This is a genomic window from Prevotella sp. KH2C16 (assembly GCF_900113305.1).
Classification (GTDB): Bacteria; Bacteroidota; Bacteroidia; order Bacteroidales; family Bacteroidaceae; genus Prevotella.
This window is the reverse complement of the sequence record NZ_FOOW01000002.1, coordinates 1-57,671: the sequence shown is the minus strand read 5'-3', so window position 1 is coordinate 57,671 and position 57,671 is coordinate 1. Positions and strand designations below refer to the sequence as shown.

Sequence of the window (57,671 nt, the reverse complement as noted above, 5' to 3'; positions counted from 1 at the left end):
CAAAACGCCTGCGCGGCATCGAGCTCCACGACAAGGCCGTTCCCCGTCATGGATACAAGGTGCTGAAAGGCGGAAAGGAAGTAGGTGAAATTACTACGGGCTATCGCCTCATCTCCATCGAGAAGAGCTGTGCCGTGGCACTTGTCGACAGCGATATCAAGCTGGGAGACGAGGTTGAAATCCAGATTCGCAAGAAGACATTCCCAGGCACCGTCGTCAAAAAGAAGTTCTACGAAAAACATTATAAAAAATAAAAAAGATTATGGCTAAAGTTATTGAAGGACTCTATTATAGTGAGTCGCACGAGTTTGTAAAGGTTGAAGGCGACTTCGCCTATGTAGGAATCACCGACTATGCTCAGCACGAGCTGGGCAATGTGGTCTATGTTGACATGCCTGAGGTAGACGACGAGGTTACCGCCGGCGAGGAATTCGGCGCGGTGGAGAGCGTGAAGGCAGCTTCCGACCTGATTTCTCCAGTGTCCGGAACCGTCGTCGAGGTGAACGAGGCTCTCGAGGATTCGCCGGAACTCATCAACCAGGATGCTTTCGGAAACTGGATTATGAAGGTAGAGCTCTCCGACAAGGGCGAGCTCGAAGCCCTGATGGATGCAGCCGCCTATAAGGCTCTCACCGAAAAATAAACTGAAATTCAAGAACCAAAGGATATGAAGGACTGAATGAACGCTTCGCTTTCTCATTCCTTCATATCTCCATATTAGCAAACTATGGCATACAAATATTTCCCACATACCGAGGAAGATATCAAGGAAATGCTCGCCAAGATAGGTGCAGGCTCCCTTGAAGACCTCTATGCGGAACTGCCGGACAGCGTGAGGCTGCAGCGCGACTATCAGTTGCCCGAGGCCATGAGCGAGGTAGAGATCCGCCGACTGTTCGACAAGCTGGGCAGGGAAAACCAGCAGATGGTCTGCTTTGCCGGTGCCGGCGTCTACGACCATTACACTCCTTCCGCCATCCCGCAGCTGGTGGGGCGGTCGGAATTCCTCACCAGCTACACCCCCTATCAGGCCGAGATTTCCCAAGGCACGCTCCATTATATCTTCGAATACCAGAGCATGATGGCCGAACTCACGGGCATGGATGTCTCCAACGCTTCCATGTATGAGGGCACGACGGCAACGGCAGAGGCCGTCCTGATGGCCAAAGCTACTGCAAAGAAAGCCGAAAAGGTGCTCGTCTCGGAAACCGTAGACCCAAAGATTCTTGCTGTCATCAAGACCTATGCCCACTATCATGGCGTAGAACTAGAAATGATAAAGGCCTGTGACGGTGCTACCGACAAGCAAGACCTGAAGGCAAAGCTTTCAGAAGGAGGCATTGCGGGAGTTGTGTTACAGCAGCCAAACCGCTACGGCATCGTTGAAGACTTCACAGGAGTGGCCGATCTCTGCCACGAGCAGAAGGCTCTCTTCATCCTCAACAGTAACCCGGCCGACCTCGCCTTGCTGAAAACACCAGGCGAATGGGGGGCAGACATCGCTGTAGGCGACGGCCAGTCGCTCGGTATTCCGATGAATTTCGGCGGTGCTTCCGTGGGCTACATGTGTTGCACAGAGAAGCTGATGCGCAAGATGCCGGGACGCATCGTGGGCAAGACTGTCGATCAGGACGGCAAGCGCTGCTTCGTATTGACCCTCCAGGCGCGCGAGCAGCACATCCGGAGGCAGAAAGCCACCTCCAACATTTGCTCCAATGAGTCCCTCATGGCACTATGGGTAACCATGTACATGAGTTTTATGGGTAAGGAAGGAGTGAAAGAAGCAGCCCAGATGTCGTATGACGGAGCCCACTATCTCTATGACGAGCTTCTCAAGGACAGTCGTTTCAAAGCTGCCTTCCATCAGCCTTTCTTCAATGAATTCTGCGTGAAATATGACGGCGATGCCGACGCCCTGCTGGAAAAACTGCAGCAGAATGGCATTCTCGGAGGCATCAAAGTAGCAGATGACACTTTGATGATGGCCGTTACCGAGAAGCGTACCAAGGACGAAGTAGACAATTTAATTGCGTTGTGTCATGAACAATAAGCTATATGGAAATCTGATATTTGAGTTGTCGCAGGCGGGTCGACGCGGTTATTCGCTTCCCAAAAACCAGTTCGGGCATCACGAGATACCTGCCGATGAGAAGCGGGCTGTCGACGCAGAGCTTCCTGAATGCGACGAGATGACCGTCGTGCGACACTATACGAACCTGAGTGAAAACAACTTCGGCGTGAACAACGGCTTCTATCCCCTCGGCTCGTGTACGATGAAATACAATCCCACCATCAACGAAGAGATTGCCAATCTGCCGACCTTCACCGGCCTTCATCCCCTCCAACCGGCGGCAACATGCCAGGGTGCGCTCGAAGTGGAGTACAACTTGCAGCAGGCTCTTGCTGAGATAGCGGGGTTGAGCGACTTCACCCTGAACCCCTTTGCGGGTGCTCACGGTGAACTTACAGGACTGATGATCATTCGCAGTTACCACCAGGCACGCCACGACGACAAGCGTACGAAGGTGATTGTGCCCGACTCCGCCCATGGCACCAACCCCGCTTCTGCTGCCGTTTGCGGACTGGAAGTGGTTGAAGTGAAGAGCACCGCCGACGGTCTCGTCGATGTAGAAGACCTCAAACCGCTGCTCGGCGATGATATTGCCGCCATCATGATGACAAACCCGAACACCCTCGGGCTCTTCGAGAAGGAAATTCCGGAAATAGAGAAGCTCGTCCACGGATGCGGTGCCCTGATGTATTACGACGGAGCCAACCTGAACCCGATGCTCGGCGCAGCGCGTCCGGGCGACATGGGATTCGATGTCATGCACATCAACCTGCACAAGACCTTCTCCACTCCTCACGGCGGAGGAGGTCCGGGCAGCGGTCCCGTAGGCGTGCGCAAGGGACTGGAGGAATTTTTGCCGTCGCCCCATGTGGTCAAGCAGGACGGAAAATTTACCGTCGCAAACGACCACTTCAACCATGTCGGGGCCTTCCTGGGCAACTTCAGCGTCATCATGCGTGCCTATGCCTATATCCTCACGCTCGGATACGAGAACCTGAAGATGGTAGGTCCGCTGGCCACATTGAACGCCAACTACATCAAGGAATGCCTCAAGGACGACTATGAACTGCCCATCGGAGGCCTCTGCAAGCACGAATTTGTCTTCAACGGACTGAAAGACAAGTCAACCGGCGTTACCACGATGGATGTTGCCAAGCGCCTGCTCGACTTCGGATATCATGCTCCGACCATCTATTTTCCCCTGCTTTTCCATGAGGCAATGATGATTGAGCCTACCGAGAACGAAAGCAAGAACACGATAGACGGCTTCATCGCAGTAATGCATCAGATTGCAAAGGAGGCCGTCGAGACCCCAGACATCGTAAAGAGCGCACCCCACGATGCACCCATCAGGCGTGTCGACGATGTACTTGCCGCGAAGAATCCAATCCTAACCTATAAACAGCTGGTAAATGACAAAAACTGATCTAATCATCATCGGTAGTGGCCCCGGAGGTTATCGGGCCGCCCAATATGCTGCAAAAAACGGCCTTCAGGTCATTATTTTCGAAGACAAGCATGCGGGTGGAGTATGTCTGAATGAAGGCTGCATCCCAACGAAATCTCTTGTCCACGATTCCTTGAAGGGCACTCCGTTTGTTGAAGCCATGGAGCGCAAGGCTCAAGTGAGCGAACAGCTCCGCAACGGAGTGGAACTGCTGATGAAGTCGCCGGGCATCCAAATGGTGCATGCACATGCCTCTTTCAAGGACGCAAAGACCATCGTAACCCCTGACGGTGAAGAATATGAGGCCGACAACATCATCATCGCGACTGGCTCTCACTCCAAGATGCCCCCCATCCCGGACATCGCCCGCCCGGAGGTAATGACATCTACCGAACTTCTTGAGCTCAAGGAACTTCCCCGCCGACTGGCCATCGTGGGAGCCGGCGTCATCGGCATGGAGTTTGCTTCCATCTTCCATCGCATGGGCGTGGAGGTGGAAGTCTACGAATTCCTCAAGGAATGCCTCCCCGCAATGGATAAAGATCTCGCTAAACGACTGCGAAAGTCGATGGAGAAGTCGGGCATCAAGTTCAACATGGGCTATAGCGTGGAATCCATCGAGGCCCTGCATGCCGATGCCGTACTGGTGGCCACCGGTCGTGGTGCCAATACCGAGGGCTTGAACCTTGAGGCTGCCGGAGTGGCGTTCGACCGCCGTGGCATCCCCGTGGACGAGAACATGCAGACCTCCGTGCCTCGCATCTATGCCATCGGCGATGTCAACGCCCGCATGATGCTTGCCCATGCAGCCACCTTCCAGGGTTTCCGTGCCGTCAACCACATCCTCGGCCGGGAAGACAAAATCCGTCTGGACATCGTCCCTGCAGCCGTGTTTACAAGCCCGGAGATGGCTTCCGTCGGCATCACCGAGGAGCAAGCCAAGACCGAGGGACTGGAATACAGCGCCAAGAAAGGCTTCTATCGTGCCAACGGAAAGGCTCTTGCGGAAGAGGCAACCGAAGGCATTGCCAAGATTCTGGTGGATGGGGGCGGCAAGATTATCGGCTGCCATGTGCTCGGCGCCCACGCTGCCGACCTCGTGCAGGAGATTACCGCGCTGATGAACTTCAATGCAACGCTCGACAATTTGAAGTATATCATCCACATTCATCCTACCCTGAGCGAGATTCTTCAAGACATCGCCATCGACGAGTAATAAAATGCAAAGGAGTTATCTGCTAACAGATAACTCCTTTTTCATAGTTCAAAACGAACCAGAAAAGCAATCCCCCTCCCCCATTTACAGGGAAAAGGATAATGCTTTTTGCTTGATCAGAATTCGTCCTAAGCCGCTTTCTTTACGGTCTCAGAGGTTTTCTTTGCGGCCTTTTTCTTAGTCGTAGCAGGTTTCTTTGCTACCTTCTTCTCTGCGGCTTTCGTCTCGTCGGCAGCCTTCTTGGCCGTCTTCCTGACAGCTTTCTTGGTAGTAGCTGTCTTCTTTGCTACCTCCTTCTCGGCAGCCTTGGTCTCGTCGGCAGTCTTCTTGGCTGTTTTCCTGACAGTTTTTCTGGCTGTAGCTGTCTTCTTTGCTACCTTCTTCTCGGCGGCCTTGGTCTCGTCGGCAGCCTTCTTGGTGGCTTTCTTAGCCGCAGTCGCGGTCTTCTTTGCCACTTTCTTTTCGGCTACTTCTTCCTCCTTTACAACTTTCTTGACCGCCTTCTTGGTGGCCTTGGTTGTTTTTGGGGTTGCTTTTCTGGCCGCAACAGACTTGGAAGTCTCAGCCATGGCCTTCTTGCCATAGCAAAGAGGACATGCATGCCGGCCCATCTCCCTTGCCTCAGACTCGCTCACACTGTTCACCACCTTTGAATGTCGCAGGTAACTGCAGTCCTTGTTCTTATGATATGCCACAGCTCCACTGGTCGGAGTGAGATATACTTTCTGCGCGGAGGCAGAGGTCGGAGCTACTACGAGCATGACCAACAGGGTTACGATTCCTAACAATAATTTCTTCATATTCGCTTGTTTTTTTTTAATTCACCGGACAAATATATAGTAATTAGTTTGAAAAACAAACTTTTTCCTCAAAAAAATAAACATTTTTATTGGAAGTAGTTGAAATAAATAAACAACAACGCTCCCACGAGCAACATCAGGATAAGGGTCTTGATGAGACAGCTGGCAATCTTCTTCACTACGATAAAGCCCACCACGACTGCGAGGAGCACAAAGATGTAATAGATAAAATTATGTTCCATAACGGTTTATTTGAATAGTTTTCTGAATGCGGATGGTATCGGCGTTTCAAATTCCATGCGCTGATGGGTTACGGGATGCACGAAGCAGAGCAGATAGGCATGTAGGCAGAGCCGTCCTGCGGGGTCGTCGCCATTGCCGTATTTGACATCTCCGCATACGGGATGCCCCATGTCGGCGCTGTGCACGCGAATCTGGTTTTTGCGCCCCGTTTCCAGCTTGTATTCCACCAGGGAGTGCTCCGTGGTGCGGTTGAGGACATGAAAGTGGGTAACAGCATACTTTCCTCCGTTGTCCACCGGCGATGAGAAGGTGATGTAGGCCCTGTTATCCTTCAGCCAGTTGGCTATTGTGCCCTCGTCGTCCTCCATCTCGCCTGAGACCACGGCCACATAGCGGCGGTCGTAGACGATGTCGTGCCAGTTGCTTTCGAGCAGCTGTTCGGTCTCCATGTCCTTGGCATAGATCATCAGCCCGGAGGTATCACGGTCTAGGCGGTGCACCACATGCGCCGTACACTTCTGCCTCGTACGACGGAAATAGTCGTCAAGGATGGACTTCACATTCAGCGAACTATGCCCTGCCGCCATGCTCAAGATGCCCACATTCTTCTCTACGACCACCAAATAACGGTCTTCGTAGACAAGCTTCAGATAACGGCTGTGAAACTTCTCGTTGTTTTTCTTCGAGCGGCTGACGCTCAGTTTGTCGCCTTTTTTCAGAGGATGGTCAAACTGCGTTATCTTCTTGCCGTTCACGAGGATGCCCCGCCCCTTGAGAGTAGCCTTTATCTTCGACTTGCTCTCCCCTTTCAGGTTCTCGAGAAGCCATTCCAGAAGGGGACGGTCCTCGGCTACGACGAAGCGGTCGTAGTCTCCTTGTTTTCCGTTATCGTTATTTTTTATCATCTCGCCGGCAAAGGTACATAAAATCCAGGAAAACTCGGAACTTTACCCGGAATTTCATTCTTTCTTCCGTTTCTTCCACTTGCAGGTTACGAAGACAGGCCTGTGGTCGCTGGCAACGGGCTCTATGGCAACGCCGCGCTCCTGAACCTTCACCTTCCGGAACTGCCGCCCCTGCAGCACATAGTCGAGCGTCTCCGTGGGAACATCGGCAGGAAAGGTCTTGCTGTCCGTGGCCGAGAGGATGCGGAAGCCCTCGGCCAGCTCCTTGCGGAAGCCCTCCGTGGGGCTTTCATTCAAGTCGCCGAGCACGAATATGGGCTTGTCGCTCACATCGCCCACAGCTTCCTGGATTATTCGGAGCGAAGCCCGCCGGTCGGCATCCGTCAGCGAGAGGTGGACACAGCAGACCACATAGTCCTTGAAATCAGCACGCAGCAGCACGCGGGGCTCTTCCGTTCCCGGCAACGGATGCATGGAAACGGCGCAGGGGGCCTCTCTCGAAAGAATGCCCACACCATATTTGCCTCCGTCAAAGCGGATGGCCGGCGCAAAGACGGCCTTCATGCCCGTGCGGTCAGCCAGTTCCTGAAGCACATAGCGACCTCCTGAACGCCGCGTGGCACTGTCCACCTCCTGCAGGGCCACTACATCAGGGGCACAATTACTGATAACTCTGGCCGTGCGACCATAGTCTGTCTTCTCATCCATTCCCTCGCAATGACGGATGTTGTAGCTCATCAGCGTGAGTTGCTGGGCGTGCAGCCCGAGGACCCAGAACAAGGTGCACAGCAACCATAGGTTTCTCTTCATGGCAATCGATTTTTGCTGCAAAGGTACATTATATTTCTGAAAACACCCTCTTTTGCAACAAACTTTAGAATATGCAGGCAGTTTTCTTCTTAACATTTTTAACTTAACGGGAAACAAGAAAAAGTGTTCTGGAAAAATGCAAACCAGCATTCGGAAACCTGCTTTTGGCGGACGGAAAGCCCCGAAACGGCTCCCGGGAAACCAGGAAGCGGCCTTTTGCAGGGCTTTTAACGGCCTTTTGCAAGGTCGGAAGCGGCTATCTGTCAAGCTGTTTGCCGCTAAAAGGAAGTCCGGAAACGACCTTTTAATCCTGAAAAATCCGTCATTTCAATGAAAAGATTCATCTGTATGCAATTAAGCTATTGGTTTTCAAACCATTACAAAACCTGAAATTCAAGCCTGTTTTACCGCCAGAGCCCACTCCGTGGATTCCGTGGCCCGTTTTGGAAGCCCTTGTTTTAACAATTCGCAGATTTTAGTTGCAGATTCGCAAGTAAATTCCACAGGACACAGCTCCATTTTCCCATTCCTGTTTTGCACTTTTTAAAATAATTCGTATCTTTGCCCTCAATATCATTAAAAATACGACATGAAACAATTTTTCATACTGCTTGCCTTGGCGGTGGCATGCATGGGTGCCAATGCACAGAATCCCAAACTGCCCCAACTGGGCAAGGCGCCTGTCAAAGAGATAGTGGCCGCCATGACGCTTGAGGAGAAAGCGCAGCTGCTCGTAGGCAGCAACGACGACCGAAAGTTTGCCTTCATGGCCACCAGCGCAGGGGCCACGGCCCGTCTGCCGCGGTTCGGAGCCGCCACCACCATCCTTAACGACGGAGCCACAGGGCTGCACATCGACTCCGTCAGGCAAGGCAGCGACAGGAAATACTTCGCCACCGGATTTCCCATCTCAACCCTGATGGCTTCCAGCTGGAACACCGAGCTGATGACTGAGGTGGCTCACGCCATTGCCGAAGAGATGGTTGCCTATGGCACGGATGTGATTCTGGCACCGAGCCTCAACATCCAACGCAACCCGCTCTGCGGCCGCAACTTCGAATACTACTCAGAAGACCCGCTCCTGTCAGGCAAGATGGCAGCGGCATATGTAAACGGAATCCAGAGCCTGGGCGTGGGAGCCACCGTCAAGCATTTTGCCTGCAACAACCAGCAAACCATGCGCATGTTCAACGACAGCCGCGTCTCACAGCGTGCCCTGCGCGAAATCTACCTGCGCAACTTCGAGATTGCCATCAGGGAAAGCCGTCCATGGGCGGTGATGTCGTCGTATAATCAACTGAACGGAACGCCCACCCAGTATTCCGCCCCCCTGCTCACGCAGCTGCTCCGGGATGAGTGGAAGTTCGACGGAATCGTCATGACCGACTGGGGAGAGCCCCGTGAGACCGTAAAGCAGATTCATGCCGGAAACGACCTCCTCATGGGCGGCAACCCGAAACAAGTGCAGGACATCGTCGAGGGAGTGAAGAACGGCACGCTCGCCATCGAGAATGTAGACCGCAGCGTAGGCCGCATGCTCGGCTATATCCTGAAGACAAGGTCGCAAAAGGGGTTGAAGGGAAATGCCGCCCCCGACCTAAAGGCGCACGCCCGGCTGGCCAAGGAAGCTGCCATTGAGGGCATGGTGCTGCTGAAGAATGAGGGGACCGCGCTTCCGCTACAGCCTCAGGACACCATTGCCCTCTTCGGCATCGGAAACTACAACTATTTCGCCAACGGCTTAGGGTCGGCCGAAGTCAACAAGGCTTACACCGTAGACCTTCCTCACGGCCTGAAAAAACTGGGCATAGCCACGCAGCCCACGCTCGACATGTTCTATTCCGAATACCTCAAAGCCTGCAATGTGCAGCTCGACGAAATTAATGAGAAGACTTGGAAGAACTGGTTCTTCGGCTTCAAGAAACCCACCGAGCCCTATATGGAGCCTGATTTCATCGACCGTCGGGCCAAAGACTGCTCAAAAGCCATCATCACCCTGTCGAGAAACGGCGGCGAAGGCGAAGACCGCGACTACCGGAAAGGCGACTACCTGCTCACCGACCGCGAGCTGGAACTCATCGAGAGCGTGAGCCGGAGCTTCCACAGGCGGGGCAAGCAGGTTGTCGTGGTGCTAAACACCGGCGGTGCCATCGATGTGGCGAGCTGGAAAGACAAGGCAGACGGAATACTCCTGGCCTGGCAGCCGGGACAGGAAGGCGGCAACGCCATTGCCGAAGTGCTCACCGGGAAAGCCTCTCCGTCGGGCAAACTGACAATGACCCTTGCCAACGACTACTTCGACCTGCCCTCGGCCAAGAACTTCCCGCTGCACTATGTGTTCTCCTGGGACGAGCTGCTCCGTCCCGGCAAGAAGGTGCTTGAGACACAAAACCTCGGATACACCCGCTACGACGAGGACATCTGGGTGGGCTACCGCTATTTCAACACCCGGCACAAAACCGTGGCGTATCCCTTCGGCTACGGACTCTCCTACACCACTTTCGAATATTCCGACGCACGGGTGAAGAGGTCGGGAAGCCAGATTACCGTAACCGTGAAAGTCAAGAATACCGGTAAAGTGGCAGGCAAAGAGGCCGTGCAACTCTATGCCACGGCCCCCGAAGGCAGACTCGCAAAGCCGCTCAGAGAACTCAAGGCCTTCGCAAAGACCCGCCTGCTGCACCCCGGAGAGAGCCAACAGGTGAGCATGACGCTCCACCTCCGCGACCTTGCGTCTTACGACGAGAGCCTTGCAGCCTGGGTAGCCGACGCCGGCAACTATACTCTTTCCGTAGGGGCATCCGTGGAAGACATCCGTTGTAAGGTCGGCCTGAAACTGAGAAAGCCATTCACAGAGAAAGCCCCCACCCGAATCGGTTCTCTGTTTCGCGGCAGTATTTAGAATAAAGTATAGGTATCCTGCCGATATTTGAATTATTTTTCGTACCTTTGCAGCCGATTTCAAAAATAAATAAGGTACAAGAAATGATTACACTCAGCAATCTCGCTATCCAATTTGGCAAGCGAGTCCTTTATAAGGATGTAAATATAAAGTTCACACCAGGCAACATCTACGGCGTCATCGGGGCTAACGGCGCAGGAAAGTCGACCCTGCTGCGCGCCATCAGCGGCGACCTCGAACCCAACAAGGGCACCGTGGAGCTTGGACCGGGAGAACGCCTCTCCGTCTTGGAACAGGACCATTTCAAATACGACGAGTACATCGTGATGGATACCGTGCTTATGGGGCACCAGCCTCTCTGGGAAAACATGAAGGAGCGCGAGCGACTCTATGCCAAGCCGGAAATGACGGAGGACGACGGCAACAGAGCCGCCGAACTGGAACTGAAGTTTGCCGAGATGAACGGATGGGAGGCCGAGTCGGACGCCGCACAGCTCCTGCAGCATCTCGGCATCAAGGAAAACCTGCACCAGAAGACGATGGCAGAGCTTTCCAACAACGAGAAGGTGCGTGTGATGCTGGCAAAGGCTCTCTTCGGAAAACCCGAGAACCTGCTGCTCGACGAGCCCACCAACGACCTCGACCTGGACACCGTGGAGTGGCTTGAAGACTATCTCTCGGAAATAGACGAGCGGCAAACGGTGCTCGTGGTAAGCCACGACCGCCACTTCCTCGACTCCGTTTCCACGCAGACCATAGATATCGACTTCGGCAAGGTAACCGTTTTCTCTGGGAACTACAGCTTCTGGTATGAGAGTTCACAGCTGGCCCTCCGTCAGGCCCAGAACCAGAAGATGAAGGCCGAGGAGAAGCGCAAGCAGCTGGAGGAGTTCATCCGCCGCTTCTCCGCCAATGTGGCAAAGAGCCGCCAGACCACATCGAGAAAAAAGATGCTGGAAAGGCTGAATATAGAGGAAATCCGCCCGTCGAGCCGCAAATACCCGGGCATCATATTTCAGATGGAACGCGAACCGGGCAACCAAATACTCGAAGTGGAGGGACTGAAGGCCGTGGAGCCGGACGGAACCGTGCTCTTCGACAATGTGAATTTCGTCATCGAGAAGGGACAGAAGACAGTTTTCCTCTCGCATAACCCGAAGGCCATGACGGCACTCTTCGAGATTATCAACGGCAACCGGCAGCCCGACGCGGGCTCCTTCAAGTGGGGCGTTACCATCACCACGGCCTATCTGCCTCTCGACAATACGGAATTCTTCAAGAGCGACATGAACCTCGTGGACTGGCTCTCGCAGTACGGCAAGGGCAACGAGGTGCAAATGAAAGCCTACCTCGGCCGCATGCTCTTCTCGGGAGAGGATGTGCTGAAGAAGGTGAATGTACTTTCAGGAGGCGAGAAGATGCGCTGCATGATTGCCAAGATGCAGCTCAACAATGCCAACTGTCTGATTCTCGACACGCCTACCAACCACCTCGACCTAGAATCCATACAGGCTTTCAACAACAATCTGATTACCTTCAAGGGCAACATTCTCTTTGCTTCGCACGACCATGAGTTCATCGAAACCGTGGCCGACCGCATCATCGAGCTGACCCCGTCGGGCACCATCGACAAGCTGATGAGCTACGATGACTACATTCACGATGAAAGCATCAAGACACAGAAGGCCGGAATGTATGGTGAAGAATAGCCTCCATCTGGCACGGTTTTTGCTAAAGAACAAGTAAAAGAACGAATCGACATGACGAAAAAGGAACAGAAGATAGACATCGAAGACTGTAACGCTCCCAAGAACAGGGAGCAGGAAGAGAGTATAGAAAAGGTGGAAACCGAAACACAGGCTACCGGCAACGAAGAAGAGGCTCCCGCTGACAAAAAGGCAGAAGCGGCGGAAACCGGGGAAGCCCCTCTTGCCAAGGCTCTGGAAGAGAATGCCAAGCTGAAAGATCAGCTGCTCCGCACGGTGGCAGAATTCGAAAACTACAAGAAGCGCACGCTAAAGGAAAAGGCGGAACTCATCCTGAACGGTGGCGAAAAAACCATCACGGCCATCCTGCCCGTGCTCGACGATATGGAACGAGCCGTGGCAAATGCCGACAAGGCAGAAAGCATCGAGGCCGTGGAAGAAGGCTGGGAACTCATTTTCAAGAAACTCCTGAAAGCCCTTGAAAGCATGGGGCTAAAGAAAATGGATGCCCAAGACAAGGACTTCGATGTAGACTACCACGAAGCCATTGCCATGGTTCCCGGCATGGGCGATGACAAGAAAGGAAAGGTGGTCGACTGCGTGCAGACAGGATATATGCTCAACGACAAGGTGATCAGGCACGCAAAAGTAGCAGTAGGACAATAATGGCGAAAAGAGATTACTATGAGGTGCTGGGCATCAGCAAAGGCGCTTCGGAAGACGAAATCAAGAAGGCGTATCGGAAGATAGCCATCAAATACCATCCCGACCGCAACCCCGGCAACAAGGAAGCGGAAGAGAAATTCAAAGAGGCAGCAGAGGCTTACGAGGTTCTGCACGATCCACAGAAACGACAGCAGTATGATCAGTTCGGATTCGATGCTCCCGGAGGTTTCGGAAGCGGCGGCTTCGGAGGTCAGAGTTTCGACATGGACGACATCTTCTCCATGTTCGGTGATATCTTCGGCGGCCATTCAGGCTTCGGAGGGTTCGGCGGATTCGGTGGAAACAGCCGTAGCCAGCATGCCCAGTATCGTGGAGCCGACCTCCGACTGAAAGTTCGTCTGAACCTTCAGGAAATTGCCACGGGCGTTACCAAGAAGTTCAAGGTGCACAAGGACATTACCTGCTCGCACTGCCACGGTTCCGGAGCCGAGACTGGAAGCGGCTCCGAGACCTGTCCGACCTGTGGAGGACGCGGAGTCGTAGTAAAGACCGTGCGCACCATGCTTGGCATGATGCAGACGCAGACGGAATGCCCCACCTGCCATGGTGAAGGCACCGTTATCAAGAACAAATGCCACGAATGCGGAGGAACGGGCGTCGTGAAAGGAGAAGAAGTGGTGGAAATACAGATTCCGGCCGGCGTTGCCGACGGCATGGTGGTAAATGTGCCGGGCAAGGGAAATGCTGGTCAACACAATGGAATTAACGGAAACATCCAAGTCTACATAGAGGAGGAAGAAAACGACACCTTCGTGCGCGACGGTCAGGATGTCATCTATAGCCTGCTGCTCGATTTCCCGACGGCAGCACTGGGCGGCGAGGTCGAGATTCCTACCATCGAGGGAACGAAAGTCAAGATAAAGATTGAATCGGGGACACAGCCCGGAAAAACCCTCCGACTTCGCGGCAAAGGACTCCCAGCAGTACAAGGCTATGGCTCGGGCAAAGGAGACTTGGTGGTAAACATCAGCGTCTATGTCCCCAAAACGCTGACCCGGGAAGAACGGGAGGCTATCGAGAAATTTCGTCAGAGCGAAAACTTTAACGGCGACCTCGCGACGAAGAAATCCATCTTCAGCAAATTCAAGAACTACTTCAACTAAGAAATGACTTACGAGGAAACCGTACAGTACCTATACGATAGCACCCCTGTCTTCGAACATGTGGGTGCTTCTGCTTATAAAGAGGGTCTGCAGAATACACTGACCATGGATGAACACTTCGGCCATCCACATCGGCAATATCAAACCATCCATATTGCGGGAACCAACGGAAAAGGCTCCTGCTCCCATACCTTGGCTGCAATTCTGCAAGCAAAGGGGCTGAAAGTCGGACTGTACACCTCGCCACACCTCGTAGATTTCCGTGAGCGTATCCGCGTCAACGGGAAGACGATATCAAAGGAAGAGGTCGTCAAATTCGTGGAAGTAGAACGCCCGTTTTTCGAGCCGCTCCACCCTTCCTTCTTTGAACTGACCACCGCTCTTGCCTTCAAGTATTTCGCAGAACAGGAGGTGGATGTTGCAGTAATAGAGGTAGGACTCGGCGGCCGCCTGGACTGCACCAACATCATCACCCCTGTCTTGTCGGTCATCACGAACATCAGCTTCGACCACACGCAGTTTCTCGGCGACACGCTGGCCAAGATTGCAGAAGAAAAGGCAGGAATCATCAAAGAGGGTGTTCCCGTAGTCATCGGAGAAACCACGCCAGAAACGCGACTCGTATTCCTACAGAAGGCTGCCGAAAAGAACGCACCTGTCTACTTCGCGGAAGGAAATCGGGAGGTGATATCCTCCAAGACAGACGCTGGCGGCGGTAGAGACTATCAGACCCGAAGCTTCGGCATACTGCATGGCGAACTCGGAGGCCTCTACCAGGAGAAGAATACCAATACCATCCTATGCATTTTGAAACATCTGGGAATCAATGACATATCCTCAATCCGCAAAGGATTTGACAAAGTATCGGAACTCACGGGGCTTACGGGACGCTGGCAAATGCTGCAAAGGACTCCGAAAGTTGTCTGCGATACCGGCCACAATGTAGGCGGATGGCAATATCTTGCCCCCCAAATCAAGGCACAGGCCTGTAAGACACTGCGCATCGTCTTCGGAATGGTAGATGACAAGGACATCGACACCGTGATGAGCCTCCTTCCGAAGGAGGCTGTTTATTACTGGACACAAGCCTCATCGAAGCGTGCCATCCCGGCAAAGAGGGTCGCCGAGAATGCGAAACGGCATGGTCTACATGGCAAAAGTTATCCTTCTGTTATGAAAGCATATGGTAAAGCGTTGAGTGAATCAGGGCTGGATGACTTCATTTTTGTCGGTGGAAGTAGTTATATCGTTGCCGATTTACTCACATACATTTAATTGTTTTTAACGATAGGCCCGATATATTTTCTTGATATAAATTTGTAATATTCATTTTTTTTAAGTTACTTTGCAAGAAAGTAGACAACTAAAAACTTTGAATATTATGAGCACTGTTGAAACAGAAAACCTGTGTGGTCTGAAAAGAGAGGACTTTCAGACCACAATTGACGGCAAAAATACTGACCTCTACATCCTCAAGAACCAACAAGGGAACGAAATTGCGATTACGAATTACGGCGGTGCTATCGTAGCCATCATGGTTCCCGACAAGAATGGAAAGACAGCCAATATAATCCAAGGCCATGACAATATCCAGGATGTTATCAAAAGTCCAGAACCTTACCTCTCTACTTTAATAGGACGCTATGGCAACCGCATAGCAAAAGGCCGCTTCCAGCTACACGGGAAAGAATATCATCTGCCCATAAACAACGGTCCCAACTGCCTGCATGGCGGCAAACAGGGCTTCAATGCCAAGGTGTGGGATGCCAATCAGGTGAGCGGTCAAGCCCTCGTGCTGAAATATGTCAGCCCCTATGGCGAAGAAGGCTTTTCCGGCGAGGTTACCGCGTGGGTGGCCTACACTTTTACCGATGACAACGAATTGATCATTAAATATCAGGCAACAACTAATAAGAAAACCATCATCAACCTCACCAGCCATGGGTTCTTCTCCCTATCGGGCATCGCCAGTCCGACTCCTACCATCGAGAACTTAGTCTGCGAGGTCAATGCAGACTATTATCTTCCCATTGACGAGACCAGTATCCCCACCGGAGAGATTCGCTTCGTAAAGGGCACACCGTTCGACTTCCGTACCCCGAAGCCTCTCGGACAGGACATTGATGCTGACGACGAACAAATCAGGAACGGTGCAGGCTACGACCATTGTTTTGTGCTCAACAAGAAAGAGGAAGGAGAGCTCAGCTTCGCCGCAAAAGTAACAGAACCCGTAAGTGGCCGCACTATGGAGGTCTATACCACGGAGCCCGGAGTTCAAGTCTATTCAGACAACTGGGCCGACGGCTACAAGGGCCAGCACGGAGCCACCTTTCCACGGCGCAGCGGCATCTGCTTCGAGTGCCAGCATTTCCCTGACAGTCCTAACCACCCTTACTTCCCCTCCGTGGTTTTGGAACCGGGACAGACTTACAGCCAGAAGACCATATACAAATTCGGAACCGAAGAATAATCATAAATAAAACATATCACAAAAATGGAAAATCAGACTAAACAAAACTCGAGCATCATTGCCATTATCACGATGATGTTCCTCTATGCAATGATTTCGTTCGTAACCAATCTTGCTGCACCTATCGGCATTATCTGGAAGAGCCAGTTTGCCGGCGATAGTGCCAACACCGTAGGGATGTTGGGCAACGCCATGAACTTCCTGGCCTATCTCTTCATGGGTATACCCGCAGGAAAGCTGCTGACGAAGATTGGCTACAAGAAGACTGCAATGATTGGTATCGCCGTGGGCTTCATTGGCGTCTTCACTCAGTTCTGCTCAGGCCTCTTCGACCCTGTAACTGCCAAGGTTACAGGTTTCGTTGTTTACCTGCTCGGTGCCTTCATCTCCGGTTTCAGCGTATGCATCCTGAACACCGTTGTGAACCCGATGCTGAACCTCATCGGCGGCGGCGGCAACCGTGGCAACCAACTGAACATGATCGGCGGAACGCTGAACTCTTTGTCAGGAACATTGACTCCTCTTTTCGTGGGCGCATTGATTGGTACCGTTACAGCCTCCACCAAGATGGTAGATGTGAACCTTGTTCTCTATATTGCCATGGCCGTATTTGCCACAGCCTTCCTCATCCTCAGCTTCATTAAGATTGAGGATCCAGAAATCGGAAAGGTTACAAAAGACACCGTATTCGAGCACAGTCCCTGGTCGTTCCGACACTTCGTGCTGGGCGTCATCGCCATCTTCGTCTATGTGGGCGTAGAGGTCGGTATTCCGGGAACATTGATTTACTATCTGAGTGACCAGACCGATGCCGGCGCAGGCCTCACGGGCAATGCCGTTGCCATCGCGGGCTCCGTGGCGGCCACCTATTGGTTCCTCATGCTGGTGGGTCGTTTCTGCACTTCGTTCATCGCAAACAAGGTTTCCAGCAAGCAGCTCATGACCATCGCCACCTTCGTGGGCATGATTCTCGTGCTCTGTGCGATACTCCTCGGCAAATCGTCTACGGTTGCCATGCCCGTATTCACCGGCACTTCGTTTGCCTCTGTCACGGTGCCTATAGCAGCGTTGCTGCTCGTGCTCTGCGGCCTTTGCACCTCCATCATGTGGACCAGTATCTTCAACCTTGCCACTGAGGGGCTCGGCAAATATACCGCAGCGGCATCCGGCATCTTCATGATGATGGTAGTAGGTGGCGGATTGCTTCCGTTGCTTCAGAGTTTCATTGCCGACAAGGCCACCTACATGGCATCCTATTTCGTTCCGTTGATTGCGCTGGCCTACATGTTCTTCTACGCTGTCATCGGTTGCAAGAATGTAAACAAGGATATTCCCGTTGAATAAATATAACCTAAAAGAAAACCATATCATGGATATAGAAAGAGTAAGAAGCCGCTTCATCAAGCACTTTGACGGCAAGACAGGCAACATCTATATGGCTCCGGGCCGCATCAACCTCATCGGCGAACATACCGACTACAACGGCGGATTCGTATTCCCCGGCGCAGTAGACAAGGGAATCCTGGCCGAAATCCGCCCGAACGGACTGGAGACCGTTATCCTCTACGCCATCGACCTGAAGGACAAGGTAGAGTTCAAGCTGAACGACCCTGACGGGCCGCGTGCCTCCTGGGCTCGCTACATCTACGGCATCGTACAAGAAATGAAGGCTCTCGGCGTTCCCGTAAAAGGCTTCAACGCCGCTTTCTACGGCGATGTGCCCCTCGGAGCGGGCATGTCTTCGTCCGCGGCACTGGAGAGCTGCTTCGCTTATGCATTGAACGACCTCTTCGGCGATAACAAGGTCTCCAAGTGGGACATGGCTCTGGCCGGTCAGGCTACGGAGCACAAGTATGTAGGCGTCAACTGCGGCATCATGGACCAGTTTGCGTCCGTATTCGGCGAGGAAGGCAAGCTCATGCGACTCGACTGCCGCAGCCGTGAGTTTGAGTATTACCCCTTCAACCCGCAGGGCTACAAGCTCGTCCTCGTCAACTCCAAGGTAAAGCACGAACTGGTAGGCTCTCCCTATAACGACCGCCGCAACTCCTGCGAGAATGTTGTCAAGGCGCTGAACGCCCACTTCCCCGCAAAGAAGTTCGAGACACTTCGCGATGCCGACTGGGATGAGCTTGAGGCCGTCAAGGATGAAGTTTCCGTCGAGGACTACACCCGTGCCCACTTCGTGTTAGGCGAGAAAGACCGCGTGCTGGCCGTATGCGATGCCCTTGAGAAGGGCGACTATGAGACCGTAGGCCAGAAGATGTATGAAACCCATGAGGGGCTGAGCAAGGAGTACGAGGTATCCTGCGAGGAACTCGATTTCCTGAATGACATCGCCAAAGAGAACGGTGTTACCGGCAGCCGCATCATGGGCGGAGGCTTCGGCGGCTGCACCATCAATTTGGTAAAGGACGACCTCTACGACCGTTTCATTGCCGACGCCAAGGAGAAGTTCAATGCCAAGTACGGGCATGAGCCAGAGGTCTACGATGTCGTAATCAGCCAAGGCGCACATAAAGTATGCTGATGCCACAAGGCGCAAAGTATAACGACAAGACTCATATTGAAAGACAAACCTTCTAAAGACTTTACTTTGGAAAGGGTAGATCCCTCTTCTCTTCACGGAGAAGGGGGATTTTCCTTGCCCTTTATTATTATAAACCGCAAAAGTAAAAGGCCGTTAAAAGGAAGGTAAAAGACCGCTAAAAGCGATGCAAAAGGCCGCTAAAAGCTTTCCTTTTAGCGGCCTTTTACTACAACCCCGTTCTTTGGCCCGAAGAAGAGTGTCTCTTGAAAAAAATACTCCCGCTGATTCTCAGAATCAGCGGGAGTAACTATAACAAATATTATATTCTACTTGAACAAGCGCACCTCATTGAGGAGTATTTGATCCTCGCTGAAAGAAGAAACAAAGTGAATCCAAATATGGCGTACTCTTTGTGAACCATAAAATACGATATTCCACTTATCTTCCGGGCCGCCCGGCTTATTCTGACAAGTAGCAAAGCCCAATCTGCTGAATTCCTCTGCCTTTACATCGTTCATAGACTTAGCAGATATAGAACCAAGAATCTCAATCTCCTTGGAGAAGAACCGACTCAGATCATCTCCCCACAAACGGCCGCAGGGAGTCAGTTGGATGGCCGTTATATCGACTAAATCCTTTAGTTCAATTTTCATGAATTGACTTGAAATGTCAGAAACCCGATAGTTCGCAAAGGTATTATTATCCCCGTCGCTTAATTCCAGACCTATCCTGCCATAGCCCCCGCAATTCACATCATATACCGAGGTCTCTATCTGCGCAAGGTTGTCTATCATGCCATTCGGGTTAATCCAGTATACTTCCTTCTTAAGCTCCCAGGAATAAGTGTTATACTTGTCGCTTATCTTCACCCCATCAGGACTTTCGATAGTAAATGCCGTGATACCGGCTTCGCTATCAGTCAAGGCAAGAAGCTCCTTTGACTCACCATTGAGAGCTATCTTGAAAGGTTCCTGGCTTTGCAAGGTTCCTTTCTTCACCGTAACGGTTGCTGTTTCCATCTTGAAACTACTTGCATCAAAAGGCTTGTGGCCTTCGGCAGTAGTAGCCGGAATCTTGCTGTTATCCACCTTGATATTGAAAGTGAGATCTTTATCGGCAGCAGCCGTAAGCTGAACATTGAAACAAAGCGTGTCGCCCGGTATCTCCAATTCGTCAGAAGAACCTTTTTGTATATAGGTTGTCGATTTGAAGTTTTTCGGTATATAAGCCCGGTTGTCAATATAGGCCACGGGAGAGTAGTCTTCGCCTTTCGTAGGATAGAGCGTGCTCCCTACTTCCGGCTCACTCTGGCAGGATGCCAGCAACAAGAATGCCGGCATTGCCATGAATGTTGATTTTATGATATTCTTGATCTTCATTTTTTTAGAATCTTTGTTTTATGGTTATTTTCCGTCAAATCTCACATCCTGCGTCCAAACGATATCTTTATAAAGTAAGCTTGGCGGTACAAGCGCAGTATTACCATTCTTCCGGACATCGCTGAAACTATTTCCCGAACCTTCATCCATCTTGAAGTAAGCATACAGCCCCTCTGAGTTGGGATCAACTGCATACATGTTGTTTGCAATCTGCGGCTGTGTCAGAGCCTTGCTCCAGATACGGATTTCGCCCATCATCACATTACCCTTTAAATAGGTAAAACGCTCATCGTCAGAGTTACCTGCATGCCAGTTGTCCTTACTGATATTTACAGCTTTTCCTGGCATGGCAACGGTATTGTCGAGCACGCCGTTCACATAGAGACTCAGGGAAGTTCCCGTGCAGACAATAGCTATATGATACCATGTGTTGATAGAGAACTTCATATTACTGTTCATCTGACTGCCCTGGGTTTTGATGTTCATCCGGTTACCTTCGATAGGCGCATCACCGAAACGAGTGAAAATCTCGCCTCCATCCTTGCCCCAGCCACTAAACAGTTGTTGATTGTTCATCTCGCCCACCTTGGTTCCAAGCTTGTCGATGTTTACGCAGAACTCAACGGTCCACTGAAGAGCATTGAAATCTTCCTTCATATGGAACACGATAGGATTATTGGCACTATAGGTAGGCACCGCCTGCCGCACAACCTTGTCAAGAAGAAAGATCATGGCTCCGCCCGAATTGAGCACGCTCTGCTTGCCATCCTTGCTCACCAGCTTCAGGGGCAAAGCGAATTTCTCCGCATTCTTTTTCTGTTCCTCGGTGAAAGGATTGATCTTGATGTCTACGGGGCTCGAGATGGTCTGCCCCGCGTCTACCGTTACTTCGTTAGACGACATGGTATAGCCGTTTGTAGGTAACACCTTGTAAGTAGTGAAGTTTTCGGTATTGTATTTATCGAGAGCCGCCTGATCGATTTGTATCTCAAATTTTGAGGAACTCTGGGCAGGGGATGACAGTTGCACTTTGAAAGAGGCATTGGTAGCCGCTGCATCCTCTACCGTCAATTTCTGCACAGTATTGGCATTGGTCTTCGTCTGTTCGAAGAAAGCCTGATTCTCGAGCACGGAATATTCGGCATTCTCACAAGAACTGAAAGCAAGAAGCACAAGTCCTGCAAATGCCAGCATTACGGATTTATTTTTAGATAGATACATTTTCTTACTTGTATTTAAGTTATTTATTGGTAGGATTCATTATCTGGATGGCCATACGCAGGTTAGGATAGGTATTGATGGTACCATCAGCCTTGTATTCATATTCCATGTGATAGGTTCCCATACCTCCTTTACGATAGGTTTTCCCGTCAAAAACAGGATTGAAGAGGGCAAAGGCAGCCGAAACCCGGGCAACCCATCTTTTATTATCTTTCTGCCATGTCATGAATTCCTTGGGAAGCAGTCCGTCATACAGATGCTCATTTTCCATTCCCTCTGCCATGATATAAGAATAGTTTGTAATATTACCACCATTCTCATAATTACAAGTGATGATAATCTTGCGGGCCAGCTGCTCCGGAGTTAACACACTCTTCCAGTAGGACAATTGCCGATCAAACCGAGCCTGGGTATTCCGAGGACGAGCAAGGAAGTTATCGGAATCGTAAGCCTGCAAAATGAAATAATTGAAATAGTCGGCATATTTAGTATCAAAGTCCTCAGGCTTCCCATCTACGACAAGCATTTTGTCAGTACCTGAGTGTGGGCCGAGCTCTGCGGCAAGTGTCTCGACAAACTTGTCCATACAGCCTTCATTCCGCCATAGCTCCTCTTTGGCAGTAAATCCAATCTGAGCAAGTCCGTACTCCGCATCAATATCAAAGCCATCGTAATTATACTTGTTTATCGTGTCAAGAATGGCCTTGGCATATTTCTCGGTTGCGGCAAGCTTTTCTTCCTTGCTATCGCCCCATCCCCAAAACTCATGCCGCCAATCTTTACCGGGATTCTGTTCTGCCCAACCTTCTGGCATATCAGGCGTCAGCTGGTCGCCGATATCATGCACCTGCCAACAAATAAGCACTTTAGTACCCTTTACTTTCTGCACATACTCAAGGTCTTCTTTCTGTGCTTGGGTAAGATTCTTGAAGTTACCCCATAACGACACGAAGTCTACACTATCAGGCAGCCCGGACAAAGACTTTTCTAATGAGGCATCGCGTCCTGCCCAACCACCAAACCAGCCAAAGGCTACAGGATGATCACTCTTCTTATAATCGCGAAGCTGGGCATAATAAGCTTCGCTTCTAATATTTGCCGTCAGATCGCTGGGGTTCTGTGTTTCCATATCTGTCCAGTCGCTGCAAGAGGCCATGCCCATAACAGCACCTATTACGAAGAGAATCGACTTAAATATATTTTTCATTTTCATAAAAATCTTTTAGTTGTTGATAGATGTTGACCTTAATTCTGCCACCACTTTTTCTGCCACCACATAGGTGTTACATAATTGTCGGGACCGCCGAGCATCTGGCGGGCTTTCTCAAGATTTGTAGCATTTTCAGTCTTTTCAGTATCTGCGAAAGGTATGCGGTTAGGCACTTTGACAGAGTAAGCAGTCGTCTGATCTACAGCAAATACCTCCGGATAGCCTGTACGGCGCAGTTCACTCCATCCCTCTTGCCCACAAGGGAAAAGTGCTATCCATTTTTGCGTGATAAGGCGCTCCATTTTCTGCTCGATGGAAACATTGTCTTCCCACTTTACAGTAATATTACTTACATGCGGAGCATAGTGTCCAAAGCCGCCCTGAGCATCAGTATAATCAGCTTGGATACTCCAGCTATTATTAATATAGGATGTAGCATCCCCAGCCTCCCATTGCTTGAAAGATGTGGCTATAGCCTTATTATAAAGGCTACCGACTGAATTTCCCTCTCCCATGTTCTGCCAACCGATGAGTGCACCTTCAGCACGGCAGAACCACATCTCGGCTGCAGTAAGCCAAATACCCTTAGTGGCATTTGCTACATTGGCAGCAGAATAGAGAGGAACGGCTACCGACTTATTGCCTATTTTGGCTCCGGCACGACATCCTATGATGGGCCTGAATCCTGAAGGATGCTCGGCAGCTTCCTTGAAGTATTTACCAATACGGGGGTCTTCGTAACCATTCATGAAGCTCTCTATATCAGCACAAGCACGGCTGTCTCCCCATTCCACAGAAGTCTTATAGAGTCCATGCGGCGTGTAGCTGATTGCCAGATTGTCATCATTATCTTCGATAACTCCTGCCGCTACGGCCTCTTCTCCTACTTTCTTTGCGGTTGCAGGATCGACTCCACTCATGCGGATAGCCATACGAAGCTTCAGCGAATTAGCAAATCTCATCCACTTCGCGAATTTTCCGCCATAAACTTTGTCATAATTCTGGTTGGCCGTAAAAGACTCTCCATTTACCGAAGTCTTTAAAATGGCCAAAGCCTCATCAAGGTCGGCTATGAGATGAGTATAAATATCCTTCTGAGAAGAATAGGCGTTCTCATCACCTTCTACAGCTCCAATGGGGAAAGGTCCATACATATCTGTCATCGTAAGATACCCATGGGCACGCAAGATTAGTGCCCAGGCATAATTGAGGTCTTTCTTTCCGTTACAGAGGCGAACAATATCATTGAAGGCAGAAGTAAACTTCGGAGTAAGCGACTTAAAGGGATAGCGTACCCAGTTTACCGGAGCGTTCATCGTAACGAAGTTGGCTCCATTCCATCCATTTTGGGTATAAGTCATATAGCGAGCCAGATAATTCCCAATCAGATCATAATCCATCTGGAAATCATTTTCCTGCTCAGGGAACACGGCATTCTGCATTTGTACGAGGAATGACCCAATAGTATAATTATCTCTTCCCAATTCCTCTGCCGATGCGGAGCTGCCCGGGCGGTTAGCCTCCTCAAAACCTGCGGTGCAGGATGCCATCCCGAATAAATTTACTACGGTAACACCCAGTAAGGCAACCTTGGAAATATATTTCTTAATCATTTGTCCTTAATTATTTATAGTGATATTTAGAATTTCAGATTTACATTAAAGCCCAGAGAGCGCAAACTTGGCTGCATAAAGTAGTCGAAGCCCTGATAATAGGTGCCTGTAGAGGCCGTAGTCTCCGGGTCAAACGGTGCTTTGTTGTAGATCATGAACAAATTATGGGCAGTAAGGCCGAGCGTAAGCTGCACCTTCTTCAACAGAGTACTTGGGAATGTATAACTAAGATGTGCCTCCTGCAAGCGAGCGTTTGTGGCACTATAGATATACTCCGACCAGATAGGATTACTACCGCCAACCACGGAGTAATAGCCTTCGGCATCTACTTTCCCGCTATTAACGGAAACTCCTCCATTATCGCGTGCATCGGCCGAGGCTTTTGATACACCGTACTGGTCGAGAATAGCCTGTGTCTGGCTCATCACGATTCCTCCGAAACGCGCTGTGATAAGGAATCCCAGATTGAAGCCCTTGTAAGTAAAATCATTAGAGAAACCAATATTACCCTTCGGCAATACCGACCCACGATAGACCGGATTAGAGAGGCTCTCCTGCATAACATTGTTACTTCCACTCAAAGCAATGTTCCCGTCAGCATCGCGTTTAAAATCACTCGTCGTATAGACATCACCCATCGTGCCACCCTTCTTCAGAATGATCTCGATGCCGTTCAGGCCGCCCATGTTGAGCACCTCTTTCGGATCGTCAAGCAGGTTGATGATCTTGTTGCGGTTTGCACTATAAGTAAAGGAGGTGTTCCAGCCAAAGTCGCCCCAGTTATGGTTGTAGCCGAGCGACAGCTCTATACCGTGGTTGCGCACATTACCAGTCTGGATATACTCCTGATTGTAGCCACCACCCGCCGTAATGGAGCGCAAGAAGGTTTGATTTTTCGTATTACTTTGATAGAGTGTTACATCCAAGCTCAATGCATTATTGAAAAAACGAGCCGTAAGGCCGGCCTCCCAAGAATTGGTACGCTCAGGATAGAAGGTATCCGGGAACTTATAGGTAACCGTACCATATGTGCCTGAAGACGGGGTATATTTATAACGCCACAGAGAAGATATGTTTGGCTTGATGGCTGAGCCTACACTTGCCCAAGAAGCGCGCACCTTCAAATAGTTGATGAACTTAGGCAGCTGGGCCATCTGCGAAATCACTGCCGACAGACCTACCGAAGGATAGAAGAAAGAGCTTTTGGCTGTATTGTCAAGAGCAGAGTCCCAGTCGTTACGCCCGGTCAGAGTCAGATAGAGCATGCTCTTCCATCCCAATTCCACATTGGCAAACAGCGAATTGATATAGTGCTTGTTCAAGTCGAAGATCGGACGGTTGTCGTTGGTTACCTGACTATAGTCGATAGCATTTGGAGTAAACAGGTTTGAAGGAGCTTTCAAGCCGCCTTGGAAGCCTGTAACATCATATTTTGTGCGCGAGAATGAAGCACCGATATTGGCACCGATGCTGAAATCCTCCCATGATTTGTTAATATTGGCCATCAAGTCGCCATAAAGGCTCTGGTCGTTAATCTTATCGTATCCATAGAATCCGTAGGGAGAGTGCGCGAAAAGATTGATGGTCGATGCATAGCGCTTGTCCTCCTGCTTTGTAGCAGCGTCGTCCCAGCGCAGACGACCGGTAACATCGAGCCAATCGAGCACCTGATATTTCAGGCTGGCGTTTACCATATAGCGCCCTTTCTTGTTCGTGCGATTCATGCGGTGAGCCACCCAATAAGGATTCTGCATGCTCAGGGCATCACCGAAATTCCAGTTCTGTACATAGATAAGACGCGTGGGATCCCACAGTTCATAGGTGCGCACAGCATCAAAGCTCTCTCCTCGCGGGAAGAGATAGACTGCCGTCAGCGGGTTGAAGTATTCACCCTGAGCCGTCAAGTTACGGTCGTTCTCTAAAATGTAGTTGAACCCGAAGTCAAAAGTCAGTTTGTCGTCCAGAAAATGAGTTGTGTTTCTGAATGTGAAGTTGTATCGATTGTATGTATTATTGGGAATAATACCCTTGGCATTGGTTGTACCTACCGAAAGGTAAGTTTGGTTTTTGTCGGAACCTACCGTTAATGAGACATTGTTCTGGATATTAGTACCTGTATTGAAGAAATCCTTCGGATTATAGTCGCCAAACGGTGAAGCCACCTTTGATCCCCAAGAGGCCACCTCGTTCTGACGGTTGACATAAGAATTCTGGAACTCCGGCATAACGAAAGGATTGGTGAACTGGCTGCTATTGGAAACCACTACCGATATCTTTCCTTCCTTACCTTTCTTAGTCGTAATCATGATGACACCTTGAGCGGCAGCCGATCCATAGAGAGCAGCGGCAGCAGGCCCGCTAAGTACGCTGATGCTTTCTATGTCTTCGGGATTCACATCCGCAATACCTTCCGAACCAGGCTGGCTGGCATAGCGGGAATTGGTTATCTCGCCCTGGCTGGTATTTGTAACAGGAACACCATCAATTACATAGAGCGCACCATTGCTCTGTGTAATGGACTTCGGACCGCGCATAACCACACGCGCTGCGCCGCCCATGCCTGCTGCAGAGGCATTGATGTTAACGCCGGCTACTTTTCCAGAGAGCGAATTCATGAAGTTAGCGTTCTTGACCGTATTCACATCTTCGCCGCCGATTTTCTGTACATTATAGCTCAATGCCTTCTCCGAACGCTTGATACCAAGGGCGGTAACCACGACATCGCTCAGCGTGTGGGCTTCCTCGCGCATCACGAGGTCCACCTTGTTGCGTCCCTGCAAACTCACCTCCTGCGTTCCGTAGCCGATATAAGAGTAAACCAATGTGGGATTAGCCGCCTCCGTAGTAAAAGAATACCGTCCGTCAATATCGGTGATGGCTCCCTGCGAGGTGCCTTTCACCATGACGCTCACGCCGATGAGCGGCTCGCCGTTTGCATCGGTTATCGTTCCGGTAATGGTACGGGGGCCTGCCGACTTTTGCGCCGGAGCCTTGCCGGTCTGAGCCGAAGTTCCTTCCTTAGAGAGGTAGACCACATTGTCCACGATCTTATAGGAAATACCCGTGCCGGCAAAGAGCTTGTCAAGCACGGCCTTCATCGGCTCGTTCTGCGCCTTCACCTCGTTCACTTCCACTTTCGCCAAGTCGTCGTTATAAAAGAAACGATACTTGGTCTTTGACTTAAGTTGGTTGATCACTGTCTCTAACTTAGCGCGCTTGGTCGACAAATTCACCTGAGCCGATGCCCGATGAACAGGCATGCATAGGAGAAAGAGTACTATAAAAGCCGTGCATAGCGCCAAGCCGTGTCCATAGTGTTTCTTGTCCATGATTTGGAATGAATAATTTAATGTTTAAGTTATTTAATTTAGCAAATTTAGCCTGCTATTCATTGGTTATAACAAACCAACTCACAAAATTACTTAGTATAACTCACTTTATTTTAAAAAATATTTTTCTTCCTTAAAATAACAGTTCAGACAATATCCGAAAAGAAATCCGCACAATGTTAAATAAAGTAAAATAAAAGCGATGTTTTCGATAAATATAATTTAAAAAGCGTATTTTTGATAATTAGATTTGCTTTAGACTCATCCATGAGGGTTTGTTGCCTGATGTTACCTTTGCCTTAAAAAAGAAAAGCATGAAGAGCGTGAAGCAAACTTATTATTAAAAGAAAGTGATATAGATGAGCATTACTGAAGATGAATTTAGGCTGATATTCAGGGAATTATATCCCCGTATGGCTTATTATGCACTACAGTTAGTGGACGAAGACGAGATGAAAGACATTGTTCAAGAGTCTTTCGTAGAGCTATGGAAACGCCGCGACACCCTGACCGACGACAACCATCTCAAGGCTTTCCTGTACCGTGCCGTCTACAACCGAGCCTTGAACAGCCTGAAGCATCAGGCCATTGTCAAGGGGCATTCACAGATATTGCAAGACATAGAGACCCGCAGGATGAAATTCTACAGCCCTGATCATAACGATGTAATGCAAGCCATAGAGAATCAAGAGTTGCACGGACTGATAGAGACGGCCATCCAGAAGCTGCCTGAAAAGTGTCGGCAAGCCTTTGTCATGAGCTACCTGCACGAGATGAAAAACAAGGAGATAGCCGATGTAATGGGGGTATCAGTACGGACGGTAGACGCACACATCTACAAGGCACTGAAGCTTCTGCGCAGCCACTTGTCTCATCTGAAACACAAATAAACATATTTTATATTTTTAGAAGTAAGCTATTTTTGTCCGACAATTGTTTTTTTAATAATGAAGTAAGAGAAAAAATATAACAAACAAGACACGAATGAAGGATATCAACTATAAGCTCATCAAGGACTATATATTGGGAAAATGCTCTGACAAGGAGCTCAGCCTTCTGCACGAATGGCTCAAAGAGGCACCCGAAAACGAAGACGCGCTCTTCAGGGCGGAACACCTCTATCGCCAAGGCAAAGGTCGCCGGCCCCTTTCCGAGAAAGCCCTTGACAAGGCGGAGGCAGGGCTCTTCAGCGAAATCCACCGCTACGAGGCACACCGCACTACGACCCGCCATTTAAGCATCCTGCGCTATGCAGCCATAGGGCTGCTTGTCCTGATAGGAGGCACCATCGCTCTATGGAACTACTACAGTCGCCCCGAGATGATTCAGGTAACTGCGTCTGCCACGAAGGTGATGGAACTCACGCTGCCCGACAGCACCAAGGTGTGGCTCAACAAGAACGGCACCATCAGCTATCCCGAGGCATTCGGCGACGGCGAGCGCCGCGTGGAGCTCTCGGGCGAAGCCCTGTTCAGCGTAAGCAAGAATCCCGACCGGCCGTTCATCGTCAGCAGCCGCGGAGTCAGCACGCGCGTCCTGGGCACCGTGTTCAACTTCAACACTCACTGTAAGGACAACCAGGAAGAAGTGAGCCTGCTGGAAGGCCGGCTCGAGATAACGGGTAACCACGGCGAGGGAAAAATCGTCATACAGCCCAATCAGAAAGCCGTCATCGACAAGACCCGCCACACCATTGAGGTGATGAATGTCTATGCACCCCTTGACGCAGTATGGCACGACGGCATGATACCGTTCCGCAACATGTCGATCAGGGATATCGCCCATGTGCTGGAAGGCCTCTACGGAGTGAGCATAGACATAACGGCAGGGATTGACCGCCGTTCCACCTACTCCGGATACATACGCCACAATCTCACAATAGACTCCGTGCTCAGCTCACTCTCTTATTCCATACCATTCACATACAAGCGTAAAGGCTCTGACATCACGCTCTATGGAATGCCGAAAGAGACGGTGGTACAATCCTGCCCATAGTTTCCGGCCTTAAAGACCGGCATATCCGCAAACCCTTGCCTTGGTCCGCGGTCTGCGAGCAAGTTGCAAGATACGGAATTACAAGCCGCGTGTAACACGATTACACGCGGCTTGTAATGTGATTACCAACGGCTGGTAACGCCGTTACCAGCCGTTGGTAATCTTCCGAACCGTCTCCCCCGCCGTGTCTTTCACCCCTCGCCGTATCAACTTGCTACCAGTAGGAAATCAGCAGGAACGCGCATTCTTGACTGATGGAAATAAAGCTTATGACCGCGTGCCGCGATTTTTTCCTGCCAAAACCTTCCTTTTCTTAGAAAAAATGAGTAAATTTACGGCGAAGAAGAAAAATACTCCCTTAATGACACACAGTATATGAACAACTTGAAAAGCCTATTTCTCTGTGCGGGCATGATACTGCTCGCAGCCTGCTCGGGCAACAGAACCGCGTCTGGACTCGACGCCGCAAGATTCGACTCCGTCATCAACGACAAACCTGTGAAGCTGTATACGCTGACCAACCGGCAGGGAATGGAAGCCTGCATCACCAACTTCGGCGGGCGCATCGTCTCTCTGATGGTGCCCGACAGGCAAGGGAAACTCACGGATGTAGTGCTCGGCTATGACAACCTGGCCCAGTATGCCGACTCCGTGAACTCGCCCAGCGACTTCGGCGCGGCCATCGGACGCTATGCCAACCGCATCAACAAGGGACAGCTGACCATTGCGGGAGAGAGAATCCAGCTGCCTACGAACAACTACGGGCACTGCCTGCACGGAGGCTCCTCGGGGTGGCAGTATCAGGTGTATGCAGCCGAGCAGCCGAACGACAGCACGCTCCGGCTCACCATGGACTCGCCCGACGGCGACAACAACTTCCCTGGAAATGTGAAGGCGACGGTTACCTATACCCTCCTAAGCGACAATACACTTGACATACGCTATGAGGGCACCACCGACAAGGAAACCGTCATCAACATGACCAACCACTCCTACTTCAACCTGACGGGCAATCTGACGGAGGCGGGAACGGCACAGGAGCTCTACATCAACGCCGACAACTTCACCCCGGCGGATGCCACCTTCATGACGACAGGCGAGATTCTACCTGTAGAGGGCACGCCGATGGACTTCCGCAGGCCGCATGCCCTCGAGGAAACCATCAACGACTCGGCCTTCACGCAAATCAGGAACGCCATGGGCTACGACCATAACTGGTGCCTGAACACCTATCGGGAGGGCAACGGCGACTTCACGCAGGTGGCCGCATCGCTCTATGCGCCCGGCACGGGAATCCTCCTCGAGATGTTCACCGATGAGCCCGGAGTACAGGTATACACGGGCAACTTCCTCACAGGAACCGTCAAGGGCAAGCACGGCATCGCCTATCCTAAGCAGTGCTCCGTGTGTCTGGAGAGCCAGAAGTATCCCGACTCGCCCAACAAGCCCGGCTGGCCCTCGCCCTACCTGAAACCCGGAGAGCGATACGAGAGCCATACGGCCTTCAAGTTCAGTATAAAATAGCATTTCAATTCACAGCTCCTGCAACCCGGACAATATGAAAAAACGACTCATCTGCACCGCCATCCTTTCGTGTGCCGTAGGACTCACCGCCTATGCGCAGAGTGCTTCCATCACTGTGCATGCCGACAAAGCTAAAGAGAAAATCAACAAGGAAATCTACGGACAGTTTGCCGAACACCTCGGCAGCTGCATCTACGGCGGCCTCTGGGTGGGCAGAGAGTCGAAGATACCGAATGAAGACGGCTATCGGAAAGATGTCTTCGAAGCCTTGAAAGAACTCAAGATTCCCGTGCTCAGATGGCCCGGAGGCTGCTTTGCCGACGACTATCACTGGATGGACGGCATCGGGCCGCAGCAAAACCGGCCGTCACTCAGGAACAACACATGGGGCGGCGACATCGAGGATAACTCCTTCGGCACCCACGAATTCCTGAACCTCTGCGAGAAACTGGGCTGTGAACCCTATGTGAGCGGCAACATAGGCAGCGGCAGCGTAAAGGAAATGGCACAATGGATAGAATACATAAACTCGGAAGAAGGCACCCCGATGGCCAGGCTCCGCAAGCAGAACGGCCGTGAAAAGCCCTGGCATGTGAAATACTTCGGCATCGGGAACGAGGCCTGGGGGTGCGGCGGGAACATGACGCCGGAATACTACAGCGACCTCTTCCGCCGCTACAACACCTATCTGCGCGACTATCCCGGCAACAAGCTCTTCCGCATCGCAAGCGGCGCAAGCGCTGGCGACACCCGCTGGACGCAGGTGCTCATGGAGAAAATAGGCAACAGGATGCAGGGCGTCTCCGTACATTATTATTATGTGCGGGACTGGAACCACAAGGGATCGGCCACAAGATTCAGCAACGAAGAGTATTATCTCACCCTGGGGTCGTGTGCCTTCATGGACACGCTGATCAGCAACCATACCCGCGTCATGGACCTCACCGACCCCCAGAAGAAGATAGCCCTCATGGCAGACGAATGGGGAACCTGGTGGGATGAGGAGCCTGGCACCATACCCGGACATCTCTATCAGCAGAACTCCATGCGCGATGCCATCGTCGCAGCCATGACGCTCAACATCTTCCATCAGCACACCGACCGTGTGAAGATGGCCAACATCGCCCAGCTGGTGAATGTTCTTCAAAGCATGATATTGACTGACACCGAGGGGACAGGCCATATGGTGCTCACTCCCAACTACCATGTCTTCAACATGTACAAGGAATATCAGGATGCCATAAACATCCCGCTCGACATCCATTGCAATGTCCTGCACGACTCGGCGGGCAAGAACATTCCGCAGCTGAGCGCCTCCATGGCCAGGAAAGCCGACAGCAGCTATGTGCTCGCGCTGGTGAATGTGTCGCTCGAGGATGCACAAGAGGTGGACATCAACCTCGCCGGACTGGAGGTAAAGACCGTCGGCGGACAGCTGCTGACCAGCAAGTCGGTCAATGACTTCAACGATTTCAGCCACCCGGAGACCGTGAGGCCTGTGGAATTCAAGGGTGCCAAGATGAAGAAAAACATCCTCAAGGTCAAATTACCACAGAAATCCATCGTCGTTTTAGATTTAAAATAGTATATTTGCAAATAATACAAAATCAAAGATCAATATATGAACGATAAGAAATTGATGAACCATGCAGCCGACAACATCAGGATTCTGGCTGCCTCTATGGTTGAGAAAGCCAAGTCGGGACACCCGGGCGGTGCCATGGGCGGTGCCGACTTCATCAATGTGCTCTTCTCAGAATTCCTGGTCTACGACCCTGCCGATCCCACCTGGGCAGGCAGAGACCGCTTCTTCCTCGACCCCGGCCACATGTCGCCAATGCTGTATTCAGCGCTGGCATTGCAGGGAAAGTTCACAATCGATAAACTCCAGCAGTTCCGCCAATGGGGTTCTTCCACCCCGGGGCACCCCGAGCGCGACATCATGCACGGCATCGAGAACACCTCCGGTCCGCTTGGCCAGGGGCACACCTTCGCTGCCGGCGCGGCAATAGCCGAGAAATTCCTTGAGGCCCGCCTAGGACACGAGGTGATGCAACACAAAATTTACGCCTATATCAGCGACGGCGGCATCCAAGAGGAAATATCGCAGGGCACGGGGCGCATTGCCGGCCTGCTCGGTCTGAACAACCTCATCATGTTCTATGACTCGAATGATATCCAGCTCTCTACGGAGTGCGGAGAGGTCATGAAGGAAGATACCGCGGCCAAATACAAGGCCTGGGGATGGAATGTCATCACCATCGACGGCAACGATCCCGACCAAATACGCCAGGCGCTGACGGCTGCCAATGCCGAGACGAAACGCCCAACCCTCATCATCGGAAAGACGATTATGGGAAAGGGAGCCCTCAAGGACGACGGCTCAAGCTACGAGCACAGCATCAAGACGCATGGCGCACCCTTAGGGGGAGAGGCCTATCGCAAGACCATCGAGCACCTCGGAGGCGATCCCGACAATGCTTTCGTAATCTTCGACGATGTGAAAAAACTCTATGAAGAGCGGCTGGAAGACCTGAAGAAAATCGTGGCCAAGCGTCGTCAGGAGGAAGAGGAATGGGCTAAGCAGAATCCGGAAAAGGCTGCACAGAAGGCCGAATGGTTCTCTGGCAAAGCCCCGAAGGTGGACTGGAGCGTGCTCACACAGAAGACCGACATTGCCACCCGTGCTGCCTCCGCTGCCTGTCTGGGCGTGCTGGCGCAGCAGGTTCCAAACATGATATGCGCCTCGGCCGACCTTTCCAACTCCGACAAGACCGACGGTTTCCTGAAGCAGACCCACTCTTTGCAAAGGGATGACTTCAGCGGAGCTTTCTTCCAGGCTGGCGTCGCAGAGCTCACCATGGCTTGCATGTGCATCGGCATGTATCTGCATGGCGGCGTCATTCCGGCCTGCGGCACCTTCTTCGTCTTTTCGGACTATATGAAACCGGCTGCCCGGCTTGCCGCCTTGATGGAAATTCCCATAAAGTTCATCTGGACGCACGACGCTTTCCGCGTAGGCGAGGACGGTCCTACCCACGAACCCGTAGAGCAGGAAGCCCAGATACGCCTGATGGAAAAGCTGAAGAACCACCACGGTAGGGACAGCATCCGGGTATTCCGGCCTGCCGACGCAGCGGAAACTACGGTGTGCTGGGCTATGGCCATGGAGAACATGGAGACGCCTACGGCCTTGATTCTCTCCCGCCAGAACATCGTCAACCTGCCTCAGGGCAACGATTACGAACAGGCCCGCAAGGGTGCCTATGTCGTAGCGGGCTCAGATGCCGACTACGATGTCATCCTCGCGGCGAGTGGTTCGGAAGTCTCAACGCTGGTCGAAGCCGCGGCTTTGCTCCGCAAGGACGGCTGCAAGGTGCGTGTCGTTAGCGTTCCTTCAGAGGGTCTCTTCCGCCGTCAGGATAAGAAATACCAGGAAGAAGTGCTGCCCAAGGGTGCCAGGATATTCGGCCTCACGGCCGGTCTGCCCGTAACTCTCGAGGGACTGGTAGGCACCAACGGCACCGTCTATGGGCTGGAAAGCTTCGGCTTCTCTGCGCCTTATAAGGTATTGGACGAGAAATTAGGCTTCACGACCGAGAATATATACCAACAAGTTAAACGATTCCTAAACAACTAAAAGCGTATGGAAGTGAAAACTGTCGGAGTTGCTTGCGATCACGCAGGCTTCCCATTGAAACAATTCGTACTGGACTATCTTGAGAAAAAAGGTTATCCCTGCAAGGACTATGGCACATATAGTGACCAGAGTGTAGATTATCCTGACTTTGCCCACGCACTCGCCGAGGGCATCGAAAGCGGAGAAGTCTATCCCGGAATTGCCATCTGCGGCAGCGGTGAGGGCATGGCCATCACGCTCAACAAGCATCAGGGCGTGCGCGCCGGACTGGCTTGGAGCAAAGACATTGCACAGCTCATCCGTCAGCACAACGATGCCAATGTGCTCGTCATGCCCGGCAGATTTATCGACAATAAGACTGCCGAGACAATCATGGATGAGTTCTTCAAGGCAACCTTTGAAGGCGGCCGCCATGAACGCCGCGTGCAAAAGATACCAGTTCAGAAATAACTTTATCAGACAGGGGGATGCTTCTGCATCTCCCCTTTTCAATGTCTCACTAACTATGAAGAATGTATTTTTGTTTATTACAATGATCCTATGGTCGGTAACAAGCCTTGCCGACGGTCATTTCATCACGGACGCGCAGTATCGGCAGACGGTGGAGAACGCTTTCCAGAGTAAGCTGAGCCTTATTGGAAAACAATTCTACGAACTCAAGGGACTCTCCCCAACCACCGAAGAGCAGGAGGCCCTCCAATTCCTCTATGCCTATATGCCGCTGGCCGATGCCACCGACTACACCACCAACTTCTATCTCGGCAATGTGCGCATGTCGTTCAAGGCACGGCAGGAGATGCCTTGGGGACAAAAGATTCCAGAGCTTCTGTTCCGACACTTCGTGCTCCCGATGCGCGTGAACAACGAAAATCTGGACAGTGCCCGCATCGTGCTCTACGAGGAACTGAAGCAGCGCGTAAAGGGAATGAGCATGAAGGATGCCATCCTCGAGATAAACCACTGGTGCCACGAGCATGTAACCTATCACCCGTCAGACGGGCGCACCCTCTCTCCGCTGGCCTGCATGAAGAATGCGCTGGGCCGCTGCGGTGAGGAGAGCACATTCACCGTGGCCATGCTGCGCACGATCGGCATTCCCGCCCGCCAGGTCTACACGCCCCGCTGGGCGCATACCGACGACAACCACGCATGGGTGGAGGCATGGGCAGACGGCACATGGTACTTCCTCGGAGCGTGCGAACCGGAGGCCGTGCTCAATCTCGGCTGGTTTAATGCGCCCGCCTCACGCGCCATGCTGATGCACACCCGTGCCTTCGGCGACTACCGAGGTCCGGAGGAAGTGGTGCTGAAGACTACCAACTTCACGGAAATCAACCTCATCGACAACTATGCCAAGACGGCACGCGTCGACTTTACCGTCCTCGACCAGACGGGAAAACCCGTAGAAGGAGCCCGTGTGGACTTCAAGATATACAACTATGCGGAGTTCTACACGGCGGTGAGCAAATATACCGACAAGCAGGGCAAGACCTTCCTGACATCAGGCTTAGGCGACCTCCTCGTATGGGCTTCCAAGGACGGGCATTACGGCTATGCCAAGGCCTCATTCGGAAAAGACCGGGAGGTTACCATCCAACTCAACCGCTCTCACGCCACCGACATCAAGGAAAGGGCTTTCCCCATCGACATGCTCACCATCGTTCCACCTCCGGAGAATGTGAAACTGCCCGAGGTCAGCGATGAGCAGAACGCCCGCAACAAGGTCCGGTTTGCAGAGGAAGACTCCATCCGCAAGGCTTACGAGCACACCTTCTGGCCCTATCAGAAAGGCCCGAAGGTGTCGGAAGAGGTCAACAAGCTGCTCACCACCGCAAGGGGCAACTGGCGCACGATACTCGCCTTCCTCCAGAAGCACGGAGACCGGCAGCAGCGAGCCATAGACCTGCTGAAGAGCCTGAGCGACAAAGACCTGCGCGACATCAAGATGGAGATACTGGAAGACAATATGAACGCGCCGAGCGACCAGCTCTGTCCGCGCGTAGAGACGGAAATGCTCATCACGCCGTTCAAGCAATACCTGGCAAAAGCCTTCTCCAAGACCGAAATTGAGAAGTTCCGTGCCGACCCGGCCCTGCTGGTAAGGTGGACTCGCGACCATATCCGGCTGAATCCCGACGACAAGGCACTTCGCATTCCACAGACCCCCATGGGCGTATGGCGCAGCCGCATGACCGACAGCCGGTCGCGCGACATCTTCTTCGTCGACCTTGCCCGCAGCCTGAACATCGAGGCACAGGAGGATGTAGTAACAGGAAAAGTACAGTACAAACAAGGCGGCAAGTGGATAGATGTAGACTTCGAGGCAGCCGAGCAGCAGTCAGCCCCGCAGGGCACGCTCGTGCTCAACTATGAGCCCACCAAGCTATTGGACAACCCGAAGTACTACAGCCACTTCTCCATCAGCGAGATTGAGAACGGCCGCACCTACCTCCTCAACTTCGAGGAAGGACAAGTGGACATGGGCGGAGGCACCAGCTGGGCAAACACCTTCAAGAACGGTACCAAGCTGGACGAAGGAACCTACCTGCTCACGACGGGCACCCGCCTCGCCAACGGCAGCGTGCTGGTGAACAACCAGACCTTCAACATCCGACGGGGAGAAACCACCACCCTCGACCTCAAGATGCGTGCTGCCGACAACGAGGTGGCCGTTATCGGAAACTTCGACAGCGAATCCAAGTTCGTCAGGGACGGGACAGAGGTGAGCCTGCTCTCTCAGACCGGCCGCGGCTACTTCGTCCTGGGCATCCTCGGCGTAGGGCAGGAACCCACAAACCACGCCCTCAACGACATCGCCAAGGTGAAGAAGCAGCTCGACGAATGGGGACGGCCGTTCGTACTGCTCTTCGAGAGCGAGGCCGATGCCCGCAAATTCAACCTGAAGGAGTTCGGGGCGTTGCCCGAGAAGACGATTTTCGGCATCGACCGCGACGGAAGTATCAAGAAACAGATAGTCTCTCAGATGAAGCTATCCAATGACCGCCTGCTTCCGATCTTCATCATCGGCGACACCTTCAACCGAGTGGTGTTCTCCTCGCAGGGCTATACCATCGGCCTTGGAGAGCAGCTCCAGAAGGTCATCAACAAGCTTTAAGCCCTCTCGGAAATCATCACCTGGAAGTGCCCTAAGGGCTTCTGCTCCTGTTACACGCGGTTTGTAATCCGATTACAAGCGGCGTGTAATCACATTACAAGCGGCGTGTAACAACCTTACACGCCGCTTGTAACATTACCGCAAGCAATCCTCCGCTGGACAAAGAGCCCGTGGCGGTTTTCCTTTTTGTTTCTATTGCTTCTCCGTATAGTCGGGCAAATGAAAGCTATAGCTTCTGTCGAACACCTGGCTCACCTTGTTTATCTCCAGCAGCGTGGTGCCTCCGTTCTGGCCGAAGCTGCCGCTCAGGTAAGCTATCTTGTCTTCCATACGGATATATTTCTTCTGAAGCAGCATGCGCAGGGCTGCCGTAAACAGATACTGGGGCGTGAGGTGCTCCTTCTGATGGATGGGAATGACGCCGTAGCTGAGGTTCAGCCAACGCTGCGTCTTCTCGTGATAGCAGATGGCAAGCACAGGCACAGGTCCCCGGAAGGCCGCCAGGTCGCGGGCAGTCTGCCCCGTCTCGCTGGCGGTGATGATGCCTTTCACACCCAACTTGATCGTAGCGTCGATGGCTGCATGAGCCAGAAACTCCTTCTGCGTGCAGTCGTCGCTCAGCGGAAGTTCCATACTGCTTCCGCCCATCCGGTCCTCCTCGGCCTGCTCGGCAATGGTGGCCATGGTCTGCACGGCCTCAAGGGGATACTTGCCCGACGCCGTCTCGCCGCTCAGCATGAGGGCATCGGTGCGATAGTAGATGGCATTTGCGATGTCGGTAACCTCCGCGCGCGTGGGACGGGGGGCGTTGATCATGGAGTGCAGCATCTGCGTGGCCACGATGACGGGACGCTTCTTCAGGATACACTTGCGGATAATCTGGCGCTGGATGCCCGGGATGCGCTCTATCGGAACCTCTATTCCCAGGTCGCCGCGCGCAATCATGATGCCGTAGGAGGCGTCGATGATCTCGTCGATATTGTCCACGCCTTCCTGATTTTCTATCTTGGAGATAATCTTGATGTCGCTGCCGTGGGCGTCGAGAATGTCCTGCACGGCCTTCACATCGGCCGCGCTGCGGACGAAGGAGTGCGCAATGAAGTCAATATCCTGCTCTATGGCAAGCTCAATGTTCATCTTGTCCTTCGCCGTGAGTGCCGGAAGGTCAATGTGTTCGCCCGGCACATTCACGCTCTTGTGGGCTCCGAGCACTCCGTCGTTCTGCACCTGAGCCACAATCATGGGACCTTGGATGTCGAGAACCTTCATGTCGAGGGCTCCGTCATCAAAGAGAATGTCGTCCCCTACCTTGACATCCTGCGCGAAATCAGCATAGGATACATTCACGATGTCATGGGTGGAGTCCATCTCCGGGCGACCGAAAATCTTTACGGTGTCGCCCGTCTTGTAGGCAATGGGCGACTCTACATCGGTAGTGCGCACCTCAGGTCCCTTGGTATCAATGAGCAAGGCGATGTGCGGCGATACTTCGCGCGTGTTCCGGATGATGGTCTTGATGCCCTCCGGAGTGGCATGGGCAGTATTCATGCGCACCACATTCATTCCTGCGAAGAACAGCTTGCGCAGGAAGTCGACCCCGCATCGGCGGTCGCTGATGGAACATACAATCTTGGTCTGCTTCATTCCTTATTATTATTTAGTCCATCCGACGGGATGATTAAGTTCCATTACCTGCGTGTCAGCAAGTCCCAGCTCCCTCTTCAGGGTGTCGCGGTCCATGCCATAGCGAGCCACGGTGCCGAGTCCCAGCGAGGTACAAGCCAGATAAATGTTCTGCGACACATAGCCCGCATCCATGGCACCGAAGGTTTCGCCCTGTCCACGGCCGCCAAACTTGGCCTGGTCGCTCACAAGGAGGAGAAAACAAGGTGCTGTGGCGACACCTTTCTGAGACCCCGCCAGAGACGCACGGAGGTCCTTGCCGCAGACCTTGGTCAACTCATTGGTTGCCGGATGGAAGAGATAGGCTCCCTTCTCGCCGCACACATACACCTGAATATCCTGGCGGTTCATGGCTGATGCCGCCGTAATCTTTCCGCTTTCCGGCTGACTGATGCCGCACGCCGCCCACAAAACCCGGGAGAGCGTCGGCAAATCTATCGGCCTTGAGGCATACTCCCTGACAGAGCGGCGCCGCTGAAGTGCCGTAAACAGCGACATTTCCACATTCTTGTCAGGAGTTGGCAGCGGGATGACATCCTGTGCCATGGCCGACATTCCCATCAGGACGAAGGCCATCATCATTAACAATCTCTTCATAGGATTCCTTTCTTAAAACACCTTACTATGTTGCAAAGATAATGTTTTCTGCTGAAAAACACAACGATCCCCGCCCTTTTTATTCATTCTCCGCTCTGCAGAGAGCCTGCGAAACCGCCTCAGTCCTCAAACGGTAGGCAGCCCTCTATCCACTCCGGATGGCGCACAAGGTCGTCCTCGGTATGCGGATTGCTCACGCTCAGGCCTATCAGCCGTATCGGGTGGCTGGCGGAATAGTCCACCTCAGCCAGCAGTTTCTTGGCCAAAGGCAGGATGTCGGCCTTCGTCTTCAGGTTCTTATCGGCCGTCAGGCTCCGCGTAATCTGGGCAAAATCGGCGTATTTCACCTTCAGCGTGAGCGTTTTTCCTCTGAATTCCGCACGCTTCAGGCGACCTTCCAACTCAAGGACGGTGTGGTAAAGCTCCACGACGACGGCCGACCTCAGGCTGATGTCCTGCATGAAAGTCTGCTCGCAGCCCACCGACTTGCGCACATAGTCGGTCTCCACAGGGCGAGGATCAATGCCCCGGGCAAAGTCATAATAGACTGTCCCCACCTTTCCGAACACAGTAACCAGATGCTGTTTGCTCACCCTGCGAAGCTGCTCGCCCGTGAAAATGCCCATGGAATGCATGCGTGCGGCGGTCTTAGGACCGACTCCCCAGAACTTCTCGACCCTCAGCTGTGAGATAAACTCCACCGCCTTGTCGGGATGAATCACGCAGAGACCGTCGGGTTTGCGGTAATCAGAAGCTATCTTAGCCAGGAACTTGTTATAAGAAACGCCTGCCGAGGCGGTCAGATGCAGCTCCTCGCGAATTCGGCGGCGAATATCCTCAGCTATGTCAACGGCCAGCGGGATGCCTTTCTTATTGTGCGTTACATCCAGGAAGGCCTCGTCGATGGAGATGGGCTCTATCTGGTCGGTATAGTCAAGGAAGATGCTGCGCACCTGTTCGGAAACAGCCTTGTAGCGATGAAAGTCGGGCAGCACGATGGTCAGCTGCGGGCAGAGCCGCTTGGCCACCTGTATCGACTGGGCGGAGTGCACTCCGAACCGGCGTGCCTCATAACTTGCCGTCGACACAACGCCGCGATCGCCGTCGAAGCCTACGGCCAGCGGGATGCCCCTGAGCTCCGGCTTATCCCGCTGCTCCACGGCCGCGAAGAAAGCATCCATGTCCACATGTATGATTTTGCGTTCCTCCATCACCATGCAAAGATAACAAAAGTTATCCACAAAGGCAGCGAAAAGAAGACTAAAAAATATTTGGACGATTGGCGGATAATGACTACCTTTGCACCATCTAAGACATCTTATCATGAAATACCGGACTATCCTTTTCCTCCTCTGCCTCTCCCTGACGGCACATGCGCAATGGCGCATCCTCCCTGAAGACTACGACATATCCCAAGAAGACATTGCCAGAGCCCGGCAACTCATAGACACTCCACTGGTGGAGCCCGTCGTCTTTCCAAACCCTAATGCCGGTGCCCAGTGGTTTCCGACGGCAGGACTGGGGCTTTTCATGCACTGGGGAATCCATAGCGTGGAGGGAGTGCAACCCTCATGGAACATGATTAAGGGATTCCGGTATGCCGGACGCAATCCCCACAACCGCAAGACCTACTATGCCATGGCAAGGAAGTTCAAGCCAGAAGGCTATCATCCCGCCAGGTATCTCAAGGCTTGCAAGGAGGCGGGATTCACCTACGCCGTGCTCACGGCCCGCCATCACGACGGATATGCCTTATGGCCTTCTAAATACGGAATCGGCACCAAGCAATATCTTAACGGGCGCGACCTGATCAGGGAATATGTAGACGCTTGTCGGAGAACAGGCCTTCGTGTGGGCATCTACTATTCGCCACGCGACTGGCACTATCCCGGACAGATGCGCGACGAGGAGTTCGTGGAGAAGACTCGCAAGAAACAGTTCCCCATTACCGACTCAATACAGAACCGGAAAGACTATGTAAAGTTCCTCGGCTATGTCATGGCGCAGCTCGAGGAGCTCCTGACGAACTACGGGAAAATAGACCTCTTATGGCTTGACGGCATGGGATGGCGCGGAATCCAGGAAGAGAACACCGAGAAAATCTATGCCTGGATTCGCTCTCTGCAACCCGATATTGTCATCAATGACCGATGGGCCAACCTCGTAGACCCTGACAATCCCGACGGCACGAGCGTGAGTATCGGCGACTTCACCACGCCGTTTGAATGCGCGATACCCACCTACCTGCCCTATAAATGGTGGGAATACGAGGATCTCTGGACATCAGGAGGCGGATGGGAATACGACAAGAAGGGTAAGTTTCGCAGCATGGGATGGTTCTTCAAGTCGTTGACCGCCGCCCGCTCGTTAGGAGGAAACTTTCTGGTAAACATCGGCCCGGACAAAGACGGCAACATGCACCCGAATTTCTATCACATGATGGACTCGCTGACAACATGGATGATATACGGCAAGGAGTCGGTTGTGGGAACCCAGATGACACCGGGGCCCGAACTGGCAAGTGTCCCGCTCACCAGCAGGGGACAGGATACCTTATACGCACACATCCTGCCGAACTCAAAATCGCAAGTCTCCATAAAGGCCGGGAGGAAGCCTAAAGAAGTTACTTTGCTACGCACCCTGAAGTCCCTGCCATTCATTTATCGGGAAGGTTATCTGCATTTTAGTGTTCCGAAGCAGCAACGCACGAAGATGGACGATGTAACGAGGATTGTCTTTTGAGATTTTCCTGATAAAAAGCCGTATGCCAGCCGCGCCGCTCTACAAGCCGAACAGATGGCTCACAAGAATCTTTATACCTATAAAAACGAGGATGACTCCTCCAAAAAGCTCGGGCTTCACGCGTCTCGACACCGTAACTCCAAAATGAATTCCCAAGAGACAGCCCGCCACGCCAAGGACAATTGACGAGATGCCGATGGCAAGCAACGGAAACAAAAGACTCCCGAGAGTGGAATAGCCGACGCAGACAAACGATATCCCGACGGCCAGAGCGTCAATACTCGTTGCCAAGGCCAAGGCCATCTGGGTGTTCAGCCTGGCAGGATTAAACGGCCGCTGCACCTTCTCCTGAAACGACTCAACAATCATTTTGCCGCCAATTAAGGCCAGCAAGGTAAACGCTATCCAATGGTCATAGGCCTCTATGTAGCGGGCAAAGCGCGCCGCAAGTAGCCATCCCAGCAGGGGCATGGCCGCCTGAAAGAATCCGAAAAGGAAACTGAGCCGGGCTATCACTCCCCATTCCCGCCGCTTCAGGATTACCCCGCTGACGATGGCCATCGCAAAACTATCCATCGCCAAGGCCACGGCAAGAACGAGAATATCGAGAAAACTCATCATAACACTTCGTATAGCAGCTGCAAAGTTACGAAAAAATATTCACATGCCATTATAACTTTCGTAATTAAAAAAAATAAGTCCAATAGAGAATAAAAAAGGCAAAAATACTTGGTTTGTATAATTATTTTATTATATTTGCAAAAATAAAACCATCGATAAACCATAAACCTAAAACAAAAAATTATGATTCCAGAAGAAAACAATGTAATCGAAGAGGCTCAGCAGGAGGTCAAGGAAACCGTAGCTGAAGTTCAGGAAAAGGTTGAAGAGGCCGTAAAAGCCGACGAACCCAAAAGCTCGATTGAGGATGTTGTCGATCAGGCAAAGGACAAAGTCGAAGACATACTCGGCGACCTCAAGGAGAATGAGAATGTGAAAGCCGTACAGGAGAAGGTTGAAGGAGCCATTAAGGACTTCAAGGAGAACGAAAATGTGAAGGCTGCCCAGCAGAAGGTAGAGGACACCATCAACGACTTGAAGAACAACGAACATGTGAAAGAGGCCGTCGACTTCGTCAAGGAGCATGCCGACAAGGCTGGCGATACCCTTCAGGATGCCGTGGAAGAGGTACAGAAGAGCGGCTTCTGGCAGAAGCTCAAGGGGCTTTTCAAGAAATAACGGTCGTCAAGACACTTGCTATCCCCCACTCCTGACATCCCTTGTTATGGCAAGGGAAATAGGAGTGAGGGTTTATTTTAAAGGTATATCCCTGTTCCGGAATGTAGATGTGAAGAGATGAGAAAGGTCTGTCTTTACTGTATAATTCTATCCTCGATACTTCTTGCGGCATGCCAGCGGGTGGTAAAACCCATTGATGTTGAGGCCTATCAACCGACAGGCAAGTTCATTCCGGCCTATCAGGCCATCACCAACCGCCACGACCTTGCCAGCGGAAAGGATTATGACATCGAGCGGACCGTATGTGTCATGAATGCTTTAGAACTGGCTCAGGCACGCTCCAAAGACTTCAATGAATATCTGAACTACATGGCGCGGCTGGACTATAGCGGCGTGGCGCCCGATGTGCTTGAGGCAAAAGAACGGTTGTTGCCGATTCTTCAGTATATGTTTCGCCTTCAAGGCATGGACGAAGAACTAAGCGACTTATGGATGTTGGCACGCAGCGCCGCCGTCGGAGGCAAGAATATGCCCGTCAATCCCATCGCCGTACTGGGCGCACTCATGGGAGAACCCCTGTCTATCGTTGCCATTGCGCAAGGCAGCGACATCGACAAGGTTACCAATTCGGCATTTGAGCAATACAAAAAAGACAAAGACCTGCGCCTTGCCATCCGCCATGACATGCAGGCCTTGGAGGCCTCTTACAGGCAGTATCTGAGCGACTATGCTCCCATCTATCAGAAATACATGAAGGAATATGACGCTCTCTGCATCAGCAAGGACAAGGCCTACCTCGATCTCTATGCAGGAAGACCCAACGATGCTCTGGCCGATGTTCAAAGCATCCTCGACAAATATCCCGACAACGGGGAAGGACTGCTGCTCAAGGCGTGTGCCCTCATTGTGAGAGACGCCCAGGAGAAGCCCTATGAACTACCCTCCTTTATCAAACGAAACAGCGAGGTTCCCGCTCTCGACAGCCTGCAACGACAGGAGTTGCCGACGAATCTCTCGGCGGCGCAGGCCGAGGCTTATGCCACCCTGCTCAAATACGAGGCACAGAATCCGGCGCGTACGGCACCAGCCCTCGTCCTCAAAGGACTTATCTACAAGAACTCCCACGACCTGGAGCGGGCCTTCTCCTTTTTCGACCAGGCGCCATCGAGTATCCCCGCCAAGCCGAACAGCTCACCGACATGGCAGACTCCTACCGCATGCGAGCCTATCTGAGCAAGACGCATGAGGGTCTTTACCTGCAAAGCCTGTATCTCGCGACCATGGAGGGATACGGCATCTTCAGCCCAAACCTCCTCAAGGCCAAGAGCTATAGCGACCGGGGAGACCTGAAGAAGGCAAAAGAGGAAATCTACGACCATTTCTTCCGTCGCAGCAACCAGGGCATCTACGACGGTCTGCTGTCTGACATGAAGTTCTGCAAAGACAATCTCAGCCGCTCCTTCAGTCAGCTCCAGCTGGAGCATTCCTATCTCGACATAGCCATCGAGCCGGCCTCGCGCTGGCTCTTCTGGGACGACGACAAACTGCTGAAGGTGCAGCTAAAGAACCGCTCCGGACTCAATCTCGAGAATGTGCGCGTCTTCCTGTGCATCCATTACACGGATATGTACAAAGACGAATACGATGTCGTGAAGATTCCCAAGACCGTCAGCATCCTGAAAAAGCGGTCGACGGAAGACATGGACACCGTCCGCCTGTCATTCCCCGGAAAGGGATTCAAAGACATCACACGCATGCAGGGCATAGCCTTGACCGACGACCAGGTGTGCTGGATTGACAAGGTGGCTCTTGACGGACAGGAAAACCGACAGCCAGGAGCATCCGGCGAACGACCGGATACACTCGGCTGGTGGAACAAGACCTTAGCCTGGCTCCGGTCATTGTTTTGATTCCAGCGGCTTCCTGACGAAGTGGCTGTTGTGATCCAGGCTGTAGACCTCGCCCGAAGTCTTTATGGTAATCTTGAACATCGTGTCCGTAGCCTCAAGCCGCAGTTGTGAGCCGCCCGGCAACAAGGCCTTGTCCTCGTCGCCAAGACCGAAGTCGGCTATCTGCAGAAGATACTTCCCGGTTTTCTCCCTGGCCTCAGCCTGGGCATAATACATCGCCCAGAGCAGTCGGTAGAGGTTCATGTCGTGGGGAAAAATCACCTCGTCAGTCCCCTCGCCCACCGTCTTTCCCGAGAAATAGAGGTAGCCCCACCGCTCGGGCATGTGCATGTCGATAGCACCGGTAGCACTCCACACCCAGTTTTCCTCCGGCTTCGAGAGCCATTCCACGCGCGAGAAATTGATTCTCCAGCAGTTTCCCGCCTTCAGCGGATGCTCGAAACTGGTCTTCACGGAGTTCTTCGGAATGACCATCTCCACCGTCCACGAGCGGTCTTTATCCGTGTCGTTGTTCAGCGTCCCGTCGATGTAGACGGCGGTCTTGATGCCCGGACAGTCCCATTGATCAAAGAAATTGCCCTCGTTGCGGTAAGGGCGATTGAGCATCAGGTCAAACAGCGTGTTGAGCGCATTCAGTTCTATCTCGTAGTAACACTCGCCGTCATCGTCCGGATCGATGAACACCTCGAAGTCGTTATCACGATAGATGATGTCGTCATGGCGAGTGAGCGTGGCCGTAATATTCGGTTCCTCAAGTTCCGCGGCGATGTAGAGGCAGTCGTCATCCCACATCATCTTCGCCCGAGTGAGATACTTAGGCCGGGCGAATCCCTTGCCGCTGATGTCCTCAAAGTCTTCCGTCCAGGCCGCCTTCTGCCAGTCGGCCTCCGTCAGACGGCCGTCAACGACGGGCTTGGCGGTGGTGCGATAGGCCACATAGCTGCGCGGAGTGGTGAGCCATTGACTGTATTTCCGGGTGAGCGACTGTGCCGGAGCCTGCGTGAACAGCAGGACGCCCATGAGAACGGTAAGGCCTTTTATGATTCTGCGATTATCCATATAAACCTTGATTTGTAGTAAATGCCTGTCTGCAAATTTAAGACTTTTTCCCGAAAGGACACGATTTTCTGCCTGAAAATGTTTATTTTTGCAACATGAATCAGAAGACGAATTCCAAGTATAAGCTGTTATTTATCTGTCTCGGAAACATCTGCCGCAGTCCTGCTGCCGACGGCGTGATGCACGCCCTTGTGCAGGAGGCCGGCCGGGAGCAGGAGTTTTACATCGACTCTGCCGGCATCGGCGGCTGGCATGCAGGGCAGTTGCCCGACCCGCGGATGCGCTGCCACGGTGCCCGCCGCGGCTACGACTTCTCGCATCGTGCCCGCCAGTTCCGACAAGAGGACTTCAGCCGCTTCGACCACATCTATGTGATGGATCACGACAACTACCAAGCCATCATGCGAATGGCACGCGACGAAGAAGAGAAAGCCAAGGTAAAGATGTTGCCCGACTTTCTCCGGACGCATGTTGCCGCCACCATTCCCGACCCCTACTACGGTGGCGACCGAGACTTCGAGTATGCACTCGACCTGATAGAAGACGCCTGCAGCGGGTTGCTGGACACTTTCTAAGCGACGCACAAAGCATTTTTCCAACGAAAATTTTAAGTTAAAAAAACGACGGGGAAATGTCAGCCAAAATCCTCGAAATAGCAATCGGGAACACCATGGAAGCTCCTCCTTCCACCCGGAAACAGCTATCTAAAAAGCAAAAGACGGCTAAAAGGTGAGTAAAAGACGGCCTTTTACCCTGCTGTTTGCCGCTTCCTGCACGGCTTTTAGCCGCTGACAGCTGGGCAAAAAGCGGCTTTTCACCCTGGAAATCGCCACATTTTACTTAACTTCTTCAACTCCTTTATCCTTAACTTCTTGTACATCAGCCAGTTGCAAAAACCGCTCAAAACTCGCTTGTTTGCGGCCAACCTCTCTCTCGCCGAAAACGAGGACATTCTCGTGAGACCAATTTTAACATTCCCGCCAGTTTGAGTTGCAAATGTGAAACTATCTTATTTTTCAGCCGAGATTTGCATATCGGCAGAAGAATTCTGTAATTTTGTAGCCTACAGAATCAAATCGGAGACAAGACATGCACCTGTTGCTATCCATCCTCATCAGCATCCTGACCTTCGGGGCCGTCGGCGACGGAAAGACCGACAACACGCAGGCCATTAACAAGGCCGTGGCCGAATGCGCCCGCCAAGGCGGCGGAACGGTCAGCGTGCCGCAGGGCGTCTTCCTTTCGGGCACCATCCACATGAAGAGCCGCGTGGTGCTCCGACTGGAGCGGGAAGCCGTCTTGAGGGGCATCGGCGACCTTTTGGCCTACGATTATCTGCACCCCGTAAGCGACCTGTCGAAATACGAGAGCGGGCGCGGAACCGTCAACTTCAACAGCGCGACAGACCCCGTATGGTCGCAGGCGCTCATCCATTTCGTGGGTGTCAGCCACAGCGGCATCGAGGGTAAGGGCATCATCGACGGGGCACAGGTGTTCAATCCGCGGGGCGAGGAGCATCAGCGAGGTCCGCATACCATCCTGATTGCAAACAGCAAGAACCTCCGGTTCAAGGACTTCAAGATTGTGAGAGCGTCAAACTATGCCATCCTCGGCTATGAGATCGACAAGTCGCTGTTCAGCGGCATCACGATTACCGGTGGCTGGGACGGCATCCACATCCGGGGCTGCAACCATGTGCGGATAGACCGCTGTGAGATGCATACCGGCGACGATGCCATCGCCGGCGGCTACTGGAACCACATACGCATCACCCGCTGCACGCTCAACTCGTCGTGCAACGGCATCCGTATGATTCAACCTTCACGCAACATGCTCGTGGAAGACTGCACCATCTACGGCCCGGGAGCGGAGAAGCACATCACCTCGGGCAACCGCAACTCAAGCTATGCGATAAGCCTTGAACCCGGAGGATGGGGCTCCGCACCCGGAAGACTCGACAACATCACGCTCCGCAGGATAAAGGTCGCCACCGTGCTTGCCCCTCTCTCCGTAACGCTGAGCGAGGACAACACCCTCGGCCGGCTGGTCGTGGAAGACCTCACGGCGCGCGACATCACCCGCATGGCACTCTCCGTGAAGAGCTGGGGCACGGCACGAAGCGAGAAAATAGTCATCCGCAGGGCCGACCTGGAGTTCCGCGGCATCGACGATCCGAAACTCCCGGAGTGGTTCGAGAACCGTTCCACGAGTGAGTGGCCCTACTTCCCGTCCTACGCCATGTATTTCCGCAATGTCGACAAGGTGAGCATCCAGGACAGCAGGTGCACCTTTACCGGCAAGGACTATCGTCCATCCATCATCTATAAAAATGTGAAAAGCTATGAAGAAAAGGATGTCAGATCTCGCAGCATTAATACTGGTCTTATTTTTACAGTCGTGTCAAACAAACGGACAAACGCCAAAAGTTTCTGAAAAAAACAGCAGGATGAACGACAAGATACAAATAAACGACACCAACCGTTATGCCCGCCCTTCGGAAGAAGAGCTTCGCAGGATGCTCACGCCCGAACAGTTCGAGGTAACCCAGCATGCCGCCACCGAGCGCCCTTACAGCAACGCCTACGACCAGGAGTTCCGCAAGGGCATCTATGTAGACATCACCACGGGACAGCCTCTCTTCCTCTCCACCGACAAATACGACTCCGGATGCGGATGGCCGGCCTTCTCGAAACCTATCGACGAGAACCTCATAACGGACAAGACCGACCGTTCGCACGGCATGACGCGCACCGAAGTGCGCAGCAAACTCGGCAACGCGCACCTCGGCCATGTGTTCAACGACGGCCCAAAGGAATCGGGCGGCCTGCGCTACTGCATCAACAGCGCGTCGCTGCGCTTCATTCCCGAGGAGGAGATGGCCGAGAAAGGCTATGGCACCTACTTGAAATTAATCAACAAACAAGATATGAAAGAGATTTATTTGGCAGGAGGATGCTTCTGGGGCACCGAGCATTACTTCAAGCAGATAGCAGGAGTAGAGAACACGAAGGTGGGCTATGCCAACGGCATTACCAAGAATCCCACCTACGAGGAAGTGTGTACGGACAAGACGCAGTTTGCCGAAACCGTGCACATCCAGTACGACCCGGCCGTCATCAGCCTTGAGTTTCTGCTCAATATGTATTTTGCAGCCATCGACCCGACCACCCTCAACCAGCAAGGACACGACCGCGGCACACAGTATCGCACGGGCATCTATTATACCGACGAGGCCGACCTGCCCACGATTCGCAAAGTGATGGCCGAGCAGCAGAAGAAGCAGACGCAGCCCATCGTCGTCGAGGTGAAACCGCTCAAGAACTTCTACGATGCAGAAGAGTATCATCAGGACTACCTCGACAAGAACCCCGCAGGCTATTGCCACCTGCCGCAGTCGCTCTTCGAGTATGCCCGCAAGGCAAAGATGAAAGAATAGGGCGACTCGCAGAATGGCAGCAGGCTCTGCCGCAAGCCTCTGAAAAACAAAAAAGACTTGCCCTTCAGGAGCAAGTCTTTTTGCGGAAAGGGAGGCTTGTGAACCAAGCCCTCGTATCTCGTTGTATATAAATCTTCTATGTATTTTGGCAAATCATCTGTGTAGCATTTTTGTAGCAGTATTCTGACCGCTTAATGCCTACCTTTCTGACTACCTTTTGAAAGCACAACTGCTCTCTTTTCTTGGGTACAAAGATATATAAAATTGTACTAACCTCCAAATCTCTGTGCCATAAATATTTAGACATTTTACTGCTACACTTTCCAGTACAAGGTGCAAGTCCTTCTATATAAAGGGCCTTGCACCTTGCACTGGCTCCTGTGAAGTCTTTATTTGGTTTATCTGCAAATCGGATCGGTTACATTGTTTTTCCGTATATATAATCAATAGAAACCAAATAAATCATCCTATGCTGACATCGTTCATTATATTCACCTGCACTTAATGCAAGCCACCTTGCATGGGATGCAAACATTTGAATGAAGCGGGTTGCTTAAATTTAGGTGTCTTTGTAACTTTATACATATGAAACAGTTGCACAAAATCCTAAAGGAGAAGCGAGAGCATAAGGCTTACTCACAAGAGTATGTCGCTGAAAAACTGAAAGTTAGCTCAAGTACCATCTCAAGATGGGAGGCAGGAACTGTGTCAATGAGTATCGTACAGATTTGTAACTTTGCCAAGGTCTTGGGGATGGATGAGAGCGACCTGCTTGCATCTATTGCAAGGAAGAGGCAGGTAAAACCACTTCCATTGGCGCAGTTGATTATCGATGTGTTTGATCGGGACACATACAACAGCGTAATAGACCTTGTCAAGGATCTTGGACCGCAACATATTGTCGTACACACCAAATTATGATGGAAGATGGAAATAATCGCAATAGAAAGCCAGGCCTATCAGGAACTGATAGACAGGCTCAATAGAATTGAACAGTATGTCGCACGCACCTCCCGTCTTATTCAGGATATAGATGATGAGCTGGAGATGACCACCAAAGACCTTATCGGGACTCTGAATGTTTCAGAGTCAACCCTTTACCGATGGCGCAAGAAGCAGTTGGTGCGGTATCGCTACACGGAGAGTGGAGATGTGCGTTACTTCTTCAAGTCAATCCTTATTGCCGTAAAGTGCAACCGCCTCCGTGTTTCCGGCATGAGGAATGATGAGGTTCTTGGTCGGCTCAACCGTTTCAAGGACAACCTTATCATGAGTTCATGCCTTAACCCTAAAAACCGACAAGACAATTATGATAGATAAGGAACAGATACTCTCACTTACACAAGGAGGACTTAATGTGTTTTCCCATTTCCTTGGCTTTGAGGTGAACCTTCACCGAAACTTCCGCAGTCCTTTTTATGACGACAGGCGGGCTTCATGCCATATCTACTATGACAGGAAGAGTTCATCCTATAAGTTCTATGATCATGGGGATACCACCTATTCGGGGGATTGCTTTTGGTTTGTGGCAACCATGCGTGACCTAAACCTGAAAACCGATTTTTCCGAAGTCTTGAAAATCATCGTCCAAGAACTTGGACTGTATTCTTTGTATGACGGTGAGAAGTGTGGCAAGCGTGCTGTACTGACCCATAAAAGCCCGATCGTTTCCAGTCCTAAGGCTGATATTGCCAAAAGTACGGAAGAGTGCCCATACAGTTTCGAGATACAGCCTTTTAACGATGGATTGCTGAACTATTGGGCGCATTACGGTATCCATGAGGATACACTCCGACGCTTTCGTGTACGGAGTCTTAAACGCTATGAAAGTGTATCTGCTGAAGGCAAAAAGTTTGAACTTTATGGATCACCTACGGAACCTATGTTTGCCTATATCGGAAACGGCTATGTCAAGATATATCGCCCTCATAGTCCAAAAATTCGCTTTCTCTATGGCGGACGGATGCCAGTCACTTATTGCTTCGGTATGGAACAGATTCCCACTAAAGGCGATATACTCTTCATCACAGGCGGGGAAAAGGATGTGCTCTCATTGTATGCACACGGCTTCAATGCAATCTGCTTCAACAGTGAAACGGCACAGATACCAGAAAGTATCATCGAAAGCCTTCAACTTCGCTTTCGGCATATCATACTCTTGTATGATGCGGATGAGACCGGTGTAAGGGAGGCGTATAAACAGGCTGAACATTTAACAGAATACAAGGTATTGAATCTTTCCCTTCCGCTAAGCGGCACGAAATCTGAAAAAGATATTTCTGATTTCTTTGCCTTGGGCAACGGGGCAAAGGAACTGAAAGAACTGCTTGCCAAGATGTTCTCAGACCTATACAGCCAAACCATGATGATGTTACGTTCCTGTGAGATAGACTATGAGAACCCACCAGATATTTCCAAGTCGGTGGTGGCAATAAACGGTGTGCCACTCGGCACGCAGGATAATTTGTTCTGCATCACCGGAGGCGAGGGTACGGGCAAGAGCAACTATGTCGGAGCCATCCTTGCCGGGGCGTTGAGAGAAGAACGACTGCCGATAGAAAAAACATTGGGATTGGAGATTACCGCCAATCCCAAGGGCTTGGCGGTCCTGCACTATGACACGGAGCAGTCTGGGGCACAGTTGCACAAGAATTTAGGCAAGACACTCCGCCGGGCTTCATTGACCGCAGTACCGGAGTTTTACCACTCCCTGTACCTCGCCTCTCTGTCTCGCAAGGACAGGCTGAAACTTATCCGCGAGAGTATGGACTTGTTCCATCACAGGCATGGAGGTATCCACCTCGTGGTGATTGACGGAATAGCCGACCTGATACGTTCAGCCAACGATGAAACGGAGAGCATAGCCATTGTGGATGAACTTTACCGCTTGGCAGGGATCTACAATACCTGCATTATCTGCGTGCTACACTTCGTACCGAATGGCATCAAACTCCGTGGACACATCGGCTCGGAACTTCAACGCAAGGCGGCAGGTATTCTCTCCATAGAGAAAGATGACAATCCCGAATACTCGGTCGTAAAGGCGTTGAAAGTCCGTGACGGAAGCCCGTTGGACGTACCGATGATGCTTTTCGGCTGGGACAAGGCAGAGGATATGCACGTCTATCGTGGAGAGAAGTCCAAGGAAGACAAGGAAAAGCGCAAGACCGATGAGCTTATTGGCGTTGTCAGGGAAGCCTTCCGAAATTCATTTAAGCTCACTTACCAAGAGCTTTGTGAGGTTCTGATGCGAGAGATGGAAATCAAGGATAGAACCGCAAAGAAGTACATCGCCTACATGAAAGAACAGCGTATCTTGGCACAGGATACCAATGGTAACTATCAAAAAGGAGAACTATGCCGTACATAGACTACGATACAGAAGATACTTGGCAGAAACGCCTGTTCGACAAGCTGAGGAATGTCGAGGATAAACTCGACCGCCTGCTTGTCCTGCAAGAGCAATCTGTAGATACGACTGTCCGTCCACCCCTTAAACCGGAATATCTGGACATTATAGATGTATCCAAGATACTCAAAGTAGAACAAAAGACTATCTACAACTGGGTTTGGGCCGGGAAAATACCTTACCTCAAAGCCAATGGACGATTGCTGTTCTTGCGGGAAAGAATAGATGAGATACTTATAGAGCGGAATGCTCTATAGTATATCCGTATCCATTTTACCAATCGACAACCATAATTTTTGACGGGCGTGTATTTTTTCTGGATTTCTTTCAAATTATAAAATTTAATATGTACCTTTGCTGTCGCGAAAAATATATTCTTTCGCGACAAAAGTAAAGTATAAATATGAGTGAAAGTATTGAAAACAAGATACTTGCCAAGTCAAAAAAGTGCGGAAGAGGTTCTGTGTTTTTTATAGGGGATTTTGTTTCGTATGGAAATCGGAACGCAGTCAATAAGGCATTGGAGCGCCTCACGGAAAAAGGACTGATACTTAGGGTAGCACGTGGCATCTATTGCTACCCTAAAATAGAAAAGGTATATGGGCTTGGAGTGGTTTCCCCATCGCTTGAAGACATTGCCAAGGCGATGGCAAAAAGAGATGGGGCAAAGATAGTTCCAACGGGACTTTTTGCCCAATACCAGCTGGGACTGACCCAGCAGGTGCCAATGAATGTTGTTTACTTAACCGATGGGGCATCACGCACTATAAACCTTGGCGAGGGTAAAAACATCAAGTTCAAGCGTTCCTCCCCCAGATATTTTGCCATTCGCAGTCAGTTGGCTCTTCTCCTGACAATGGCTCTTAAAGACTGGAAGGTGGAGAATCTGACGGAGGAACAGATAGCTCTCATTAAAGTAAAGTTGAATGAAAATCCCCGCCTTCAAGCTGCAGATCTTAAACTAATGACTTCAAAGGTAAGGGAATTTATAATAAGCCTATATGAATAAGTTTTTGGAATTATCAGATTCACAGCGAAAAAGCGTCTATGAATCAGTTGCACATAAGGTTGGACTGCCTGCCCAAGTTATTGAGAAAGATTTCTGGGTAACCGCAATCCTGCAGGTAGTCTTTGCACTGCCTGTTGCCAGGCATCTTGTTTTCAAGGGCGGTACAAGTCTGAGCAAAGGTTGGAAACTAATAGATCGGTTCTCGGAAGATATAGATATTGCGGTGGATCCTGTAATTCTTGGTATACAAGAAGGAGACCTTACCAAAAAACAAATCAAGAAATTGCGAAAGGCATCGTCGCTCTTCGTTTTGGAGGAGCTGACACCCATGATCTGCAAAGAGGTGAAACATGAGGGATTGCATTTGTTCGTTACGGTCGATGCCCAGCCCAATGGTGAAGGCGACAATACTTATCCAGAACCACGCCAAATTTATCTTCATTACAAGTCTGTCTTTGATAAGGCACTTATGTATCTTCGCCCCGATGTTGTTTTGGAAGTCAGCGCGCGTTCTTTACTTGAACCGACGGAGCCAATACAAATCAAAAGTATCCTTGGTGAGAACCTCCCTGTTATGCCATTGACCGACAGTATCATTTATACTGCTATTCCCGCAAAGACATTTCTTGAAAAGGTATTCCTGCTTCACGAGCTATTCTCTGTTCCAAGACATGGAATGATAGCAGAACGCAAAAGCCGACACCTTTATGATCTGTATGTCATGATGAATAAGGATTTTGCAAGGAATGCAGTCACAGATGATGCCTTATGGGAATCTATCCGCCATCATCGAGAGATTTATACCTCTGTGCGGGATGTAGATTATACACCTGATGTACGCAAACGCCTCCAGCTTATCCCCAGAGAGGACATTCTTGATATATGGAGAGCGGACTTTGAAGCGATGAAGGAGTCTATGATTTATGGGAATAAGCCATCGTTTGAGGAATTGTTGGAAGGCATGTCAGAACTTCAGAGGAGATTTAGAGGTATCCTATAGCCAATACTTACGATTATAGAATAAGGCAGGGGTTCGGCAATAAAATGGTATTATTGCCAAAATCTTGTATTTGTTAGGACATAGTTCTAAACAAAACTCAATAAATTGAAAAATATTACCGGAAGCCTTCTTCTATTGGGACAAGACGAGTGAGCTATTATAAAAATTAGTTAGATTTTGGCAATAAACAGAGATTATTGCCAAAATCTAACTGACTTAATAATAATTATCATCAATGTATTTCTATTAGTGTCTCCATTTGGGTCTGAAGTTTTGTGAACGGTAGTCTTCTTCCTTGTCTTGAGCAGGATAACTCTTGTTCTTTATTCCGGCAGAATGATTATTGTCGGACAAGTTCTCTCCTTGCTTCATTTCCTCCGTTTCCTCTTTTTCCTCCTCCGGCGGTGCAAGCGTAAGCGCAATCTTTCTGTCAAGTTCTGCTGCCTCCCCTTTGAGCGCACGCAGCTCGTCCTCTTTCTTCCAAGAGCTGTTGGCAATGTTGGTGTAAACGTCCTTGTTGGCCACAACCTTTGCCATTTCCTTCTCATGCGACTCTATCACCTTCGGGATACGCTCCAAGGCACCCAAGAAGTTCTCACAGGCAAGTTTCGGGTCTGTCGCCAACTTACCGTTATTATAGGTATAGTAGATGCTCTCCTGTCCCTTGACAAAAAAGCGGTTCACCGAGCAATCGAACAGGTTCTTTGAACTGCTCTCCGTCTTGACCATGACGGAAAAGCCGTAAATCCCACCAATTTTGTTGTACTCGCCCTTGGTGCGTGCCTTCTCGTCGATCTCATGCAAGCGGGCTGCGATTACCTTGATATCGGTACTGTCCTCCACACCCTTTATCGTCAGTTTATTGACGGGCAGTCCCTCCTTATCACGCTCCACACGCTGCTCAAAGAGAGCCAAGTCCGCCTTCGCCTCCTTGATCTTATCAGAATGGAAGGACACTGAACTGTCAATCTCCGCCAACTTTCCTGTCGCGGCATCACGCTCGCGTATGAAGTTCTTGCGCTCGGATTCCAAGGTGGCAATCTTCTTGTCCAACCTTGCCTTCTCCAAGAGATCAGTGTTGCCCGAAAGCACCGCCACGTACTCGGAGAAGTTCATTCCGCTGTCCTCGTCCATCGAACCCTCGTCGATGGTACGGCTGCCCAGCGTGTTGGTCTTCAGCTGGTTGATGAAAAGCTGCTTGTTGTGAAGCAAATTGAACTTGTAGCTGTCCAGCGAACGCTCCACGGCATAGATAATCACATCGACCTTGTTGTCCGCAAACTCCTTGGCGATAAGGTTTCCCTTACGAACGGCTCGCCCGTTGCGTTGTTCCAAGTCCGATGGTCGCCAGGGCGTGTCAAGATGATGCACGGCCACGGCACGCTGCTGTGCGTTCACGCCCGTGCCCAACATGGACGTGGAACCGAAGATGATGCGGATGTCGCCACGGTTCATGGCATCCACCATCGCCTTCTTTGCTTTTTCGTTCTTACATTCTTGAATGAAGCGTACCTCGTAGGACGGGATATGGTAGTCCTCCACCAGTTTTCTTTTGATTTCCGAATACACGTTCCATTCTCCGGGCTTGTATGTCCCCAAGTCAGAGAATACGAACTGCGTTCCTTTCTGTGC

Annotated in this window: 48 protein-coding genes (1 of these 48 running past the window's edge); 33 read left to right on the top strand and 15 right to left on the bottom strand. The window is 51.5% G+C overall.

Features of this window, described 5'->3' with window-relative positions; genetic code table 11:
* The 5 genes from gcvT to lpdA form a co-directional block, all read left to right on the top strand.
* Positions 1 to 254, top strand: the 3' portion of a protein-coding gene (gene gcvT, locus BM114_RS01890; protein WP_092109818.1) for a glycine cleavage system aminomethyltransferase GcvT. Its footprint begins 832 nt before the window's first position; only the last 254 of its 1,086 coding nucleotides appear in the window; its start codon lies beyond the left edge, outside the window; the stop codon is at positions 252 to 254.
* 8 nt (positions 255 to 262) lie between these two features.
* Positions 263 to 643, top strand: a complete 381-nt coding sequence (gcvH, locus tag BM114_RS01885) for a glycine cleavage system protein GcvH (protein WP_092109816.1) — start codon at positions 263 to 265, stop codon at positions 641 to 643.
* Between the two features lie 84 nt (positions 644 to 727).
* On the top strand, positions 728 to 2,050 hold the full coding sequence (gene gcvPA, locus BM114_RS01880; protein WP_092109814.1) for an aminomethyl-transferring glycine dehydrogenase subunit GcvPA: 1,323 nt from the start codon (positions 728 to 730) through the stop codon (positions 2,048 to 2,050).
* The gene (gene gcvPB, locus BM114_RS01875) at positions 2,040 to 3,497 is read left to right on the top strand and encodes an aminomethyl-transferring glycine dehydrogenase subunit GcvPB (protein ID WP_092109812.1); all 1,458 of its coding nucleotides are present in this window, start codon (positions 2,040 to 2,042) and stop codon (positions 3,495 to 3,497) included. Before gcvPA ends, gcvPB begins: the two co-directional genes overlap by 11 nt.
* A complete protein-coding gene (gene lpdA, locus BM114_RS01870; RefSeq protein ID WP_092109810.1) occupies positions 3,484 to 4,734 on the top strand; it encodes a dihydrolipoyl dehydrogenase in 1,251 nt (416 codons plus the stop codon). The genes gcvPB and lpdA overlap by 14 nt, the downstream gene beginning before the upstream one ends.
* 128 nt (positions 4,735 to 4,862) lie before the next feature.
* Here lpdA and BM114_RS14245 read toward each other — a convergent pair whose 3' ends face one another.
* From BM114_RS14245 to BM114_RS01855, 4 genes are all read right to left on the bottom strand, one after another.
* A complete protein-coding gene (locus BM114_RS14245) occupies positions 4,863 to 5,534 on the bottom strand; it encodes a hypothetical protein (RefSeq protein WP_177207020.1) in 672 nt (223 codons plus the stop codon).
* A gap of 86 nt (positions 5,535 to 5,620) precedes the next feature.
* Complete coding sequence (locus tag BM114_RS14240) at positions 5,621 to 5,776, bottom strand: hypothetical protein (protein ID WP_177207019.1); 156 nt, start codon at positions 5,774 to 5,776, stop codon at positions 5,621 to 5,623.
* Positions 5,777 to 5,782: 6 nt separating this feature from the next.
* On the bottom strand, positions 5,783 to 6,682 hold the full coding sequence (locus BM114_RS01860) for an RluA family pseudouridine synthase (RefSeq protein WP_092109808.1): 900 nt from the start codon (positions 6,680 to 6,682) through the stop codon (positions 5,783 to 5,785).
* Between the two features lie 54 nt (positions 6,683 to 6,736).
* Complete coding sequence (locus BM114_RS01855; RefSeq protein ID WP_092109806.1) at positions 6,737 to 7,492, bottom strand: endonuclease/exonuclease/phosphatase family protein; 756 nt, start codon at positions 7,490 to 7,492, stop codon at positions 6,737 to 6,739.
* Between the two features lie 589 nt (positions 7,493 to 8,081).
* Here BM114_RS01855 and BM114_RS01845 point away from each other — a divergent pair.
* The 8 genes from BM114_RS01845 (at position 8,082) to galK (ending at position 18,929) form a co-directional block, all read left to right on the top strand.
* Complete coding sequence (locus BM114_RS01845) at positions 8,082 to 10,394, top strand: beta-glucosidase (protein WP_092109801.1); 2,313 nt, start codon at positions 8,082 to 8,084, stop codon at positions 10,392 to 10,394.
* A gap of 83 nt (positions 10,395 to 10,477) precedes the next feature.
* The gene (locus BM114_RS01840) at positions 10,478 to 12,103 is read left to right on the top strand and encodes an ABC-F family ATP-binding cassette domain-containing protein (RefSeq protein ID WP_092109799.1); all 1,626 of its coding nucleotides are present in this window, start codon (positions 10,478 to 10,480) and stop codon (positions 12,101 to 12,103) included.
* 51 nt (positions 12,104 to 12,154) lie between these two features.
* Complete coding sequence (locus BM114_RS01835; RefSeq protein WP_092109797.1) at positions 12,155 to 12,766, top strand: nucleotide exchange factor GrpE; 612 nt, start codon at positions 12,155 to 12,157, stop codon at positions 12,764 to 12,766.
* Entirely contained in the window at positions 12,766 to 13,929 is a 1,164-nt protein-coding gene (gene dnaJ, locus BM114_RS01830) for a molecular chaperone DnaJ (protein WP_177207018.1), read from the top strand. Before BM114_RS01835 ends, dnaJ begins: the two co-directional genes overlap by 1 nt.
* Before the next feature lie 3 nt (positions 13,930 to 13,932).
* The gene (locus BM114_RS01825; protein ID WP_092109793.1) at positions 13,933 to 15,204 is read left to right on the top strand and encodes a bifunctional folylpolyglutamate synthase/dihydrofolate synthase; all 1,272 of its coding nucleotides are present in this window, start codon (positions 13,933 to 13,935) and stop codon (positions 15,202 to 15,204) included.
* Between the two features lie 106 nt (positions 15,205 to 15,310).
* A complete protein-coding gene (locus tag BM114_RS01820; RefSeq protein ID WP_369808391.1) occupies positions 15,311 to 16,399 on the top strand; it encodes an aldose epimerase family protein in 1,089 nt (362 codons plus the stop codon).
* 24 nt (positions 16,400 to 16,423) lie between these two features.
* Entirely contained in the window at positions 16,424 to 17,743 is a 1,320-nt protein-coding gene (locus BM114_RS01815) for an MFS transporter (protein ID WP_092109792.1), read from the top strand.
* A 25-nt stretch (positions 17,744 to 17,768) separates the two neighbouring features.
* On the top strand, positions 17,769 to 18,929 hold the full coding sequence (gene galK, locus BM114_RS01810; RefSeq protein WP_092110166.1) for a galactokinase: 1,161 nt from the start codon (positions 17,769 to 17,771) through the stop codon (positions 18,927 to 18,929).
* Between the two features lie 326 nt (positions 18,930 to 19,255).
* On the opposite strand, the gene BM114_RS01805 is transcribed toward galK, so the two are convergent.
* Genes BM114_RS01805 through BM114_RS01785 form a run of 5 tightly spaced genes read right to left on the bottom strand, consistent with a single transcriptional unit; the run spans position 19,256 to position 27,681 of the window.
* The gene (locus BM114_RS01805) at positions 19,256 to 20,308 is read right to left on the bottom strand and encodes a DUF1735 domain-containing protein (RefSeq protein ID WP_092109790.1); all 1,053 of its coding nucleotides are present in this window, start codon (positions 20,306 to 20,308) and stop codon (positions 19,256 to 19,258) included.
* Between the two features lie 24 nt (positions 20,309 to 20,332).
* Positions 20,333 to 21,502 (bottom strand): DUF1735 and LamG domain-containing protein, encoded by a 1,170-nt coding sequence (locus tag BM114_RS01800; RefSeq protein ID WP_255406397.1) that lies wholly within the window; start codon positions 21,500 to 21,502, stop codon positions 20,333 to 20,335.
* A 46-nt stretch (positions 21,503 to 21,548) separates the two neighbouring features.
* Positions 21,549 to 22,736 carry a glycoside hydrolase family 18 gene (locus BM114_RS01795; protein WP_092109787.1) on the bottom strand — a complete coding sequence of 396 codons (1,188 nt, stop codon included), beginning with the start codon at positions 22,734 to 22,736 and terminating at the stop codon, positions 21,549 to 21,551.
* A gap of 38 nt (positions 22,737 to 22,774) precedes the next feature.
* Positions 22,775 to 24,352, bottom strand: coding sequence for a SusD/RagB family nutrient-binding outer membrane lipoprotein (locus tag BM114_RS01790; protein WP_092109786.1), 1,578 nt, complete (start codon positions 24,350 to 24,352; stop codon positions 22,775 to 22,777).
* A gap of 26 nt (positions 24,353 to 24,378) precedes the next feature.
* Positions 24,379 to 27,681, bottom strand: coding sequence for a SusC/RagA family TonB-linked outer membrane protein (locus BM114_RS01785; protein ID WP_255406396.1), 3,303 nt, complete (start codon positions 27,679 to 27,681; stop codon positions 24,379 to 24,381).
* 359 nt (positions 27,682 to 28,040) lie between these two features.
* On the opposite strand from BM114_RS01785, the gene BM114_RS01780 reads away from it, so the two are divergent.
* The 7 genes from BM114_RS01780 (at position 28,041) to BM114_RS01750 (ending at position 37,955) form a co-directional block, all read left to right on the top strand.
* Positions 28,041 to 28,571, top strand: coding sequence for an RNA polymerase sigma-70 factor (locus BM114_RS01780; RefSeq protein ID WP_092109782.1), 531 nt, complete (start codon positions 28,041 to 28,043; stop codon positions 28,569 to 28,571).
* A gap of 94 nt (positions 28,572 to 28,665) precedes the next feature.
* Positions 28,666 to 29,676 carry a FecR family protein gene (locus BM114_RS01775; protein WP_092109780.1) on the top strand — a complete coding sequence of 337 codons (1,011 nt, stop codon included), beginning with the start codon at positions 28,666 to 28,668 and terminating at the stop codon, positions 29,674 to 29,676.
* Between the two features lie 375 nt (positions 29,677 to 30,051).
* Positions 30,052 to 31,200 carry an aldose epimerase family protein gene (locus BM114_RS01770; RefSeq protein WP_092109778.1) on the top strand — a complete coding sequence of 383 codons (1,149 nt, stop codon included), beginning with the start codon at positions 30,052 to 30,054 and terminating at the stop codon, positions 31,198 to 31,200.
* A gap of 34 nt (positions 31,201 to 31,234) precedes the next feature.
* Positions 31,235 to 32,785: an alpha-N-arabinofuranosidase gene (locus tag BM114_RS01765; protein ID WP_092109776.1), complete on the top strand. Its 1,551-nt coding sequence runs from the start codon at positions 31,235 to 31,237 to the stop codon at positions 32,783 to 32,785.
* A 36-nt stretch (positions 32,786 to 32,821) separates the two neighbouring features.
* Entirely contained in the window at positions 32,822 to 34,840 is a 2,019-nt protein-coding gene (locus tag BM114_RS01760) for a transketolase family protein (RefSeq protein WP_092109774.1), read from the top strand.
* A gap of 6 nt (positions 34,841 to 34,846) precedes the next feature.
* Entirely contained in the window at positions 34,847 to 35,290 is a 444-nt protein-coding gene (gene rpiB, locus BM114_RS01755) for a ribose 5-phosphate isomerase B (RefSeq protein ID WP_092109772.1), read from the top strand.
* Between the two features lie 55 nt (positions 35,291 to 35,345).
* Positions 35,346 to 37,955, top strand: coding sequence for a transglutaminase-like domain-containing protein (locus BM114_RS01750; protein WP_092109770.1), 2,610 nt, complete (start codon positions 35,346 to 35,348; stop codon positions 37,953 to 37,955).
* A gap of 192 nt (positions 37,956 to 38,147) precedes the next feature.
* Here the strand turns inward: BM114_RS01750 and pyk are convergent, their stop codons facing one another.
* From pyk to dinB, 3 genes are all read right to left on the bottom strand, one after another.
* A complete protein-coding gene (gene pyk / locus BM114_RS01745) occupies positions 38,148 to 39,599 on the bottom strand; it encodes a pyruvate kinase (protein WP_092109768.1) in 1,452 nt (483 codons plus the stop codon).
* A 9-nt stretch (positions 39,600 to 39,608) separates the two neighbouring features.
* Positions 39,609 to 40,235: a SagB/ThcOx family dehydrogenase gene (locus BM114_RS01740; protein ID WP_092109766.1), complete on the bottom strand. Its 627-nt coding sequence runs from the start codon at positions 40,233 to 40,235 to the stop codon at positions 39,609 to 39,611.
* Positions 40,236 to 40,354: 119 nt separating this feature from the next.
* Complete coding sequence (gene dinB / locus BM114_RS01735) at positions 40,355 to 41,446, bottom strand: DNA polymerase IV (RefSeq protein WP_177207017.1); 1,092 nt, start codon at positions 41,444 to 41,446, stop codon at positions 40,355 to 40,357.
* 112 nt (positions 41,447 to 41,558) lie between these two features.
* Here dinB and BM114_RS01730 point away from each other — a divergent pair, with 112 nt between their 5' ends.
* A complete protein-coding gene (locus tag BM114_RS01730) occupies positions 41,559 to 42,977 on the top strand; it encodes an alpha-L-fucosidase (protein WP_092109762.1) in 1,419 nt (472 codons plus the stop codon).
* 39 nt (positions 42,978 to 43,016) lie between these two features.
* Here the strand turns inward: BM114_RS01730 and BM114_RS01725 are convergent, their stop codons facing one another.
* Positions 43,017 to 43,595, bottom strand: a complete 579-nt coding sequence (locus BM114_RS01725; protein ID WP_092110164.1) for a manganese efflux pump MntP — start codon at positions 43,593 to 43,595, stop codon at positions 43,017 to 43,019.
* A 186-nt stretch (positions 43,596 to 43,781) separates the two neighbouring features.
* Here BM114_RS01725 and BM114_RS01720 point away from each other — a divergent pair, with 186 nt between their 5' ends.
* The 3 genes from BM114_RS01720 to BM114_RS01710 all read left to right on the top strand — a co-directional run bounded on the left by BM114_RS01720 (position 43,782) and on the right by BM114_RS01710 (position 46,126).
* Entirely contained in the window at positions 43,782 to 44,216 is a 435-nt protein-coding gene (locus BM114_RS01720) for a hypothetical protein (RefSeq protein ID WP_092109759.1), read from the top strand.
* Between the two features lie 117 nt (positions 44,217 to 44,333).
* A complete protein-coding gene (locus tag BM114_RS01715) occupies positions 44,334 to 45,449 on the top strand; it encodes a hypothetical protein (protein ID WP_143089227.1) in 1,116 nt (371 codons plus the stop codon).
* On the top strand, positions 45,416 to 46,126 hold the full coding sequence (locus BM114_RS01710) for a hypothetical protein (protein ID WP_143089226.1): 711 nt from the start codon (positions 45,416 to 45,418) through the stop codon (positions 46,124 to 46,126). The genes BM114_RS01715 and BM114_RS01710 overlap by 34 nt, the downstream gene beginning before the upstream one ends.
* On the opposite strand, the gene BM114_RS01705 is transcribed toward BM114_RS01710, so the two are convergent.
* Positions 46,115 to 47,185: a carbohydrate-binding family 9-like protein gene (locus BM114_RS01705; RefSeq protein ID WP_255406395.1), complete on the bottom strand. Its 1,071-nt coding sequence runs from the start codon at positions 47,183 to 47,185 to the stop codon at positions 46,115 to 46,117. The genes BM114_RS01710 and BM114_RS01705 overlap by 12 nt on opposite strands.
* A gap of 95 nt (positions 47,186 to 47,280) precedes the next feature.
* Here BM114_RS01705 and BM114_RS01700 point away from each other — a divergent pair, with 95 nt between their 5' ends.
* The 9 genes from BM114_RS01700 (at position 47,281) to BM114_RS01660 (ending at position 56,039) form a co-directional block, all read left to right on the top strand.
* The gene (locus tag BM114_RS01700) at positions 47,281 to 47,760 is read left to right on the top strand and encodes a low molecular weight protein-tyrosine-phosphatase (RefSeq protein WP_092109756.1); all 480 of its coding nucleotides are present in this window, start codon (positions 47,281 to 47,283) and stop codon (positions 47,758 to 47,760) included.
* 514 nt (positions 47,761 to 48,274) lie between these two features.
* On the top strand, positions 48,275 to 49,618 hold the full coding sequence (locus BM114_RS01695) for a glycoside hydrolase family 28 protein (RefSeq protein WP_092109755.1): 1,344 nt from the start codon (positions 48,275 to 48,277) through the stop codon (positions 49,616 to 49,618).
* Entirely contained in the window at positions 49,527 to 50,621 is a 1,095-nt protein-coding gene (locus BM114_RS01690) for a bifunctional methionine sulfoxide reductase B/A protein (RefSeq protein WP_092109754.1), read from the top strand. Before BM114_RS01695 ends, BM114_RS01690 begins: the two co-directional genes overlap by 92 nt.
* 585 nt (positions 50,622 to 51,206) lie before the next feature.
* Positions 51,207 to 51,542, top strand: a complete 336-nt coding sequence (locus BM114_RS01685) for a helix-turn-helix domain-containing protein (RefSeq protein WP_092109753.1) — start codon at positions 51,207 to 51,209, stop codon at positions 51,540 to 51,542.
* 6 nt (positions 51,543 to 51,548) lie between these two features.
* Entirely contained in the window at positions 51,549 to 51,941 is a 393-nt protein-coding gene (locus tag BM114_RS01680; RefSeq protein WP_092109752.1) for a DNA-binding protein, read from the top strand.
* Positions 51,931 to 53,991, top strand: a complete 2,061-nt coding sequence (locus BM114_RS01675; protein ID WP_092109751.1) for a bifunctional DNA primase/helicase — start codon at positions 51,931 to 51,933, stop codon at positions 53,989 to 53,991. Before BM114_RS01680 ends, BM114_RS01675 begins: the two co-directional genes overlap by 11 nt.
* Positions 53,979 to 54,287, top strand: a complete 309-nt coding sequence (locus BM114_RS01670; protein ID WP_092109750.1) for a helix-turn-helix domain-containing protein — start codon at positions 53,979 to 53,981, stop codon at positions 54,285 to 54,287. The genes BM114_RS01675 and BM114_RS01670 overlap by 13 nt, the downstream gene beginning before the upstream one ends.
* A 146-nt stretch (positions 54,288 to 54,433) precedes the next feature.
* On the top strand, positions 54,434 to 55,039 hold the full coding sequence (locus BM114_RS01665; RefSeq protein ID WP_092109749.1) for a DUF6088 family protein: 606 nt from the start codon (positions 54,434 to 54,436) through the stop codon (positions 55,037 to 55,039).
* Positions 55,032 to 56,039 (top strand): nucleotidyl transferase AbiEii/AbiGii toxin family protein, encoded by a 1,008-nt coding sequence (locus tag BM114_RS01660; RefSeq protein ID WP_092109747.1) that lies wholly within the window; start codon positions 55,032 to 55,034, stop codon positions 56,037 to 56,039. The genes BM114_RS01665 and BM114_RS01660 overlap by 8 nt, the downstream gene beginning before the upstream one ends.
* Positions 56,040 to 56,285: 246 nt before the next feature.
* Here the strand turns inward: BM114_RS01660 and BM114_RS01655 are convergent.
* The coding region (locus tag BM114_RS01655) for a helicase C-terminal domain-containing protein (RefSeq protein ID WP_092109745.1) at positions 56,286 to 57,671 on the bottom strand (1,386 nt) is incomplete at its 5' end.

What these genes read in the sequence shown, in the direction of transcription:
- gcvH (WP_092109816.1), top strand. Translation starts at nt 263, where the DNA reads ATGGCTAAAGTTATTGAAGGACTCTATTATAGTGAGTCGCACGAGTTT.
- gcvPA (WP_092109814.1), top strand. Translation starts at nt 728, where the DNA reads ATGGCATACAAATATTTCCCACATACCGAGGAAGATATCAAGGAAATG.
- gcvPB (WP_092109812.1), top strand. Translation starts at nt 2,040, where the DNA reads ATGAACAATAAGCTATATGGAAATCTGATATTTGAGTTGTCGCAGGCG.
- lpdA (WP_092109810.1), top strand. Translation starts at nt 3,484, where the DNA reads ATGACAAAAACTGATCTAATCATCATCGGTAGTGGCCCCGGAGGTTAT.
- BM114_RS14245 (WP_177207020.1), bottom strand. Translation starts at nt 5,534, where the DNA reads ATGAAGAAATTATTGTTAGGAATCGTAACCCTGTTGGTCATGCTCGTA.
- BM114_RS14240 (WP_177207019.1), bottom strand. Translation starts at nt 5,776, where the DNA reads ATGGAACATAATTTTATCTATTACATCTTTGTGCTCCTCGCAGTCGTG.
- BM114_RS01860 (WP_092109808.1), bottom strand. Translation starts at nt 6,682, where the DNA reads ATGATAAAAAATAACGATAACGGAAAACAAGGAGACTACGACCGCTTC.
- BM114_RS01855 (WP_092109806.1), bottom strand. Translation starts at nt 7,492, where the DNA reads ATGAAGAGAAACCTATGGTTGCTGTGCACCTTGTTCTGGGTCCTCGGG.
- BM114_RS01845 (WP_092109801.1), top strand. Translation starts at nt 8,082, where the DNA reads ATGAAACAATTTTTCATACTGCTTGCCTTGGCGGTGGCATGCATGGGT.
- BM114_RS01840 (WP_092109799.1), top strand. Translation starts at nt 10,478, where the DNA reads ATGATTACACTCAGCAATCTCGCTATCCAATTTGGCAAGCGAGTCCTT.
- BM114_RS01835 (WP_092109797.1), top strand. Translation starts at nt 12,155, where the DNA reads ATGACGAAAAAGGAACAGAAGATAGACATCGAAGACTGTAACGCTCCC.
- dnaJ (WP_177207018.1), top strand. Translation starts at nt 12,766, where the DNA reads ATGGCGAAAAGAGATTACTATGAGGTGCTGGGCATCAGCAAAGGCGCT.
- BM114_RS01825 (WP_092109793.1), top strand. Translation starts at nt 13,933, where the DNA reads ATGACTTACGAGGAAACCGTACAGTACCTATACGATAGCACCCCTGTC.
- BM114_RS01820 (WP_369808391.1), top strand. Translation starts at nt 15,311, where the DNA reads ATGAGCACTGTTGAAACAGAAAACCTGTGTGGTCTGAAAAGAGAGGAC.
- BM114_RS01815 (WP_092109792.1), top strand. Translation starts at nt 16,424, where the DNA reads ATGGAAAATCAGACTAAACAAAACTCGAGCATCATTGCCATTATCACG.
- galK (WP_092110166.1), top strand. Translation starts at nt 17,769, where the DNA reads ATGGATATAGAAAGAGTAAGAAGCCGCTTCATCAAGCACTTTGACGGC.
- BM114_RS01805 (WP_092109790.1), bottom strand. Translation starts at nt 20,308, where the DNA reads ATGAAGATCAAGAATATCATAAAATCAACATTCATGGCAATGCCGGCA.
- BM114_RS01800 (WP_255406397.1), bottom strand. Translation starts at nt 21,502, where the DNA reads ATGCTGGCATTTGCAGGACTTGTGCTTCTTGCTTTCAGTTCTTGTGAG.
- BM114_RS01795 (WP_092109787.1), bottom strand. Translation starts at nt 22,736, where the DNA reads ATGAAAAATATATTTAAGTCGATTCTCTTCGTAATAGGTGCTGTTATG.
- BM114_RS01790 (WP_092109786.1), bottom strand. Translation starts at nt 24,352, where the DNA reads ATGATTAAGAAATATATTTCCAAGGTTGCCTTACTGGGTGTTACCGTA.
- BM114_RS01785 (WP_255406396.1), bottom strand. Translation starts at nt 27,681, where the DNA reads ATGGACAAGAAACACTATGGACACGGCTTGGCGCTATGCACGGCTTTT.
- BM114_RS01780 (WP_092109782.1), top strand. Translation starts at nt 28,041, where the DNA reads ATGAGCATTACTGAAGATGAATTTAGGCTGATATTCAGGGAATTATAT.
- BM114_RS01775 (WP_092109780.1), top strand. Translation starts at nt 28,666, where the DNA reads ATGAAGGATATCAACTATAAGCTCATCAAGGACTATATATTGGGAAAA.
- BM114_RS01770 (WP_092109778.1), top strand. Translation starts at nt 30,052, where the DNA reads ATGAACAACTTGAAAAGCCTATTTCTCTGTGCGGGCATGATACTGCTC.
- BM114_RS01765 (WP_092109776.1), top strand. Translation starts at nt 31,235, where the DNA reads ATGAAAAAACGACTCATCTGCACCGCCATCCTTTCGTGTGCCGTAGGA.
- BM114_RS01760 (WP_092109774.1), top strand. Translation starts at nt 32,822, where the DNA reads ATGAACGATAAGAAATTGATGAACCATGCAGCCGACAACATCAGGATT.
- rpiB (WP_092109772.1), top strand. Translation starts at nt 34,847, where the DNA reads ATGGAAGTGAAAACTGTCGGAGTTGCTTGCGATCACGCAGGCTTCCCA.
- BM114_RS01750 (WP_092109770.1), top strand. Translation starts at nt 35,346, where the DNA reads ATGAAGAATGTATTTTTGTTTATTACAATGATCCTATGGTCGGTAACA.
- pyk (WP_092109768.1), bottom strand. Translation starts at nt 39,599, where the DNA reads ATGAAGCAGACCAAGATTGTATGTTCCATCAGCGACCGCCGATGCGGG.
- BM114_RS01740 (WP_092109766.1), bottom strand. Translation starts at nt 40,235, where the DNA reads ATGAAGAGATTGTTAATGATGATGGCCTTCGTCCTGATGGGAATGTCG.
- dinB (WP_177207017.1), bottom strand. Translation starts at nt 41,446, where the DNA reads ATGGAGGAACGCAAAATCATACATGTGGACATGGATGCTTTCTTCGCG.
- BM114_RS01730 (WP_092109762.1), top strand. Translation starts at nt 41,559, where the DNA reads ATGAAATACCGGACTATCCTTTTCCTCCTCTGCCTCTCCCTGACGGCA.
- BM114_RS01725 (WP_092110164.1), bottom strand. Translation starts at nt 43,595, where the DNA reads ATGAGTTTTCTCGATATTCTCGTTCTTGCCGTGGCCTTGGCGATGGAT.
- BM114_RS01720 (WP_092109759.1), top strand. Translation starts at nt 43,782, where the DNA reads ATGATTCCAGAAGAAAACAATGTAATCGAAGAGGCTCAGCAGGAGGTC.
- BM114_RS01715 (WP_143089227.1), top strand. Translation starts at nt 44,334, where the DNA reads ATGAGAAAGGTCTGTCTTTACTGTATAATTCTATCCTCGATACTTCTT.
- BM114_RS01710 (WP_143089226.1), top strand. Translation starts at nt 45,416, where the DNA reads ATGGCAGACTCCTACCGCATGCGAGCCTATCTGAGCAAGACGCATGAG.
- BM114_RS01705 (WP_255406395.1), bottom strand. Translation starts at nt 47,185, where the DNA reads ATGGATAATCGCAGAATCATAAAAGGCCTTACCGTTCTCATGGGCGTC.
- BM114_RS01700 (WP_092109756.1), top strand. Translation starts at nt 47,281, where the DNA reads ATGAATCAGAAGACGAATTCCAAGTATAAGCTGTTATTTATCTGTCTC.
- BM114_RS01695 (WP_092109755.1), top strand. Translation starts at nt 48,275, where the DNA reads ATGCACCTGTTGCTATCCATCCTCATCAGCATCCTGACCTTCGGGGCC.
- BM114_RS01690 (WP_092109754.1), top strand. Translation starts at nt 49,527, where the DNA reads ATGAAGAAAAGGATGTCAGATCTCGCAGCATTAATACTGGTCTTATTT.
- BM114_RS01685 (WP_092109753.1), top strand. Translation starts at nt 51,207, where the DNA reads ATGAAACAGTTGCACAAAATCCTAAAGGAGAAGCGAGAGCATAAGGCT.
- BM114_RS01680 (WP_092109752.1), top strand. Translation starts at nt 51,549, where the DNA reads ATGGAAATAATCGCAATAGAAAGCCAGGCCTATCAGGAACTGATAGAC.
- BM114_RS01675 (WP_092109751.1), top strand. Translation starts at nt 51,931, where the DNA reads ATGATAGATAAGGAACAGATACTCTCACTTACACAAGGAGGACTTAAT.
- BM114_RS01670 (WP_092109750.1), top strand. Translation starts at nt 53,979, where the DNA reads ATGCCGTACATAGACTACGATACAGAAGATACTTGGCAGAAACGCCTG.
- BM114_RS01665 (WP_092109749.1), top strand. Translation starts at nt 54,434, where the DNA reads ATGAGTGAAAGTATTGAAAACAAGATACTTGCCAAGTCAAAAAAGTGC.
- BM114_RS01660 (WP_092109747.1), top strand. Translation starts at nt 55,032, where the DNA reads ATGAATAAGTTTTTGGAATTATCAGATTCACAGCGAAAAAGCGTCTAT.